The sequence below is a fragment of the Zeimonas arvi genome (genome assembly GCF_008039575.1).
Classification (GTDB): domain Bacteria; phylum Pseudomonadota; class Gammaproteobacteria; order Burkholderiales; family Burkholderiaceae_E; genus Zeimonas; species Zeimonas arvi.
The window spans coordinates 225,428-279,226 of the sequence record NZ_VDUY01000002.1 but is presented as its reverse complement, the minus strand read 5'-3'; the positions used below and the strand labels follow the sequence as shown (position 1 = coordinate 279,226).

General features: G+C 69.9%; 58 protein-coding genes (2 of these 58 only partly in view). 43 read left to right on the top strand and 15 right to left on the bottom strand.

The features are described from left to right. Positions 1–330 carry the 3' portion of a tRNA adenosine(34) deaminase TadA gene (gene tadA / locus FHP08_RS05730; protein ID WP_147703781.1) on the top strand. The gene continues 123 nt to the left of window position 1, outside the view, so 330 of the gene's 453 nt are visible here — the last part of the coding sequence; the start codon falls outside the window, past its left edge; its stop codon occupies positions 328–330. Positions 331–345: 15 nt separating this feature from the next. Next, a complete protein-coding gene (waaC, locus tag FHP08_RS05725) occupies positions 346–1,362 on the top strand; it encodes a lipopolysaccharide heptosyltransferase I (protein WP_147703363.1) in 1,017 nt (338 codons plus the stop codon). Between the two features lie 90 nt (positions 1,363–1,452). On the opposite strand, the gene FHP08_RS05720 is transcribed toward waaC, so the two are convergent. The 3 genes from FHP08_RS05720 to FHP08_RS05710 are packed head-to-tail and all read right to left on the bottom strand — an operon-like array spanning position 1,453 to position 3,064. After that, the gene (locus tag FHP08_RS05720; protein WP_147703362.1) at positions 1,453–2,250 is read right to left on the bottom strand and encodes a peptidylprolyl isomerase; all 798 of its coding nucleotides are present in this window, start codon (positions 2,248–2,250) and stop codon (positions 1,453–1,455) included. Then, positions 2,247–2,531 (bottom strand): BolA family protein, encoded by a 285-nt coding sequence (locus tag FHP08_RS05715; RefSeq protein WP_147703361.1) that lies wholly within the window; start codon positions 2,529–2,531, stop codon positions 2,247–2,249. Before FHP08_RS05715 ends, FHP08_RS05720 begins: the two co-directional genes overlap by 4 nt. After that, positions 2,528–3,064: a septation protein A gene (locus tag FHP08_RS05710; RefSeq protein WP_147703360.1), complete on the bottom strand. Its 537-nt coding sequence runs from the start codon at positions 3,062–3,064 to the stop codon at positions 2,528–2,530. Before FHP08_RS05710 ends, FHP08_RS05715 begins: the two co-directional genes overlap by 4 nt. A gap of 50 nt (positions 3,065–3,114) precedes the next feature. Here FHP08_RS05710 and FHP08_RS18735 point away from each other — a divergent pair, with 50 nt between their 5' ends. After that, complete coding sequence (locus FHP08_RS18735) at positions 3,115–3,243, top strand: hypothetical protein (protein WP_267285485.1); 129 nt, start codon at positions 3,115–3,117, stop codon at positions 3,241–3,243. Here the strand turns inward: FHP08_RS18735 and msrB are convergent, their stop codons facing one another. Both msrB and FHP08_RS05700 read right to left on the bottom strand, forming a co-directional pair. Continuing rightward, a complete protein-coding gene (gene msrB / locus FHP08_RS05705; protein WP_147703359.1) occupies positions 3,244–3,711 on the bottom strand; it encodes a peptide-methionine (R)-S-oxide reductase MsrB in 468 nt (155 codons plus the stop codon). Further along, positions 3,708–5,345, bottom strand: coding sequence for a protein adenylyltransferase SelO (locus FHP08_RS05700; RefSeq protein ID WP_147703358.1), 1,638 nt, complete (start codon positions 5,343–5,345; stop codon positions 3,708–3,710). Before FHP08_RS05700 ends, msrB begins: the two co-directional genes overlap by 4 nt. Before the next feature lie 103 nt (positions 5,346–5,448). Between FHP08_RS05700 and FHP08_RS05695 the strand changes: the two genes are divergently transcribed. The 17 genes from FHP08_RS05695 (at position 5,449) to FHP08_RS05615 (ending at position 24,355) form a co-directional block, all read left to right on the top strand. Next, positions 5,449–7,092: a 3-(methylthio)propionyl-CoA ligase gene (locus tag FHP08_RS05695; protein WP_147703357.1), complete on the top strand. Its 1,644-nt coding sequence runs from the start codon at positions 5,449–5,451 to the stop codon at positions 7,090–7,092. A 98-nt stretch (positions 7,093–7,190) separates the two neighbouring features. Continuing rightward, a complete protein-coding gene (locus FHP08_RS05690; protein WP_147703356.1) occupies positions 7,191–8,441 on the top strand; it encodes a branched-chain amino acid ABC transporter substrate-binding protein in 1,251 nt (416 codons plus the stop codon). A 161-nt stretch (positions 8,442–8,602) separates the two neighbouring features. After that, the gene (locus FHP08_RS05685) at positions 8,603–9,550 is read left to right on the top strand and encodes a branched-chain amino acid ABC transporter permease (protein ID WP_147703355.1); all 948 of its coding nucleotides are present in this window, start codon (positions 8,603–8,605) and stop codon (positions 9,548–9,550) included. A 4-nt stretch (positions 9,551–9,554) separates the two neighbouring features. Beyond that, positions 9,555–10,844, top strand: coding sequence for a branched-chain amino acid ABC transporter permease (locus tag FHP08_RS05680; RefSeq protein WP_147703354.1), 1,290 nt, complete (start codon positions 9,555–9,557; stop codon positions 10,842–10,844). 22 nt (positions 10,845–10,866) lie between these two features. Beyond that, positions 10,867–11,637 (top strand): ABC transporter ATP-binding protein, encoded by a 771-nt coding sequence (locus tag FHP08_RS05675; RefSeq protein WP_147703353.1) that lies wholly within the window; start codon positions 10,867–10,869, stop codon positions 11,635–11,637. 12 nt (positions 11,638–11,649) lie between these two features. Then, positions 11,650–12,354, top strand: a complete 705-nt coding sequence (locus tag FHP08_RS05670) for an ABC transporter ATP-binding protein (RefSeq protein ID WP_187272178.1) — start codon at positions 11,650–11,652, stop codon at positions 12,352–12,354. A gap of 230 nt (positions 12,355–12,584) precedes the next feature. Then, complete coding sequence (locus tag FHP08_RS05665; RefSeq protein ID WP_147703352.1) at positions 12,585–14,678, top strand: 3-hydroxyacyl-CoA dehydrogenase NAD-binding domain-containing protein; 2,094 nt, start codon at positions 12,585–12,587, stop codon at positions 14,676–14,678. Positions 14,679–14,754: 76 nt separating this feature from the next. Then, the gene (locus FHP08_RS05660) at positions 14,755–15,933 is read left to right on the top strand and encodes an acetyl-CoA C-acyltransferase (protein ID WP_147703351.1); all 1,179 of its coding nucleotides are present in this window, start codon (positions 14,755–14,757) and stop codon (positions 15,931–15,933) included. Positions 15,934–16,048: 115 nt separating this feature from the next. Further along, complete coding sequence (locus FHP08_RS05655) at positions 16,049–17,911, top strand: acyl-CoA dehydrogenase (protein WP_147703350.1); 1,863 nt, start codon at positions 16,049–16,051, stop codon at positions 17,909–17,911. Between the two features lie 70 nt (positions 17,912–17,981). Beyond that, on the top strand, positions 17,982–18,758 hold the full coding sequence (locus FHP08_RS05650) for an SDR family oxidoreductase (RefSeq protein WP_147703349.1): 777 nt from the start codon (positions 17,982–17,984) through the stop codon (positions 18,756–18,758). Between the two features lie 35 nt (positions 18,759–18,793). Further along, positions 18,794–19,309, top strand: coding sequence for a PaaI family thioesterase (locus FHP08_RS05645; protein WP_225879044.1), 516 nt, complete (start codon positions 18,794–18,796; stop codon positions 19,307–19,309). A 1-nt stretch (position 19,310) separates the two neighbouring features. Then, complete coding sequence (locus FHP08_RS05640) at positions 19,311–20,309, top strand: NADP-dependent oxidoreductase (RefSeq protein ID WP_147703348.1); 999 nt, start codon at positions 19,311–19,313, stop codon at positions 20,307–20,309. 36 nt (positions 20,310–20,345) lie between these two features. Next, on the top strand, positions 20,346–21,116 hold the full coding sequence (locus FHP08_RS05635) for a class II aldolase/adducin family protein (RefSeq protein WP_147703347.1): 771 nt from the start codon (positions 20,346–20,348) through the stop codon (positions 21,114–21,116). Positions 21,117–21,126: 10 nt separating this feature from the next. Next, on the top strand, positions 21,127–21,999 hold the full coding sequence (locus tag FHP08_RS05630) for an SDR family oxidoreductase (RefSeq protein ID WP_147703346.1): 873 nt from the start codon (positions 21,127–21,129) through the stop codon (positions 21,997–21,999). Then, a complete protein-coding gene (locus tag FHP08_RS05625; protein WP_147703345.1) occupies positions 21,996–22,952 on the top strand; it encodes an alpha/beta fold hydrolase in 957 nt (318 codons plus the stop codon). The genes FHP08_RS05630 and FHP08_RS05625 overlap by 4 nt, the downstream gene beginning before the upstream one ends. Then, a complete protein-coding gene (locus FHP08_RS05620) occupies positions 22,942–23,904 on the top strand; it encodes an alpha/beta hydrolase (protein ID WP_147703344.1) in 963 nt (320 codons plus the stop codon). Before FHP08_RS05625 ends, FHP08_RS05620 begins: the two co-directional genes overlap by 11 nt. A 7-nt stretch (positions 23,905–23,911) precedes the next feature. Beyond that, positions 23,912–24,355 (top strand): GNAT family N-acetyltransferase, encoded by a 444-nt coding sequence (locus tag FHP08_RS05615; protein WP_147703343.1) that lies wholly within the window; start codon positions 23,912–23,914, stop codon positions 24,353–24,355. 6 nt (positions 24,356–24,361) lie between these two features. Here FHP08_RS05615 and FHP08_RS05610 read toward each other — a convergent pair whose 3' ends face one another. From FHP08_RS05610 to ygfZ, 3 genes are read right to left on the bottom strand one after another with little or no spacing between them, the layout of a single operon-like run. After that, a complete protein-coding gene (locus FHP08_RS05610; RefSeq protein WP_147703342.1) occupies positions 24,362–25,159 on the bottom strand; it encodes an NRDE family protein in 798 nt (265 codons plus the stop codon). A 4-nt stretch (positions 25,160–25,163) separates the two neighbouring features. Further along, on the bottom strand, positions 25,164–25,469 hold the full coding sequence (locus tag FHP08_RS05605) for a hypothetical protein (RefSeq protein WP_147703341.1): 306 nt from the start codon (positions 25,467–25,469) through the stop codon (positions 25,164–25,166). After that, positions 25,466–26,587 (bottom strand): CAF17-like 4Fe-4S cluster assembly/insertion protein YgfZ, encoded by a 1,122-nt coding sequence (gene ygfZ, locus FHP08_RS05600; protein ID WP_147703340.1) that lies wholly within the window; start codon positions 26,585–26,587, stop codon positions 25,466–25,468. Before ygfZ ends, FHP08_RS05605 begins: the two co-directional genes overlap by 4 nt. A gap of 73 nt (positions 26,588–26,660) precedes the next feature. On the opposite strand from ygfZ, the gene mltG reads away from it, so the two are divergent. Genes mltG through FHP08_RS05550 form a run of 10 tightly spaced genes read left to right on the top strand, consistent with a single transcriptional unit; the run spans position 26,661 to position 36,561 of the window. Continuing rightward, positions 26,661–27,659: an endolytic transglycosylase MltG gene (mltG, locus tag FHP08_RS05595; protein WP_147703339.1), complete on the top strand. Its 999-nt coding sequence runs from the start codon at positions 26,661–26,663 to the stop codon at positions 27,657–27,659. Then, entirely contained in the window at positions 27,656–28,273 is a 618-nt protein-coding gene (tmk, locus tag FHP08_RS05590) for a dTMP kinase (protein WP_147703338.1), read from the top strand. Before mltG ends, tmk begins: the two co-directional genes overlap by 4 nt. Beyond that, entirely contained in the window at positions 28,274–29,338 is a 1,065-nt protein-coding gene (gene holB / locus FHP08_RS05585; RefSeq protein ID WP_147703337.1) for a DNA polymerase III subunit delta', read from the top strand. After that, positions 29,335–29,712, top strand: a complete 378-nt coding sequence (locus tag FHP08_RS05580; RefSeq protein ID WP_147703336.1) for a PilZ domain-containing protein — start codon at positions 29,335–29,337, stop codon at positions 29,710–29,712. The genes holB and FHP08_RS05580 overlap by 4 nt, the downstream gene beginning before the upstream one ends. Further along, on the top strand, positions 29,712–30,503 hold the full coding sequence (locus tag FHP08_RS05575; RefSeq protein WP_147703335.1) for a TatD family hydrolase: 792 nt from the start codon (positions 29,712–29,714) through the stop codon (positions 30,501–30,503). The genes FHP08_RS05580 and FHP08_RS05575 overlap by 1 nt, the downstream gene beginning before the upstream one ends. Before the next feature lie 46 nt (positions 30,504–30,549). After that, the gene (locus FHP08_RS05570) at positions 30,550–31,494 is read left to right on the top strand and encodes an ankyrin repeat domain-containing protein (RefSeq protein WP_147703334.1); all 945 of its coding nucleotides are present in this window, start codon (positions 30,550–30,552) and stop codon (positions 31,492–31,494) included. Further along, a complete protein-coding gene (locus tag FHP08_RS05565) occupies positions 31,494–33,140 on the top strand; it encodes an FAD-dependent monooxygenase (RefSeq protein WP_147703333.1) in 1,647 nt (548 codons plus the stop codon). The genes FHP08_RS05570 and FHP08_RS05565 overlap by 1 nt, the downstream gene beginning before the upstream one ends. Positions 33,141–33,169: 29 nt before the next feature. Further along, positions 33,170–34,543: an efflux RND transporter periplasmic adaptor subunit gene (locus FHP08_RS05560; protein ID WP_147703332.1), complete on the top strand. Its 1,374-nt coding sequence runs from the start codon at positions 33,170–33,172 to the stop codon at positions 34,541–34,543. Beyond that, positions 34,540–35,298, top strand: a complete 759-nt coding sequence (locus tag FHP08_RS05555; protein WP_147703331.1) for an ABC transporter ATP-binding protein — start codon at positions 34,540–34,542, stop codon at positions 35,296–35,298. The genes FHP08_RS05560 and FHP08_RS05555 overlap by 4 nt, the downstream gene beginning before the upstream one ends. A 30-nt stretch (positions 35,299–35,328) precedes the next feature. Next, positions 35,329–36,561 (top strand): ABC transporter permease, encoded by a 1,233-nt coding sequence (locus FHP08_RS05550; RefSeq protein ID WP_147703330.1) that lies wholly within the window; start codon positions 35,329–35,331, stop codon positions 36,559–36,561. 58 nt (positions 36,562–36,619) lie between these two features. Here FHP08_RS05550 and FHP08_RS05545 read toward each other — a convergent pair whose 3' ends face one another. Further along, positions 36,620–37,444 carry a ZIP family metal transporter gene (locus FHP08_RS05545; protein ID WP_222707822.1) on the bottom strand — a complete coding sequence of 275 codons (825 nt, stop codon included), beginning with the start codon at positions 37,442–37,444 and terminating at the stop codon, positions 36,620–36,622. Positions 37,445–37,485: 41 nt separating this feature from the next. Here FHP08_RS05545 and FHP08_RS05540 point away from each other — a divergent pair, with 41 nt between their 5' ends. The 3 genes from FHP08_RS05540 (at position 37,486) to FHP08_RS05530 (ending at position 39,724) form a co-directional block, all read left to right on the top strand. Further along, the gene (locus tag FHP08_RS05540) at positions 37,486–38,358 is read left to right on the top strand and encodes a helix-hairpin-helix domain-containing protein (RefSeq protein WP_147703329.1); all 873 of its coding nucleotides are present in this window, start codon (positions 37,486–37,488) and stop codon (positions 38,356–38,358) included. 229 nt (positions 38,359–38,587) lie between these two features. Continuing rightward, positions 38,588–39,091 (top strand): GNAT family N-acetyltransferase, encoded by a 504-nt coding sequence (locus FHP08_RS05535; RefSeq protein WP_225879043.1) that lies wholly within the window; start codon positions 38,588–38,590, stop codon positions 39,089–39,091. A gap of 165 nt (positions 39,092–39,256) precedes the next feature. Further along, complete coding sequence (locus tag FHP08_RS05530) at positions 39,257–39,724, top strand: hypothetical protein (protein WP_147703328.1); 468 nt, start codon at positions 39,257–39,259, stop codon at positions 39,722–39,724. 33 nt (positions 39,725–39,757) lie between these two features. Here FHP08_RS05530 and FHP08_RS05525 read toward each other — a convergent pair whose 3' ends face one another. Then, positions 39,758–40,036, bottom strand: coding sequence for a cupin domain-containing protein (locus FHP08_RS05525; RefSeq protein ID WP_147703327.1), 279 nt, complete (start codon positions 40,034–40,036; stop codon positions 39,758–39,760). Between the two features lie 205 nt (positions 40,037–40,241). Here FHP08_RS05525 and FHP08_RS05520 point away from each other — a divergent pair, with 205 nt between their 5' ends. Continuing rightward, entirely contained in the window at positions 40,242–40,685 is a 444-nt protein-coding gene (locus tag FHP08_RS05520; protein ID WP_147703326.1) for a CBS domain-containing protein, read from the top strand. 51 nt (positions 40,686–40,736) lie between these two features. Here the strand turns inward: FHP08_RS05520 and FHP08_RS05515 are convergent, their stop codons facing one another. Together FHP08_RS05515 and FHP08_RS05510 are read right to left on the bottom strand one after the other, a co-directional pair. After that, complete coding sequence (locus FHP08_RS05515) at positions 40,737–41,288, bottom strand: hypothetical protein (protein ID WP_147703325.1); 552 nt, start codon at positions 41,286–41,288, stop codon at positions 40,737–40,739. A 177-nt stretch (positions 41,289–41,465) separates the two neighbouring features. Beyond that, positions 41,466–41,942: a CBS domain-containing protein gene (locus FHP08_RS05510; protein WP_187272177.1), complete on the bottom strand. Its 477-nt coding sequence runs from the start codon at positions 41,940–41,942 to the stop codon at positions 41,466–41,468. Positions 41,943–42,079: 137 nt separating this feature from the next. On the opposite strand from FHP08_RS05510, the gene FHP08_RS05505 reads away from it, so the two are divergent. After that, positions 42,080–42,805 carry a Mut7-C RNAse domain-containing protein gene (locus tag FHP08_RS05505; RefSeq protein WP_147703323.1) on the top strand — a complete coding sequence of 242 codons (726 nt, stop codon included), beginning with the start codon at positions 42,080–42,082 and terminating at the stop codon, positions 42,803–42,805. A gap of 12 nt (positions 42,806–42,817) precedes the next feature. Here FHP08_RS05505 and groL read toward each other — a convergent pair whose 3' ends face one another. After that, on the bottom strand, positions 42,818–44,440 hold the full coding sequence (gene groL / locus FHP08_RS05500) for a chaperonin GroEL (RefSeq protein ID WP_147703322.1): 1,623 nt from the start codon (positions 44,438–44,440) through the stop codon (positions 42,818–42,820). Positions 44,441–44,643: 203 nt separating this feature from the next. Here groL and FHP08_RS05495 point away from each other — a divergent pair, with 203 nt between their 5' ends. Further along, a complete protein-coding gene (locus FHP08_RS05495; protein ID WP_147703321.1) occupies positions 44,644–45,681 on the top strand; it encodes an aldo/keto reductase in 1,038 nt (345 codons plus the stop codon). Between the two features lie 20 nt (positions 45,682–45,701). Here the strand turns inward: FHP08_RS05495 and FHP08_RS05490 are convergent, their stop codons facing one another. Together FHP08_RS05490 and FHP08_RS05485 are read right to left on the bottom strand one after the other, a co-directional pair. Then, positions 45,702–46,052, bottom strand: a complete 351-nt coding sequence (locus FHP08_RS05490) for a nitroreductase family protein (protein ID WP_222707821.1) — start codon at positions 46,050–46,052, stop codon at positions 45,702–45,704. Continuing rightward, positions 46,049–46,714, bottom strand: coding sequence for an alpha/beta hydrolase (locus FHP08_RS05485; RefSeq protein ID WP_147703320.1), 666 nt, complete (start codon positions 46,712–46,714; stop codon positions 46,049–46,051). Before FHP08_RS05485 ends, FHP08_RS05490 begins: the two co-directional genes overlap by 4 nt. A gap of 101 nt (positions 46,715–46,815) precedes the next feature. Between FHP08_RS05485 and FHP08_RS05480 the strand changes: the two genes are divergently transcribed. The 7 genes in view from FHP08_RS05480 to FHP08_RS05450 are tightly spaced (at most 35 nt apart) and all read left to right on the top strand, a layout consistent with a single transcriptional unit that may run on beyond the window. Then, positions 46,816–48,357: an ABC transporter substrate-binding protein gene (locus FHP08_RS05480; protein ID WP_147703319.1), complete on the top strand. Its 1,542-nt coding sequence runs from the start codon at positions 46,816–46,818 to the stop codon at positions 48,355–48,357. A 35-nt stretch (positions 48,358–48,392) separates the two neighbouring features. Next, positions 48,393–49,310 (top strand): ABC transporter permease, encoded by a 918-nt coding sequence (locus tag FHP08_RS05475; RefSeq protein ID WP_147703318.1) that lies wholly within the window; start codon positions 48,393–48,395, stop codon positions 49,308–49,310. Positions 49,311–49,312: 2 nt separating this feature from the next. Continuing rightward, positions 49,313–50,212, top strand: coding sequence for an ABC transporter permease (locus FHP08_RS05470; RefSeq protein ID WP_147703317.1), 900 nt, complete (start codon positions 49,313–49,315; stop codon positions 50,210–50,212). A gap of 2 nt (positions 50,213–50,214) precedes the next feature. Then, a complete protein-coding gene (locus FHP08_RS05465) occupies positions 50,215–51,195 on the top strand; it encodes an ABC transporter ATP-binding protein (protein ID WP_147703316.1) in 981 nt (326 codons plus the stop codon). Next, a complete protein-coding gene (locus FHP08_RS05460) occupies positions 51,192–52,226 on the top strand; it encodes an ABC transporter ATP-binding protein (protein WP_147703315.1) in 1,035 nt (344 codons plus the stop codon). The genes FHP08_RS05465 and FHP08_RS05460 overlap by 4 nt, the downstream gene beginning before the upstream one ends. 28 nt (positions 52,227–52,254) lie before the next feature. Further along, entirely contained in the window at positions 52,255–53,652 is a 1,398-nt protein-coding gene (locus FHP08_RS05455; protein ID WP_147703314.1) for a M20 family metallopeptidase, read from the top strand. Beyond that, positions 53,649–53,799, top strand: partial view of a M20 aminoacylase family protein gene (locus FHP08_RS05450; protein ID WP_147703313.1) — the start only. It continues 1,058 nt past the right edge of the window; the window shows 151 of its 1,209 coding nt (coding positions 1–151); it begins with the start codon at positions 53,649–53,651; the stop codon falls past the right edge of the window. Before FHP08_RS05455 ends, FHP08_RS05450 begins: the two co-directional genes overlap by 4 nt.

Below are 53,799 nucleotides of genomic sequence, written 5' to 3'. Positions count from 1 at the left end.
CACGATCCCACCGCGCATGCCGAGATCTGCGCGCTGCGCGCAGGCAGCACGCTGATGGCGAACTACCGGCTGCCCGACTGCGCGCTCTACGTCACGCTGGAGCCCTGCGCGATGTGCGCCGGCGCGCTGATGCATGCGCGCCTGCGGCGCGTGATCTGGGGCGCGCCCGATCCCAAGACGGGGGCGGCCGGCAGCGTGGTGAACCTGTTCGGCGAGGCCCGGCTCAACCACCAGACCGCCTCGATCGGCGGCGTGCTGGCCGACGAATGCGGCGGGCTGCTGCGCGAATTCTTCGCCGAGCGCAGGCGATCCGGCCGCATCGGCGGCTGAACGGGGCATCGGGCGATGGACGCGCCGCGTGTCCTGCTGGTCAAGCTCACCTCGCTGGGCGACGTCATCAAGGCGCTGCCGGTGATCGACGACATCCGCCGGGCGCTGCCTGGCACGACGGTCGACTGGGTCGTGGAGCGCCCCGTCGACAGCCTGCTGGCGCTGCATCCGGGCATCGCCACCGTGATCCCGCTGGAACTGCGCCGCTACCGGAAGGAGGGACGCTACGGCGCCGCGCTGCGGGGCGTGTGCCGGGACTTCGGATTGCTGAGGGCGCGCCGCTACGACTGCATCGTGGACCTGCAGGGCCGGCGCAAGAGCGCCATCGTGGCCGCGCTCGCGCGCGGGCCGGTGATCGGGCCGGCGCCGGGGCCTTCGAGCGAGCCGATGTACCACCGCTTCTACCGGCGATGCGTGGGCCGGGCCCTGTACGAGGGGCGCGACGCGATCTCGGCGAACCGCATCCTCGCGGCGCAGGCGCTCGGCTACCCGATGCCGTCCTCGCCGCCGCGCTTCGGCCTGCGCCCGGGTTCGGTCCCGCCGGGCGATCTCGCGCCTGCGCGGCCCTTCGCGGTCCTGGTCCACGGCAGTTCCAAGCCGGAGAAGACGCTGGCCGAGGCCACCTGGATCGAGCTCGGCAACTGGCTGTCGAGCCGAGGCCTGCGCTGCCTGCTGCCCTGGGGCGATGCGCAGGAGCGGGCGCGGGCCCAGCGCCTGGCCGACGCGATCGGCAGCGCGGCCCGGGTTCCGCAGCGAATGCCGTCGCTGACCGATTGGGTCGGCATCCTGGCCCAGGCGACGGTGGTGGCGGGGGTCGACAGCGGCATCACGCACCTGGCGGCCGCCAGCGGCGCGCCGACCGTCGCGATCTTCACCGCCACGTCATCGGCGACCTTCCGGATCGAGGCCGAAACGCCGCATCGCAATCTGGGCGACGCGGGGCGGAAGGTGGCGCTGGCGGAAATCCAGGCGGCGGTCGCGGACCTGCTCGGGAGCCGAAGCGAACCTGGCGTGAGCGGTGAGGGGTCGTGAGGGGCGCGGAGCGTCCCTGAAACGAAGAAAGCCGGCTCGCGCCGGCTTTCCCGAACTGCCCCGAGAGCGGGCCGAAACCCGCCGTTCGGTTTACTGGACCTTGGCCTTCGCGCGAAGATCCTTCTGCAGGTTTTGCACCCGCTCGCGCTCGAGCTGCTGGCGGATCTGCGGCTTGACCTGCTCGATCGGGGGCGCCGCGGCGTCGCGGACGTCGTCCAGGCGGATCACGTGCCAGCCGAACTGAGACTTGACCGGCGCTTCGGTGAACTTGCCTTTCTCCAGGGCGACCATCGCGTCGGAGAATTCCTTGACGAAGGTGTCACGCGTGTTCCAGTCCAGGTCGCCGCCCTGCGCGGCCGAGCCGGTGTCCTTGGACTTCTTGGCCAGCTCCTCGAAGGCGGTGCCTTTCTTGAGGTCGGCGATGATCTGCTTGGCCTCGTCCTCGGTTTCCACCAGCACGTGGCGCGCGCGGTATTCCTTCTCGGCCGATTCCTTCTTGACCTTCTCGTATTCCGCGGTGATTTCGGCGTCGGTGATCGGCTTGGCCTTCAGGTGATCGCGGATCAGGGCGCGGATCAGGATGTCCTGGCGGACCGCGTCGAGCTGGCTCTGCACCTCGGGGTTGCGCAGCAGGCCCTTCTTCTCGGCTTCCTGGGCGAACAGTTCGCGGGCGATCAGCTCCTCGCGCACCGCGGCGCGCAGCTCGGGCGTGTCGGGGCGGCCCTGGGCGACCAGCGCGGCCACGAACTCGTCGACCTTCTTCGTCGGGATCGGCTTGTTGTTGACGACCGCGGCGTTCTGCGCCAGCGCGGCCGACGCGACCGGCAGGAGCGCCATGGCCGCAAGCTTCGCCAGGCGAAGCGACAGGGGGGTGGAGGGCATTGTCATCCTTTGCTGCTATCGGTGGGGGCCGGCCGCGCGTCGATGGACAGCGCATGGATGCGATGCGGCATCCAGTCGGCCACGGCATCATACACGAGGCGATGTCGCGCCAGCGTGGGCATTCCGGCGAAGCGCGGCGACAGGATCCGGACCTTGAAATGGCCGGCGCCGCCCGCCGCGCCGGCATGGCCGGCGTGCGCGGCGCTGTCGTCGTCGATCGCGATCTCGGCGGCTTCCGGGAAGGCGTCGGCGAGCCGTCGGCGGAGTTCGGCGACCTCGGGTTTCACGGCTTTTCCTCCTCGAGGAAGCGGCTCAGGTAGAAGCCCTGCGCGATCACGAAGACCAGCGTGAGGCCCAGCGTGCCGAAGAGCTTGAAGTTGACCCAGGCGTCGGTCGAGAAGCTGTAGGCGACCGCGATGTTCAGCACCGCCATGACCGCGAAGAACAGCATCCAGGCGAGGTTGAGCCGGGCCCAGACCGGGTCCGGCAGGCTGAGCTGCTTGCCCATGACCGCGCGGATCAGGTCGCGGCCGAAGAACAGCCTGCCCCCGGCCAGCACCAGCGCGAACAGGCCATAGAGCACGGTGGGCTTCCACTTGATGAAGGTCTCGTCGTGCCAGAGCAGCGTGAGGCCGCCGAACACCGCGATGATCGCCAGGCTGGTCCACTGCATCGGCTCGATCGGCTTGGCGCGCAGCTTGAGCCAGCCGATCTGGGCGAAGCTGGCGGCGATGGCGACCGCGGTGGCCGCATAGATGTCGACCAGCTTGTAGGCGACGAAGAAGAGGATGATCGGGAACAGGTCGAAGAGGAGCTTCATGGCCGCTAGTATAAAATTACCGGTTTTGTTCCCGAACCCAGGAGATTCGAATGGCCGACCGCACGCGTACCCGTCGCAACACGCTCGAGCGCCGCTGCCTGCCCAAGTACCTGAAGCGGCTCTTCAAGGGCTCGTCGCGCAGCACCTTCAAGATGCTCGAGAAGGTCAAGAAGGCCTGATCACTCGGGCTCGAAGCGCAGCGACAGCGAGTTGATGCAGTAGCGAAGGCCCGTCGGCGGCGGGCCGTCCTCGAACACGTGGCCCAGGTGCGCGTCGCAGACGGCGCACAGGGCCTCGGTGCGCACCATGCCCCAGCTCGAGTCGGTGCGCAGCGCGACGTTCGCCGGGTCGATGGGCTGCCAGTAGCTGGGCCAGCCCGACCCCGAGTCGTATTTCGTGGCCGACGCGAACAGCGGCGTGCCGCAGCACACGCACAGGTAGCGGCCCTTCGCCTTGTGGTTCCAGTAGCGGCCGGTGAAGGCGCGCTCGGTGCCGTGCCGGCGCGCGACCTGGTATTCCTCTTCCGACAGCCTGCGACGCCAGTCGGCGTCGCTGAGCTCGACGCGCCTGTGCGCATTCTCGGCGTGTTCGGCCGCCTCGGCGGTGCGCGGGCGCGCCGCCTCTGGTGTGTCCGGTTTCGTCGTCACGATGAGCAGCTCACTTCGAGGCGCGCCGCCCAGTCCGGGGGCAGGGCGGCCAGTTCCTCGTGTTCGGGTTGTTCGTCGAAGGGCCGCCGCAGCACTTGCAGCAGCCGCCTCACCATCGCCGGATCGCGCTCCCGCGCCTGCCGGATCGCGAGTTCCGCCAGGTGGTTGCGCAGCACGTACTTGGGGTTCGCCCGGTCCATCCGCCGCGAACGCTCGGGATCGTCGCTGCCTTCGTCGCGCAAGCGGGCGCGCCAGCGGGCCGCCCAGGCATCGAACAAGGCGGGCTCGACGAACAGATCGCGGCAGCGGCTGCCCGGGCGCGGCGCGGGCGCGCCGGCGCCGCGGGCCTGCGGCAGCTCGCGCAGATCCTGTGCTTCGATGCCCACGCTGCCCAGCCGGCGGAAGAACTGGGTGAAGTCGATCCGCTGCGCGTGCAGCAGGTCCAGCGTGGCCCGCACCAGGGCGTCGTCGCCGGGCCGTTCGGTCGCCAGTCCCAGCTTGGCGCGCATCAGCCGGGCGTACTCCGCCTCGAAGGCCGGACCGAAGGCCGCCAGCGCCCCCTTGGCGTCGTCGACGCTGCCGCCGGCCTCGCCGATCAGCGGCATCAGCGCGTCGCCCAGGCACCAGCAGTTCCACTCGGCGATCTTCGGCTGCATCGCGTAGCTGTAGCGGCCCAGGTCGTCGGAGTGGTTGCAGACGTGGTTGGGGTCGAAGCGGTCGAGGAAGCCGAAAGGGCCGTAGTCGATGGTCAGCCCGAGCATCGACATGTTGTCGGTGTTCATGACCCCGTGGCAGAAGCCGACGGCCTGCCAGGCGGCCACCAGCCGGGCGGTGCGCTCGGCGACCTCGCGCAGCAGCGCAAGCCACGGATTGGCGGCATCGCGAAGCGCCGGGTAGTGCTGCTCCAGCAATGTTTCGCCCAGCAGTCGGAGCCTTTCGGGCTGGCCGAAATGGCGGAAGTACTCGAAGGAGCCGAAGCGCAGGAAGGACGGCGACATCCGCGTGAGGACCGCCGCCGTTTCCACCGTCTCGCGAAAGACCGGTTCGTCCGAGGCCACGATGGCCAGCGCCCGGGTGGTCGGGATGCCCAGGCCGTGCATCGCCTCGGAGCACAGGAATTCACGGATCGACGAGCGCAGCACCGCGCGGCCGTCCGCGCCGCGCGAGAAGGGGGTGCGGCCGGCGCCCTTCAGCTGCAGCTCCCAGCGGGCGCCGCCGGGGCCGAGCGCCTCGCCGAGCAGGATCGCCCGGCCGTCGCCCAGCCTGCCGGCCCACACGCCGAACTGATGTCCCGCATAGACTGCCGCCAGCGGCTCGGCGCCTGCCAGCGGGCGGTTTCCGGCCAGTGCGTCGACCATTGCCGGGTCCTGGAAAGCCGCCGCCGGGAGCCCGATCGACGCGGCCGCCTCGTCCGACACGGCGACCAGCCAGGGCTCGGGCAGCGGAGCCGGCCGCACCCGCACGAAGAAGCCGTCGGGCAAGCGGGCGAAGCGGTTGTCGAAGGCGAGGCCCGGCACGCGCAGCGCGCCGGAGGCGGCGTCCGCACGGTCGCTCGCCGTCCGGTTGCCTGCGGCTTTCGTCTCCGCAGGGGCTTCGCCGAGCGCTGACACCGTGGTCGGGTTTCGATCGTCCATTGCCCAATTCTAGGGCCGGCGCAAGGTCGGTGCCCCGGAATCCCTCGGGGAATCGCTAGAATCGACGCTCATCACGCTTCAACACTCCCAGGAGACATCGCAAATGCAAGGCCTGATGATGGACATGCCGCTGCTGGTTTCGTCGCTGCTGCAGCACGCGGCCCGCCACTACGGAGACGTCGAGATCGTCTCCCGGCGCGTCGAGGGCGACATCCATCGCTACACCTACTCGGACTGCCACGAGCGCTCGAAGAAGCTCGCCGACGCCTTCGTGCGCACCGGCACCGCGGTGGGCGATCGCATCGCCACGCTGGCCTGGAACGGCTACCGCCACATGGAGATGTACTACGCGGTGGGCGGCCTGGGCGGCGTCGTGCACACGATCAACCCGCGCCTGCACCCCGAGCAGATCGCCTGGATCATCAACCATGCCGGCGACACCCACCTGGCCTTCGACCTGACCTTCCTGCCGATCATCGAGGCGATCGCGGCCAAGTGCCCCACGGTCAAGACCTGGGTCGCGATGTGCGACCCGGACAAGCAGCCGAAGTCGGACAAGATCCCGAACCTGGTCAACTACGAGGCCTTCCTCGCCGGAGGCTCGGCGGACTACCGCTGGCCCCAGCTCGACGAGCGCACCGCCTGCGGCCTCTGCTACACCTCGGGGACCACCGGCAATCCCAAGGGCGCGATGTATTCGAACCGCTCGACCGTGCTGCACGCGTACGGCGCGGCGCTGCCCGACGCGATGGGCGCCTCGTCGCGCGACAGCATCCTGCCGGTCGTGCCGATGTTCCACGTCAACGCCTGGGGGCTGCCCTACATCTGCCCGCTGGTGGGCGCCAAGATGGTGTTCCCGGGCCCGGCGCTCGACGGCAAGTCGGTCTACGAGCTGATGGAGGCCGAAGGCGTCACCTACTCGGCCGGCGTGCCCACCGTGTGGCTCGGCCTGCTGCAGCACGTGGGCTCGATCGGCGCGAAGTTCTCGTCGCTCAGGCGCACGGTGATCGGCGGCTCGGCCTGCCCGCCCGCGATGATCCGCGCGTTCAACGACCAGTACGGCGTCGAGGTGATCCACGCCTGGGGCATGACCGAGCTTTCGCCGCTGGGCACGCTGAGCCGGCTGCAGCTCAAGCACGAGAAGCTGCCCGAGGCAGCGCAGCGCAAGATCCTCGAGAAGCAGGGCCACGTGATCTTCGGCATCGACATGAAGATCGTCGGCGATGACGGCAAGAGCCTGCCCTGGGACGGCAAGACCTTCGGCAACCTGCTGGTGCGCGGGCCCTGGGTCATCAAGGAGTACTTCCGGGGCGAAGGCGGCGATCCGCTCGAGTACGACCCGGACGGCAGGGGTTGGTTCCCCACCGGCGACGTGGCCACCATCGACGCCGACGGCTACATGCAGATCACCGACCGCAGCAAGGACGTGATCAAGTCCGGCGGCGAGTGGATCAGCACGATCGATCTGGAGAACCTCGCGATCGCGCACCCGGCCGTGGCCAACGCGGCAGTCATCGGCGTCGCGCATCCCAAGTGGGATGAGCGGCCGCTGCTGATCGTCGCGAAGAAGCCCGGCGCCGAGGTCAGCAAGGAGGAATTGCTGGCCTTCTACGAGGGCAAGATCGCCAAGTGGTGGACCCCGGACGACGTGCAGTTCGTCGAGGCGATCCCGCTCGGCGCCACCGGCAAGATCCTCAAGACCAAGCTTCGCGAGCAGTTCGCCGACTACAAATTGCCGACGGCCTGAGCGGCCGGGCTTGCCGCGCCCGAAATCTCGTTTATGATCCGCGGCAAGCGGCGATCAATCGCCGCGGGTCGAGACAGACCGAGACAAAGGAGACAAGGATGAGCAAGAAACTCGCGTTCGCGGCCTTTTCCGTGGCCTTCGCCGCCGCGGCGGCCTCCCCGATGGCCTACGCGCAGTCGGGCACGGTCAAGGTGGCCTGGATCGACCCGCTGTCGGGCATGATGGCGCCGCTCGGCCAGAACATGGTGCGCAGCTGGCAGTACGCGGCCGATCTCGCCAACCAGGGCAAGTGGGCCGGCGACGTCAAGTTCGAGGTCGTTCCCTTCGACAACAAGCTCAGCCCGCAGGAGAGCCTGACGGTGCTGAAGTCGATCATCGACCAGGGCATCCGCTACATCGTGCAGGGCAACGGCTCGGGCGTCGCGATCGCCCTGGCCGACGCGGTCTCCAAGCACAATGCGCGCAATCCCGGCAAGGAAATCGTCTACCTGAACTACGCCGCGGTCGATCCCGTCCTGACCAACGAGAAGTGCGACTTCTGGCACTTCCGGATCGACATCAACTCCGACATGAAGATGGAGGCGCTCACCGCCTACATGGAGAAGCGGCCTGAGATCAAGAAGGTCTACCTGATCAACCAGGACTACGCCTTCGGCCATTCGGTCGAGCGCGCCGCCGAGGAATACCTGAAGCGCAAGCGTCCCGACGTCGAGATCGTGGGCAAGGATCGCCATCCGCTGGCCCAGGTTCGCGACTTCGCGCCCTACGTGGCCAAGATCAAGGCGGCGGGCGCCGACACGATCATCACCGGCAACTGGGGCGCCGACCTCGCGCTGCTGGTCAAGGCGGCCAAGGACGCCGGCCTGACCGCGAACTTCTACACCTACTATGCGGGCACCACCGGCGTGCCGACCGCGATGGGCGCGGCCGGCGAGGACCGGGTCCGCTACGTCGGCTACTGGAACTCCAGCGATCCGTCGCCCGAGGGCGCGAAGGTGGTCGAGGGCTTCAAGAAGAAGTTCAACGACGACTACTACACGATGGCCACCTACACCTCGTTCAAGCTGTTGTCAGAGGCGATGAAGAAAGCCAAGTCCACCGATCCGAAGGCGGTGGCCTTCGCGATGGAAGGGCTGAAGGTCCAGTCGCTGGCCGGCGAGGTCGAGATGCGCGCCACCGATCACCAACTGCAGCAGGCGGTGTACATCTCCTCGTGGCAGAAGGTCGACGGCAAGACCGTCAAGTACGACCAGGAGAACACCGGCTACGGCTGGCGCACCGAGGCCAAGATCGAGGCCTACGTCGCCTCGCAGCCGACCTCCTGCAACATGAAGCGTCCGGCGCGCTGATCGTTCCCGGAGCGCCGCGGCCGGCCGGTCTGCCGGCCGCGGCCTGAAGCTCCGGCCTCGCCGGTCCAGGCTCGATCCGCAGCACGTGGCCGGCGCCCTCGCGGCGCAGGCCGGTTGCCGCTGCCGCCATCCGGTCGCCTCTTCTCCGGTCGCCTCGCATCGTGGAATTCTTCGTCATCTCGCTGCTGAACGGCGTCAGCTACGGGCTGCTGCTGTTCATGCTCGCATCGGGCCTCACGCTGATCTTCAGCATGATGGGCGTGCTGAACTTCGCGCACGCGTCCTTCTACATGATCGGCGCGTACTTCGCGTACCAGGTCAGCACCTGGATCGGCTTCTGGCCGGCCCTGTTCATCGCGCCGCTGCTGGTCGGTGCGCTGGGCGCGGTCGTCGAGCGGTATGGGCTGCGCAGGGTGCACAAGTGGGGGCATGTTCCGGAGCTGCTGTTCACCTTCGGGCTGTCCTACATCATCGTGGAACTGGTGCAGATCATCTGGGGCAGGGCGGCAGTGCCCTACCAGGTGCCCGAGGAGCTGTCGGGCACGCTGTTCACCGTGTTCTCGACGAATTTTCCGGCCTACCGCGGCTTCATGATGCTGGTGGCGATCTTCATGCTGATCGCGATCTGGCTGATGCTCACCCGCACGCGGATCGGCCTGGTCATCCAGGCCTCGCTCACGCATCCCGAAACGGTGGAAGCGCTGGGCCACAACGTGCCCCGGGTCTTCATGCTGACCTTCGGCGGCGGCACCGCGCTGGCCGGGCTGGCCGGCGTCATCGGCGGCAATGCCTACGTGACCGAACCCTCGATGGCGGCGCTGGTGGGCGCGATCATCTTCGTGGTGACCGTGGTCGGCGGCATGGGCTCGCTGGCCGGCGCCTTCGTGGCCTCGCTGCTGATCGGTCTGATGCAAACCTTCGCGATCGGCATCGACTGGTCGCCGGCCGGCTTCTTCCAGAGCCTGGGCATCCCGATCACCCAGGACACCTTCGGCTACGCCGTCTGGTCGCTCAAGTTGTCGCAGGTGGCGCCGGTGATGCCCTATCTGCTTCTCGTTCTGATCCTGATCTTCCGGCCGCGTGGCCTGATGGGCACCCGGGAAGGCTGATTCGATGTCCAAGACGATCCGTTTCGCGCCGTACAACGTCGGGCGCTGGCTGGTCTGGGGGCTCACTGCGATCCTGTTCGCAGTCATGCCGCTGATCTTCACCAAGGGCTTCGCGATCACCCTGCTGTCGCAGATGGGGATCATGATCATCTTCGCCCTGTCCTACAACATGATCTTCGGCCAGGGCGGCATGCTGTCCTTCGGCCACGCCGTGTACTCGGGGCTCGGTGCCTTCTTCGCGATCCACGCGCTGAACTGGGTGGGCGACGGGCGGATCTGGATCCCGGTGTCGCTGATCCCGCTGGTCGGCGGGCTGTTCGGCGCGATCTTCGGGGTGATCTTCGGCTACGTGACCACCAAGAAGGCGGGCACGCCCTTCGCGATGATCACGCTGGGCATCGGCGAGATGGTGTTCTCGGCCTCGCTGATGTTCCCCGGCTTCTTCGGCGGCGAGGGCGGCATCTCGAGCAACCGGGTGATCGGCGACCCCTTCCTGGGCGTGAGCTTCGGGCCGGCCATCGAGGTCTACTACCTGATCGCGGTCTGGTGCTTCGTCTGCATGATCGCGATGTTCGCCTTCTCGCAGACGCCCCTGGGGCGGATCTCGAACGCGGTGCGCGACAACCCCGAGCGCGCCGAGTTCATCGGCTACAACACGCAGCGGGTGCGCTTCCTGGTGCTGGTCGTGTCGGCCTTCTTCGCGGGCATCTCGGGCGGGCTGGCGGCGATCAGCTTCGAGATCGTCACCGCCGAGAACGTGTCGGCGCTGCGTTCGGGTGGCGTGTTGCTGGCCACCTTCATCGGCGGCGCGATGTTCTTTTTCGGCCCGGTGCTCGGCGCGGTGATCTTCGTCTTCTTCGCGATCGCGCTGTCCGACTACACGAAGGCCTGGCAGTTCTACCTGGGCGTCTTCTTCGTGCTGATGGTCATGTACGCGCCGGGCGGGGTCGCTTCGCTGATCCTGATGAACCTCAGGGTGGCCAAGTACCAGCTGTTCAACCGCCTCTGGAAGCCCTACGGCTGGTTGCTCGCGGCCAGCGCGGTGCTGCTCGTCGGCGTGATCATGGTGATCGAGATGAGCTATCACCTGACGCTGAACTTCGCTTCGGGCACCCAGATGAAGCTGTTCGGTTTCCAGGTGGATGCGGCCAGTCTGGGCGTCTGGGCGATCGCGGCGGCGATCGTGATCGCCGGCGCGCTGTTCTTCAACGCGACGCGCAAGACCTTCGCGCGCGAATGGGGCAACGTGCAGGCAAGGATCGAAGACCAGATCCAGCGCGGCGTTCGGGCCTGAGCGCGACCGGGGTACAGGGAAGATGAACGCCACTTCGAACCAGTCCGCGCTCAAGCTCGCCGACGTGCGCAAGAGCTTCGGAAAGACCGAGATCATCCGGGGCGTTGACCTCGACATCCGCAAGGGCGAGCGCCACGCGGTGATCGGGCCGAACGGCGCCGGGAAGTCCACGTTGTTCAACCTGATCTCGGGGCGCTTTCCGGTGAGCTCCGGCAAGATCGAGCTCAACGGCCAGGACATCACCGGGCTCAAGCCTTTCGAGATCAACCGGCGCGGGCTTTCGCGCAGCTTCCAGATCACCAACATCTTTCACCGGATGTCGGTGTTCGAGAACATCCGCTGCGCCACGCTCTACGCGCTGGGCTATCGCTACTCGTTCTGGCACCGGCTCGCGAAGCTGGCCGACGCGGTCGAGCGCGCCGAGGACATCCTCCAGCGCATCGGGTTGCAGAACCGGCGGGACACCCAGGCCGGCCTGCTCACCTACGCCGAGCAGCGCGCGCTCGAGATCGGCATCACGATCGCCGGCGGCGCCGACGTGATCCTTCTGGACGAGCCCACCGCGGGCATGAGCCGGTCGGAGTCGGACCACGCGGTCGAGCTGATCTCCCGGGTCACCGAGGGCAAGACGCTGGTCATGGTCGAGCACGACATGAGCGTGGTCTTCGGCCTGGCCGACCGGATCTCGGTGGTCGTCTACGGCGAGGTGATCGCCACCGACGCGCCCGCCGGCATCAAATCCAACCGTGCGGTCCAGGAAGCTTACCTGGGCACCACGCTCGCCGAAGCCTGACGCGGGCCGAACATGTCTGACGCGATTCTCGAAGTCCAGAACCTCCACGCCTACTACGGCAAGAGCCACGTGCTGCACGGCGTCGACATGGCCGTGCGCAAGGGCGAGATCGTCAGTCTCCTGGGACGTAACGGGGTCGGGCGTTCGACCACCGTGAAGACGGTCATGGGACTGGTCGAGGGAACCGGCACGGTGAAGTTCAAGGGCGAGCCGATCCTCGGGCTCAAGCCCTACCAGATCGCCCACAAGGGCCTGGGCTACGTGCCGGAGGCGCGCGACATCTTCCCCACGCTGACCGTCGAGCAGAACCTGGTGCTCGGGCTCAAGGGCCGCTCGCCGGGCCGCTGGAGCTTCGACGACATGTACCGGATGTTCCCGCGGCTCAAGGAGCGCCAGCACACCCAGGCCGGCGTGCTGTCGGGCGGCGAGCAGCAGATGCTCACGCTGTGCCGCACGCTGATGGGCGACCCGGACCTGATCATGATCGACGAGCCGACCGAGGGGCTGGCGCCCAAGATCGTCGAGCTGGTCGGCGAGTATCTCAAGGAGCTCAAGAACCGCGGCATCTCGGTGCTGCTGGTCGAGCAGAAGCTCGCGATCGCACTCGACATCTCGCAGCGGGTCTACGTGATGGGCCACGGTCACATCGTGTTCGAGGGCACGCCCGAGGAGCTGAAGGGCAACACCCGGATCCGGCAGGAGTGGCTGGAGGTCTAGGTGTGCCGGGCGCAGGCTTGCCGTCGGCCCCCGGCCGCCCCCGAACCCCGGCGCGCGGGCGTCCCGAAAGCCGGCGTGGTGGCCGGCGGAAGAGGAGAATCGCGCGTTACACTAGACGGTTGTCGGCACCCGCTTTTTTTTGACCACAAATCGAACGGGCGTTCGTTTTTTGACAGCATGAGCCCGTCCCGACCCAGCACACCGTCTTCAACCTGACTCGGGATTTACGCATGAGCCAAACCCAGTACGCCACCCACGGCGACGTCGCCGTGATCACCATGAACAACCCGCCGGTCAACGGTCTCGGCCACGGTCTGCGCACCGGCATCGTCGAGGGCCTGCGCCGCGCTCAGGCCGATTCCGCGGTCAAGGCGATCGTGATCACCGGGGCCGGCAAGGCCTTCTCGGGCGGCGCCGACATCCGCGAGTTCAACACGCCGGCCGCGCTGGCCGAGCCCTCGCTGCACACGGTGATCAGGGCGATCGAGGGCTCGGCCAAGCCCGTCGTGGCCGCCATCCACAGCGTGGCCATGGGCGGCGGGCTCGAGCTTGCGCTGGGCTGCCACTTCCGCGTCGCGGCCACCGGCGCGCAGATCGCGCTGCCCGAAGTGAAGCTCGGCATCCTGCCGGGCGCCGGCGGCACGCAGCGCCTGCCGCGCGTGGTGCCGCTCGAGATGGCGACCAACATGATCGTATCGGGTGCGCCGGTCAAGTCCGAGAAGTTCAAGGGCACGAAGCTCTTCGACGAGATCGTCGAAGGCGACGTCACCGAGGCGGCGCTCGCCTTCGCCCGCAAGGCGGTGGCCGAGAACCGCGGCCTGCCCAAGGTGCGCGACCTGAAGATCGAGCACGAGGACGCCGAGGCCTTCCTGCAGTTCTCGCTGAACACGGCCAAGTCGGTGGCGAAGAACTTTCCGGCGCCGGCCGCCTGCGTCGAGGCGATCCAGGCCGCCGTCAGGCTGCCGTTCGAGCAGGGCATGGCGCGCGAGCGCGAGCTCTTCCTGCATCTGGTCCAGACCCCCGAATCGAAGGCGCTGCGCCATGCCTTCTTCGGCGAGCGCGCGGCCAGCAAGGTGCCGGACGTGCCGGCCGACACGCCGCTGCGGGCGATCAAGTCGGCCGCGGTCATCGGTGCCGGCACGATGGGCGGCGGCATCGCGATGAACTTCGTGAATGCGGGCATCCCGGTCAAGCTGCTCGAGATGAAGCAGGAGGCGCTCGATCGCGGCCTGGCCACGATCCGCAAGAATTACGAGAACTCGGCCAGGAAGGGCCGCATGACCATGGACGACGTGGAGAAGCGGATGTCGCTGATCGCGCCCACGCTGTCCTACGACGACATCGGCCAGGCCGACATCGTGGTCGAGGCGGTCTTCGAGGACATGCCGGTCAAGGAGCAGGTGTTCAGGAAGCTCGACGAGGTGATGAAACCCGGCGCGATCCTCGCCACCAACACCTCCACGCTCGACGTGAACCAGATCGCAGCCTTCACCAGGCGCCCGCAGGACGTCATCGGCACGCACTTCTTCTCGCCGGCCAACGTGATGAAGCTGCTCGAGATCGTGCGCGGCGAGAAGACCGCCAAGGACGTGCTGGCCACCACCCTGGCGCTGTCCAAGACCATCCGCAAGACGGGTGTGGTGTCGGGCGTGTGCGACGGCTTCATCGGCAACCGGATGATCGAGCAGTACAGCCGCCAGGCCGGCTACATGGTGGAAGAGGGCGCCAGTCCGCAGCAGGTCGACCGCGCCATCGAGAAGTTCGGCTTCGCGATGGGCCCCTTCCGGATGAGCGACCTGGCCGGCAACGACGTGGGCTGGTACATCCGCAAGCGCCGCTACGTCGAGCGCCCCGACATGAAGTACCCGAAGATCGCCGACAAGATCTGCGAATTGGGCCGCTTCGGCCAGAAGACCGGCGCGGGTTTCTACCGCTACGAACCGGGCAAGCGCGACGCGATCCCCGATCCGGTGGTCGACAAGCTGATCGAGGAGCACCGCAAGGAGCTCGGGCTCGAGCCGCGCAAGCTGTCCGACGACGAGATCGTGCACCGGCTGATCTTCGCGCTGGTCAACGAGGGCGCGAAGATCCTCGAGGAAGGCATCGCGATGCGCGCCTCGGACATCGACATGATCTACCTGACCGGCTACGGCTTCCCGCTGTTCCGCGGCGGCCCGATGCTCTACGCCGACCAGTGCGGCCTGTACAACGTGGTCAACCGGATGAAGGACTTCGCGGCCAACCCGCACGGCGACCCGTCGTTCTGGACGCCTGCGCCGCTGCTCGCGAAGCTGGCCGCCGACGGCAAGAGCTTCAACGGCTGAGCCCCGACCGAACGAACGAAACTCGACGAACGCCGCGGCGCGCGCCGCCGCGGCACCGAAGACAAAGGAATCCAAGATGCGTGAAGCAGTGATCGTATCCACCGCGCGGACCGGCCTGGCGAAATCCTGGCGCGGCGCGCTGAACATGACCCACGGCGCGACGATGGGCGGGCACGTGGTGCGCGCGGCCATCGAGCGCGCCGGCATCGAGCCGGGCGAGGTCGAAGACGTGTTGATGGGCTGCGCCAGCCCCGAAGGCGCCACCGGCTCGAACATCGCCAGGCAGATCGCGCTGGCCGCCGGGTGCCCGATCACCGTGTCGGGCGTGACCATCAACCGCTTCTGCTCGTCGGGCCTGCAGACGATCGCGATGGCCGCCCAGCGGGTCATCGCCGGCGAGGCCGACGTGTACGTGGCCGGCGGCGTCGAGTCCATCTCGTGCGTGCAGAACGAGATGAACCTGCACATGCTCCGCGACAAGGGCCTGATGAAGTCCAAGCCCGAGGTCTACTGGCCCATGCTGCAGACCGCCGAGATGGTGGCCAAGCGCTACAGCATTCCCCGCGAGCGAATGGACGAGTACGGCGTGCAGAGCCAGCAGCGCGCGTGCGCGGCGGCCGCAGCCGGCAAGTTCAAGGACGAGATCGTCCCGATCACGGTGAAGATGGCGGTGGCCGACAAGGCCACCGGGCAGCTCGGCACGAAGGAGGTCACGCTGGCCGACGACGAAGGCCGGCGCGAAGGCACGACCTACGAGGCCGTGTCCCAGATCCGCTCGGCGCTGCCCGGCGGGGTGATCTCGGCCGGCAACGCCAGCCAGTTCTCCGACGGCGCAGGCGCCTGCGTGGTCATGGACGCGAAGCTCGCCGAGAAGAAGGGCCTGAAGCCGCTCGGTTATTTCCGCGGCTTCGCGGTGGCCGGATGCGAGCCCGACGAGATGGGCATCGGCCCGGTCTTCGCGGTGCCCAAGCTGCTGGCGCGCGCGGGCCTGAAGGTCGAGGACATCGACATCTGGGAACTGAACGAGGCCTTCGCGGTGCAGGTGCTGTACTGCCGGGACAAGCTGGGCATCCCGAACGAGCGGCTCAACGTGAACGGGGGAGCGATCGCGGTCGGCCACCCCTACGGCGTAAGCGGCCAGCGGCTGACCGGCCACGCGCTGATCGAGGGCAAGCGGCGCGGCGGCAAGTGGGCGGTGGTCACGATGTGCATCGGCGGCGGCATGGGCGCGGCCGGGCTGTTCGAGATCGCCTGATCCGCGGCGCTTGACGGCGGGGCCGCTGGCGGCCTCGCCCGCATCGGGGCCCGTCGCGGCCCCGATGCCGTTCCGCTCAGCACCATCTCGCAGCACGACTCACGGGCAGAACAAGATGGCCAAGGCCGGCATTCCCGTTCCCTCCAGGATCCTGTCGCGACGCGACCTGGACTTCCTCCTCTACGAATGGTTGCGAGCCGAGGCGCTTTCCGCGCGGGAGCGCTACGCCGACCATTCGCGCGAGACCTTCGACGCGGCGCTCGACACCTGCCAGAAGATCGCGACCGAGCACTTCTACCCGATCAACCGCCTGCTCGACCTGAACGAGCCCACCTTCGACGGCGAGCGGGTCCACACGCCGGCGGAGCTGAAGGCGGCGCTGAAGGTCTTCTGCGACGCCGGCCTGATGGCGGCCGGCCAGGACTACGAGCTGGGCGGCATGCAGCTGCCCTGCCTGGTCGAGAAGGCCTGCTTCGCCTGGTTCAAGGGCGCGAGCGTGGCCGCCTCCGGCTACCCCTTCCTGACGATCGGAAACGCCAACCTGTTGCTCGCGCATGGCACGCCCGAGCAGGTCGATCGCTGGGTGCGGCCGATGATGGCGGGTCGCTTCTTCGGCACGATGTGCCTGTCCGAGCCGCAGGCCGGCTCCTCGCTTTCCGACATACGCACCCGCGCCGAGCCGCAAGCCGACGGCAGCTACCGGCTGTTCGGCAACAAGATGTGGATCTCGGGCGGCGAGCAGGACCTCTCCGAGAACATCGTGCACCTGGTGCTGGCCAAGATCCCCGGCCCGGACGGCAAGCCGGTGCCCGGCGTCAAGGGCATCTCGCTTTTCCTGGTGCCCAAGGTGCTGCTCGACGACGACGGCTCGCTGGGCGAGCGCAACGACGTCGTGCTGGCCGGGCTGAACCACAAGATGGGCTATCGCGGCACGACCAACACGCTGCTCAACTTCGGCGAGGGCAGGTTCCGCCCCGGCGGGCAGGGCGGCGCGATCGGCTGGCTGGTCGGCGAGCCCGGCAAGGGGCTGGCCTGCATGTTCCACATGATGAACGAGGCGCGCATCGGCGTGGGCCTGGGCGCCACCATGCTCGGCTACACCGGCTACCTGCACGCGCTGGACTACGCGCGCAACCGGCCGCAGGGCCGGCCGCCGCAGGGCAAGGACCCCTCGGCGCCGCAGGTGCCGATCGTCGAGCATGCCGACGTGCGCCGGATGCTGCTCGCGCAGAAGGCCTGGGTCGAGGGCGCGCTGGCGCTGAACCTGTTCTGCGCGCGGCTGATCGACGACGAGCGCACGCACCCCGACGCCGCCGAGCGCGGCCGCGCGCACGCGCTGCTCGAGCTGCTCACGCCGATCTGCAAGAGCTGGCCCTCGCAGTGGTGCCTGGAGGCCAACAGCCTGGCCATCCAGGTCCACGGCGGCTACGGCTACACCCGCGACTACAACGTCGAGCAGCACTATCGCGACAACCGCCTCAACCCGATCCACGAGGGCACGCACGGCATCCAGGGCCTGGACCTGCTGGGGCGCAAGGTGCGGCTGCACGACGGCGCATTGCTTTCGGCCTTCGCGCAACGAGTGCATCAGACCACCGGCCGGGCGGCCGAGGCGGGCGAGGAGTGGCTGGCTGCCGGCCATGCGGTGTCGCAGACCGGCGAGCGGATCGCGGCCACGGTGTCGCGGCTGTACGGCGCGGGCGACCTCGACGTCACGCTCGCCAATGCCAGCGTATTCCTGGAGGCCTTCGGCCACTGGGTGATCGCCTGGGTCTGGCTCGAGCAGGCGCTGGCGGCGCAGGCGGCGCTGGCGGCCGGAGGCGATGCGCTGCCGGCGGCCGATCGCGACTTCTACCAGGGCAAGCTGCAGGCGGCCCGCTGGTTCATGCGCTGGGAGCTGCCGCGCGTGCAGCCGATGCTCGATCTGCTCGATTCGCTCGACATCACCACGCTCGCGATGCGCGACGAATGGTTCTGAGCATGCGCCAGCGCATGGATCGATTTCCGCCGCGCCGGGGCGCGGCCCACGAAGCGTTCGGGAGATACGGATGACGGTGAAGAAGGCTTTTGATCTGGGCGGCCGCAAGGCGATCGTGACCGGCGGCTCACGCGGGCTGGGCCTGCAGATCGCCGAGGCGCTGGGCGAAATGGGCGCCGAGCTGGTGATCGCGGCGCGCAGGCCCGAGGAACTGGACCAGGCGGTGATGCACCTGGCGGCGCAGGGCGTGACGGCGCACGGCATTCCCGCCGACCTGGGCAGGCCCGAGGGCGTGTCGAAACTGGCCGATGCGGCGCTCGAACGCCTGGGCCACTGCGACATCCTGGTGAACAACGCCGGGGCGACCTGGGGCGCGCCGGCCGAGGACCATCCGCTCGAGGCCTGGCTCAAGCTGCTCAGCCTGAACCTGACGGGGATGTTCCTGCTCACGCAGGCGATAGGCAAGCGCTCGATGATCCCGCGCGGCTACGGGCGGGTGCTGAACCTGGCCTCGATCGCGGGTCTGCGCGGCAGCACCGGCGAAGGCAGCCATACGATCGCGTACAACACCACCAAGGGCGGCGTCGTGAACTTCACCCGCGCGCTGGCCGGAGAATGGGGGCCGCACGGCATCACGGTCAACGCGCTGGCGCCGGGATTCTTTCCGTCGAAGATGACCCAGGCCACGCTGGACAAGATCGGCGAGGACATCAAGGCGCGCACGCCGCTGCGCCGGCTGGGCGACGACGAGGACCTGAAGGGCGCGGCGGTGCTGTTCTGCTCGGATGCCGGCAAGCACATCACCGGCCAGATTCTCGCGGTGGACGGCGGGATGACCGCGGTCTGAGCGCAGACACGACACCAGCAAGGGAACCACGAGGCGTGACGAAAGACGACGACAGCGCAACGAAGCGCGCACCGCAAGGCGCCGCCGGGCAGGCGGCTGCGGGCACCGGCGGCGACGCGCATGCGGCGCGCATCGACCCCGCGGGAGAACTTCGCCCGCTCGCGCAGATCCCCTTCCTGATGCACCTGGGCGCGCTGTGGCGCGACCTCGGCCCCGGCCGCTCGGAACTGGTGCTGGACCAGCAGCCGCACCACTCGAATTCCCTCGAGATGGCCCACGGGGGCGTGGTCATGACCCTGCTCGACGTGGCGATGGCGCGCGCCGGCAGCACGCTGGCCGAGCCCGAGCGCGGCGAGCGTTCCGTGCTGATCACCATCGAGATGAAGACCACCTTCATGGCGCCCGCCACCGGGAAGATCCGGGCCGAGGGCAGGGTGCTGCGGCGGACCTCGTCGATGGCCTTCTGCGAGGCCGACCTGTTCGACGGCCACGGACACCTTTCGGCGCGCGCCAGCGGAACCTTCCGGTACCTGAAACAACGGAGACAGTGAAATGACCGAAATGAACAAGCAGTTCCTTCTCGCGAGCCGCCCGCAGGGTCAGGTCTCGACCGGCAACTTCAGGCTGGTCGAGCGCCCGGTGCCCGAGATCGGCGAGGGCGAGGTGCTGGTGCGCAACCACTACCTGTCGCTCGATCCCTACATGCGCGGCCGGATGGACGACGCCAGGTCCTACGCAGCGCCGCAGAAGCTGGACGAGGTGATGCAGGGCGGCACGGTGGGCGAGGTGGTCGCGAGCCGCAACCCGGCCTTCGCGGTCGGCGACAAGGTCCTGGCCATGTTCGGCTGGCAGCTCTACGGCAAGTCCGACGGCAGCCTGATGATGAAGCTGGACACCAGTCGCGTGCCGATCCAGGCCTACCTCGGCTGCGTGGGCATGCCCGGCATCACCGGCTGGTACGGGCTGAACAAGATCATCGAGCCGAAAGCCGGCGAGACGGTCGTGGTGTCGGCCGCCAGCGGCGCGGTGGGTTCGGTGGTCGGCCAGCTGGCCAAGCGGAAGGGCTGCCGGGTGGTCGGCGTGGCAGGCGGCGCCGAGAAGTGCCGCGCGGTCACCGAGGAGTTCGGCTTCGACGCCTGCGTGGACTACAAGGCAGGCAAGCTGCGGGCGGACCTGAAGGCCGCCACGCCCGACGGCATCGACGGCTACTTCGAGAACGTGGGCGGCGAGGTGCTCGACGCGGTGTTGCGCCGGATGAACGCCTTCGGCCGGATCGCGGTCTGCGGCCTGATCGCCGGCTACGACGGCAACCCGATGCCGACTCACGAGTTCCGCTCGATCCTGACCAACCGGCTCAAGGTGCAGGGCTTCATCGTGTCCGAGCACATGGAGTTCTGGCCGCAGGCCCGCCGCGAGCTCGCGCAGCTGGTCGGCGACGGCGCGCTGAAGTACCGCGAGACGATCGCCCAGGGCCTGGAGTCGGCCCCCGAGGCCTTCATCGGCCTGCTGAAGGGGCGGAACTTCGGCAAGCAGCTGGTCAAGCTGATCTGACGCAGCCATTGACTCGAGACAACGAGGAGACGAGCGATGAATGCACCTCAGAAATCGATCCGAGAAAAGGTCAGCGCCGAGGAGTGGCAGCTGCGCATCGACCTGGCCGCCTGCTACCGCGCGGTGGCGATGTACGGGTGGGACGATCTGGTCTTCACCCACATCTCGGCCCGCATCCCGGGGCCCGAGCATCACTTCCTGATCAATCCCTACGGGATGATGTTCGAGGAGATCACCGCGTCTTCGCTGGTCAAGGTCGACATGGACTGCCGGCCGCTGAGCGAGACGCCGTATCCGGTGAACCCCGCCGGCTTCGTCATCCACAGCGCGATCCACGCGGCCCGCGAGGACGTCGTATGCGTGCTGCACACCCACACGCCGGCCGGCGTTGCGGTGGCCGCGCAGAAGCAGGGCCTGCTGCCGATCTCGCAGCAGGCGAGCGTCGCGCTGATGTCGCTGTCGTATCACGACTACGAGGGCATCGCGGTGCGCGACGACGAGAAGGCCCGGCTGCAGGCGGACCTCGGCACGAGCATGAACTTCATCCTGCGCAACCACGGACTGCTGACGGTCGGCCAGACGGTGGCCGACGCCTTCCTCGCGATGTTCAATCTGGAGCGCGCCTGCCAGGTCCAGGTGCTGGCCCAGTCGGGCGGCGCCGAGCTGGCGCGCGTGACGCCCGAGGTACTGGGCGCCGTCGGCCAGGCGCTGTCGGTTCAGCGCGTCGGGCAGGCCACGCCGGGCGCGCTGGCCTGGCCGGCATTGCTGCGCAAGCTCGACCGGGTGAATCCGGGCTACGACGCCTGAGGAGGAAGCCATGAAGGAATTCGCAGGCAAGGTCGCGGTCGTCACCGGCGCAGGCAGCGGCTTCGGGCGCGAGTTCGCGCGCATCGGCGCATCGCTGGGCATGAAGCTGGTGCTGGCCGACATCCAGGCCGACGCGCTGGCGGCGACCGCAAGCGAGCTGCAGGCGCGCGGGGTGGCGCTCGTCGCCGAGCAGGTCGACGTGAGCCAGGCCGAGGACGTCGAGCGCCTCGCGCGGCGCACGAAGGAAGCCTTCGGCAAGGTCCACCTGCTGTTCAACAACGCGGGCGTGGCCGCCGGCGGGCTGGTCTGGGAGCACTCGACCCGGGACTGGGAGTGGGTGCTGGGCGTGAACCTGTGGGGCGTGATCCACGGTGTTCGCTGCTTCGTGCCGATGATGCTGGAGCAGGGCGACGAGTGCCATGTGGTCAACACCGCCTCGGTGGCGGGGCTCCTGTCGACCCAGCTGATGGGCGTCTACAACGTGAGCAAGCACGGCGTGGTCACGCTCACCGAGACGCTCTACAACGACCTGCGCCTGAAGGGCGCGAACGTGGGGGTCACGCTGCTGTGCCCGGCCTACGTGCCCACCGGCATCAACCAGTCGGAGCGCAACCGCCCGCCCGAGGCGCAGCCGGAGGGCGAGGAAACCGAGTCGATGAAGGCCGCGCGCGCGGCGATGGACAAGGCGGTGACCTCGGGCAGGATCAGCGCCGAAGACGTCGCCCGGATGACTTTCGACGCGATCCGCGAGAACCGCTTCTACGTGGTCACGCATCCGAAGATCCTGTCCTCGGTGGAACTCCGGCTTCAGGACATCGTGGCGCAACGCAATCCGAGCGACCCGTTCACGTTCAAGAAGGACGTGGCGGTGAAGAAACTGTGAGCGCCGCGGGCGAAGGCGCGCGCTCTGCGAGCAGCTCGCCGCCGGTGGTCGAGGGCGGCTTCGTCGAGGTGCAGCCCGGCCTGCGGCTGCACTACGCGCGCTGCGGCGACGCCTCGAAGCCGCTGATGCTGATGCTGCACGGCTTTCCCGAGTTCTGGGGCGCCTGGCGGCACCTCATGCCGGCCTTCGCCGACGCGTATCACGTGGTGGCGCCGGACCTGCGCGGCTACAACCTGTCGGACAAACCGGCCGCGGTCGCCGACTACCGGCCGTCGAAGCTGATCGCCGACGTGGCCGGGCTGGTGCGCGCGCTGGGGCACGAGCGTTGCGTGCTGGTGGCGCACGACTGGGGCGGCGCGATCGCCTGGTCGGTGGCGATCGCCCACCCGGAGCTGATCGAGCGGCTGGTGATCCTCAATGCGCCGCATCCGGTGCCCTTCGCTCAGGCGCTCGCCTCCGATCCGGCCCAGATCCGCGCCTCGCAGTACATGAACTGGCTCAGGCGCCCGGGCAGCGAGACCGTGCTGGCGCAGGACGGCTTCGCGCGGCTGGAGAGCTTCTTCCTGAATCTGGGCGGCGAGGCCTGGTTCGACGCCGCCACGCGCCAGGCCTACCACGCGGCCTGGTCGCAGCCCGGCGCGCTGGCCGGCGGCGTCAACTGGTATCGCGCCTCGCCTCTGCACCCGGCCACCGAGAGCGAACCGGGGGCGTCGGGCCTGTCGCTCGACGCGCAGGCCTTCACGGTTCGGGTGCCCACGCTGGTGATCTGGGGCGAGCGCGACACTGCGCTGCTGCCGGTCCTGGTCGAGGGGCTCGATGCGCTGGTTCCGGATCTGCGCATCGTGCGCCTGCCCGAGGCGACTCACTGGCTCGCGCACGAGCAGCCGGAGCGGGTGGCGGCGGAGATCCGCGCTTTCCTGGGTCTCGGCCCCGAGGGTCGCGATGCCGCTTGATCCGCAGGTCGAGAAGATCCTGCTCTGGGCCAGGAGGGCCAACGCGCCGGCCTACCACGACATCGGCGCCGACGCGGCCCGGACGCACTACGAGCGGATCGCGGGCACGCTGGACATCGTGACGCCGGACCTGCACGAGGTCGTCGATTTCGAAGTGCCGCTGGCCGGGCGCAGCCTGAGGGTGCGCCAGTACGCGCCCTGGCCGCACCACTGGGCCGAGCCGCGGCCGGCCCTGGTCTACTTCCATGGCGGTGGCTTCACGATCGGTTCGGTGGCCACCCACGACCGGGTCTGCCGGGTGTTGGCGCGCGGCGGGGACTGCCTGGTCTATTCGGTCGACTACCGGTTGGCGCCGCAGCACAAGTTCCCGGCCGCCGTCGACGACGCCTTCGATACGCTGGCCTGGATCCGCGACGAGGCCCAGTCGCTGGGGGTGGACCTGACACGGCTCGCGGTGGGCGGCGACAGTGCCGGCGGCACGCTGGCGGCGGCCTGCGCGATCCACGCGCGCGACCGAGGCTGGCCGCTGGCCCTGCAGCTGCTGGTCTACCCGGGGCTCTCGCACGACCAGCAGACCGGATCGCACCGCCGCTTCGCCAGCGGCTACCTGCTCGACGCCGAGACGGTGCAGTGGTTCTTCGCGCAGTACCTGCGCGGGCCGGAGGATCGGCTGGACTGGCGCTTCGCGCCGCTGCTCGCGGAGGATCTGGCCGGCGTGGCGCCGGCCTGGATCGCGGCGGCCGAGTTCGACCCGCTGCACGACGAAAATCTCGCCTACGCCGAGCGGCTGCGCGAGGCCGGCGTCCCGGTCGAGCTCGTCGACTACCCGGGGATGATCCACGCCTTCTTCCAGCACGCCGGCTTCGTGCCGGCCGCGCGGCGGGCCCACGACGACGCCAGCGCGGCGCTGAGGCGCGCCTTCGGCGGCTTCGACGACGACTTCATCGGGTGAGCCGGCCATGAGGGCGAGCATCGCTGGCGACCGGGCCTGCCTTCGCTGCGGCGACTGGGCGGCGTTGCGCGAGGTCGCCGCGCCGGTGCGCACCGAGGTCTTCATCGTCGAGCAGGCGATACCGGCCGAGCTCGAGTGGGACGAGGACGACGCGGTGTCGATTCACTGCGTGGCCTTCGCCGGCGATCGTGCGGTGGGCTGCGGACGGCTGCTTCCCGACGGCCGGATCGGCCGGATGGCGGTGCTGAAGCCCTGGCGCGGCCAAGGCCTGGGCGGAGCGATCCTCGAACGGCTGGTCGAGGCCGCGAAGGCGCGCGGGGACGTCGTCGCGCGGCTCAGCGCCCAGTGCCACGCGGCAGGGTTCTACCGGGCCCACGGCTTCCTGCCCGATGGCCCCGAGTTCGATGAGGCCGGGATCCCGCACCTGCCGATGAAGCGTGCCCTGCGCTGAGCCGGCTCAGGCGCTCTCGCCGATCCTGAAGCTCGCGCGGGATTCGCGCACCGGCCTGTCGCCGGCGGGCGGCCAGCTGCGTTCCACGAACTCGACCCGGCCGTCATGGCCGACCAGCACCAGGGTGGAGGCCCGCGTGCCGTAAGCGTCGGCGCGGATCATCGCCGGGCCCAGCAGGCGCTCGCGGTCCAGGCCGATTCCGGTGTCGGGCAGCTCGTCGTCGGCAGGCAGGCTGTGGTCGGCGAGCGCCTCGAACAGGCGTTGCTCCGGGGTTTCGTGGCGATCCAGCACGCCGGCCACGCGCTCGCGCAGCCTGCGGACCTTGGGCCAGTCCGTGTCCAGCAGGTGGTTGGACAGCCCGTGCACGCCGGGTGCGATCTCGGTCGGCGAAGCGGGCGCGCGGTTGGACAGGTAGCGGGCGCGGGGTCCCCGGCCACCCTCGGCGCCGAGGTCGAAGAGCAGCAGGTTGAAGCCCGACCACCGGGCGCCGTCGGCGCCGATCGTGCTTGCCCAGTCGTCGATGTCGGCGCCGCCGCTCACGAAACCGGCGACCAGCTCGCCCCGCGAGCGTGGGCCCGCCGGCGCGCCGGGTTCGCGATAGTTGGTGACGACAGCGAGTCGGCCGCGCCGGTCGATCGCCAGCCAGCTGCCGCCGGCCTCGAGGTCGCGGCCGCCGAACACGCCGGGCGCCTGCGGCCACCAGCCTGCCGAGGCGGCCGGCCGCGCGTGGAACTCGTCGCGATTGCCGGCCAGCGCCAGCCGCCAGCGCGGGTGGGAGAGCCAGGCGAAGCCGATCAGGCACATGGCGTCAGGCCTCGGGGGGATGCCAGGAAAAGGACTCGAGGTGCGGCTCGCCCTGCATCAGCGCGGCAAGCCCGGTGCTGCCGATGTTCTTGTGAATCCGGTAGAGCAGGGCGTCGAAGCGTTCGACCGGAACAGGGCCGGCGTCGAGCATCCAGGTCCGGTAGGGGCGGTCTTCCTCGCGCCGGTGGCCGATCCGGGCAGCGGCGTCGGGAGCGATGGCCTCGGCGAGCCGCGCCAGCGCCGCCCGCACCGCGGGATCCTCGGCCGGGTCGGCGCGAAACCAGAGCATCGCGGACAGCGTCTCGGTCATTGCGCAGCCGCCGTGTCCAGCGGGATCGCATAAGGCAGGGGCAGCGGCTGCAGCGCGCGCCCGTCCGGCGTGCGCAGCCGGCCTTGCAGCGCCGCGTCGATGACTGCTTCGTGCAGCACCACCAGGCCGCCACCCGGCGCGGGCGCGCTGGCTACGACGACGCCGACTGGTTCGCTCGCGTCGTCGGCCAGCAGATCGCTGCCCGGTGCGGGCGCGGAGCCGGGCTCGCCGGCCAGCTGCGCGACGAAGCTGCGCCGCTTGGGCTTGCCGCGATAGTGCAGGCGGGCGACGACCTCCTGCCCAGGGTAGCAGCCCTTCTTGAAGCTCACGCCACCGACCAGCTCCCAGTTGACCGTCTGCGGTACGAAGGTCTCGCTGGTGGCCGGCACGATGCGCGGCTCCCCGGCGAGGATCTCGCCGGCCCGCCACCACGAGGACGAAGCGGGCGCCAGCCGCGCGGCCAGCCGAACCCAGGTCGCGGCCAGCGCCGCGAGCGGGACCACCAGCCACCAGCGAGGGCCGATCACCGGCGCCGGCGCGAAGCCGATCGCGAGCTGCGTCGGATCGTTGCCGCGGGCGACGCGCATCGGCGCGGGCGGCTCGATGCCGAGTCCGCGAAGGGCGTCGGCCGCGGGCTCGCCGGTCAGCCCCAGGATGGCGACCGCGTCGGATGCGTCCTCGACCTTGGCCTTGGCCCGCAGCACGAACATGGACAGTCGCTTGCGCAGCGGCTCGGCCAGCGCCCGGGAGACCGCGAAGCGAAGCGCGTCGCCGTCGCGCCAGAGCGGGCCCGCGGCGAGCAGGCGACCCTTTGGCGTGCAGTAACCGTTGAAGCGGACCTCGTCGGTGGCCTGGCCGGCGATGTCGTTGGTGGTCTGGCCCTGCAGGAAGGCGAGCGCGTCGGCGCCCGAGACGGACAGCAGGCCCCAGTCGGGCAGCAGCGCGAGGCGCCCCGGGGCGGGAGCGCCCGCCGACGTGCCGGTGGCGGCCGGCTCGTCGAACTGCGCTTGCGGGCCGTGTGGATCGTCGGCGAACCGGGGGGCATGAGGGGCGCCGCACTGCGCGATCGCGTCGCGCACCGCGGCTTCGTCGAAGGAGGGGGGGAGGATCGTGGTCATCTCGAGGGCCTTCGTGGCGCGAGGAACCGCCACCGAGGATTTATTATAGGGATCCGTCGAGATCCTCCTGCCGATGCCCAGACTCAAGACCCTGCTGTTCCTCGCCCTGCTCGCCGCGGCGATTACGCTTGCCGCCGGCTGGTATGCGGTCGAGCGCGCGCCCGTGCCGATGCCCGAGGGCAAGGTCAGGGTGGTCGTGCCCAAGGGTGCCCACGTGCGCGCCGCCGCGGCGGCGCTGCGCGAGCAGGGCATCGCGGTCTCGCCCACGCTGATGTTCGCGCGCTACCGGATGCGCGGGCTCGACGGGCAGCTGAAGGCCGGCACCTACGAGTTCAGCGCGCCGCAGACGATCGACAGCCTGCTCGACCGGCTGGTGTCCGGCGATACCGTCGTCGAAACGATCCGCTTCCTGGAGGGCTGGACCTTCCGGCAGATGCGCGCGGCAATCGACGCGCATCCGGAGCTGAAGCGGGACACCGCCGGTCTCGACGACGCCGAGATCCTGAAGCGGATCGGCGCCGACGAGCAGCATCCCGAAGGGCTCTTCATGCCGGAGACCTACGGCTTCGCGCCGGGCACCAGCGACCTCGAAATCTATCGCCAGGCCTACCGGCTGATGAAGCGCAAGCTGGCCGAGGCCTGGGAGAAGCGCCAGCCCGGTCTGCCGATCGCCGATCCCTATCAGGCCCTGGTGCTCGCCTCGATCGTCGAGAAGGAGACCGGCAAGCCCGAGGAGCGCGGGAAGGTGGCCGCCGTGTTCGTGAACCGGCTGCGGATCGGCATGATGCTGCAGAGCGACCCCACGACCATCTACGGCCTGGGCGAGCGATTCGATGGCAACCTGCGAAAGCGCGATCTGCAGGCCGACTCGCCGTACAACACCTACACCCGGGGCGGCCTGCCGCCCACGCCGATCGCCTTGCCGGGCGCGGCGTCCATCGAGGCGGTGCTCGCGCCGGCCGACATCAAGGCGCTGTACTTCGTGGCGCGGGGCGATGGCACCAGCGTGTTCTCGAACAATCTCGCCGACCACAACCGGGCGGTGGCCCGTTACCAGCTCGGCAGGCAATGAGTCCGATCGGACGGTTCGTCACCTTCGAGGGCATCGACGGCGCGGGCAAGAGCACGCACATCGACTGGTACGTCGACCGGCTGCGCGCGCGGGGCATCGATGCGATACGCAGCCGGGAGCCTGGTGGCACGCCGCTCGCCGAACGGCTGCGCGAGCTGCTGCTGAACGAGCCGATGTCGATGGACACCGAGCTGATGCTGATGTTCGCGGCCCGCCGCGACCACCTGGAGCGCCTGGTCCGCCCGGCGCTGGCGGCAGGCAGGTGGGTGGTCTGCGATCGCTTCACCGACTCGACCTGGGCCTACCAGGGCGGCGGCCGCGGCGGCTCCGCCGAGCGGATCGCCTGGCTGGAACAGTGGGTGCACGGCGACTTGCAGCCCGACCGGACCTACCTGTTCGACCTGCCGGCGGAACTGGCGGCCGAGCGGCGGGCCTCCGCCCGGACCGCCGACCGTTTCGAGCGCGAGGACGAGGCCTTCTTCCGGCGGGTGCGCGAGGCCTACCGGCAGCGCGCAGGGCAGTCGCCGGGGCGCTTCCTGGTCGTCGACGGTCGCCGGACGATCGAAGATATCCAGAAACTGCTCGAAAATGACATCGCAAGTATCGGAATCTGAATGATTCATCCGTGGCACCGCGCTGTATTCGATCGCCTGCTCGCCGGCCGCGGGCGGCAGCATCACGCGCTGCTGCTGAGCGGGCCGGCCGGCATCGGCAAGGCGGCGCTGGCCACGGAGCTGGCCCGCGCGCGGTTGTGCGAGCGACCGGCGGCCGACGGCTCGGCGTGCGGGCGCTGCGATGCCTGCGCCTGGTTCGATGCCGGCAATCATCCCGACTTCCGGCTGCTGACCCCCGGCGGCGACGAGCGCGCCGCGGCGGAGGAGGGGGAGGCCGCGCCGGCGGCCCGTGGCGGAAAAGCCGGCAAGCCCTCGCGCGAGATCCGGATCGAGCAGGTCCGCGCGCTCGACACCTTCCTCGAGGTCGGTTCGCATCGCGGCGGGGCGCGGGTGATCGTGGTCGAGCCCGCCGATGCGATGAACGCGGTGGTCGCCAACGCGCTGCTCAAGCGGCTCGAGGAGCCGCCGCCCGGCGCGGGCTTCATCCTGGTGGCGAACCGCCTGGCCGCGCTGCCGGCCACGATCCGCTCGCGTTGCCAGAAGGTTTCGCTGCCGCTTCCGCCGGCCGAGTCGGCGGCTGCCTGGCTGGTGGGCGAATGCGGCATTCCGGCCGCCCAGGCCGCGTTCTGGCTCGCTGCGGCGGGCGGGGCGCCGCTGCTGGCGAGCCGTCTGGCGACGGACGGCGATGCTGCGGCGTACCGACGGATCGTCGACGCCTTCGCCGGGATGCCCGAGGCTGGTATCGTAGCGACGGCCGATGCGTTGAACGGCGTGGAGCCGCCCGATTGGGCGGGTGCCGCGCAGACCTGGGCGGCCGATCTGGCCAGGGTCTGCGCGGGGGCCATGCCGAGGCGGCACGTCGACCGCATCGACCGGCTGAAACGCGTCGCGTCGGGAACGACGCTCGCACGGATCACGGCGCTCGAGCGCCGGCTCAGGGCCTTGCCGCGCGAGGCCTCGCATCCGCTCAATCCGCGGCTGCTGCTCGAAGACGTGCTGCTGGACTACCGCCGCGCACTGGCCGGATCGCCAGGCGGCCGAACGAGGACCGCTGAACCACGATGAGCAACGACACGATGCCCAACACCGCGATCGGCGGCGGGGTGCGCCCCGGTGTGCTGCAGCTCGCGTTCAAGGAGAAGGCCGCGCTCTACGCGGCCTACATGCCCTTCATCGACGGCGGCGGCCTGTTCGTGCCCACCACCCGGCCGGCCAACCTCGGCGACGAGATCTACCTGATCCTGCAGCTCGTCGACGATCCCAACCGCCTGCCGCTCACCGGCAAGGTGGTCTGGATCACCCCGGCCGGCACGCCGGGGCGGCAGCAGGGGATCGGCGTGCAGTTTCCCAAGGACGAGGCCGGCGCCCAGGTGCGCGATCGCATCGAGACCCTGCTCGGCGGCACGCTCAAGGCCGCCCGCCCCACCCACACCATCTGATGTTCGTCGACTCCCACTGCCACCTGGACTTTCCCGAACTCGCCGAGCGCTTCGACACGATCCTCGAGAACATGGCGGCCAACGACGTGGGCCGCGCGCTGTGCATTGCCGTCACGCTGCCCGACTTCCCGCGGGTGCTGGCGCTGGCCGAGCGCGATCGGCGGCTGCACGCCTCGGTGGGCGTCCACCCCGACCATGCCGACACCGACGAGCCCGATGTGGACACGCTGGTGCGGCTCGCCGCGCACCCGAAGATCGTGGCGATCGGCGAGACCGGCCTGGACTACTACCGAGAACCCCGCGAAGACGAGGCCGCCTGCCGCGCCTTGCGCGAGCGCCAGCAGCAGCGCTTCCGCGTGCACATCCGGGCGGCGCGCCAGACCGGCAAGCCGCTGGTCGTGCACACCCGGTCGGCCTCGGCGGACACGATCCGGCTGCTGCGCGAGGAGGGCGCCGAGGCCTGCGGCGGGGTGCTGCACTGCTTCACCGAAGACTGGGAAACCGCGAAAGCCGCCCTGGATATCGGCTTCTACGTGTCGTTCTCGGGCATCGTGACCTTCCGCAATGCCGAGCCGCTGCGCGAGGTGGCGGCCCGGGTGCCGATCGAACGGCTGCTGATCGAGACCGACTCGCCCTACCTGGCGCCGGTGCCGTTCCGCGGCAAGACCAACGAGCCGGCCTTCGTGCGGCACGTCGCCGAGCGGATCGCCGAGATCAAGGGCTTGCCGTTGGCGCAGGTCGCCGATAGAACGACCGAGAATTATTTGAATCTTTTCAAGATCCTGGACTGAGATGTTGATGTCGATTCTTGAACATTCGCGTGCGGATTCAGGCGGCGTGAACGGGCGCCGGGGGCGTCGCGGCGCTGCCGGGACGGCCCTGGCGCTGCTGCTGGCCGTCGCGTGCCTCGGCGGGCTGGCGCTTGCGCCCGAGGCGGCGCGGGCGCAGTCCACACGGGCCTCCGCCGCGCCGCAGGACTTCTGGGACGCGATCCGACTCGACGACGTCAAGGCCATGCAGACCGAGATGCTGCGCGGGGCCAGCGCGAACGCCAGGCATCCCGAGCACGGCCCGGCAATCGTGGTGGCGGCCCGCGAGCGCTCGCCGAAGGCGCTTGCCTATCTGGCGCAACTGTCGGGCACCCGGATCGACGCCACCAACGCCCGCGACGAGACCGCGCTGATGCTGGTGGCCCTGCAGGGCGACCTGGACAGCGTGAAGCTGCTGGTCGAGCGCGGCGCGGAGGTCAACCGGCCGGGCTGGACGCCGCTGCACTACGCGGCGGCGGGCGGCCACGTCCCGGTCATCGCCTTCCTGCTCGACGAGAGCGCATACATCGACGCCCAGTCGCCGAACCGGACCACGCCGCTGATGATGGCGGCGCGCCAGAAGCACACGAACGCGGTGCGCGTGCTGGTCGAGGCCGGCGCCGATCCGACCCAGCGCAACGAGGCGGGCTACGGCGCGGCCGAGTACATGGAGGCCCATGGCGAAAAGGCCGAGGCGCAGTGGTTGCGCGAGCGGGCGGCCGAGTTCGAGAAGCGCTACGGCACCGTCGACAAGCCGCGGCCGGCTCGATCTGCCGCGACGCCGCCGCCCGCCACACCCCCTGCCGCCGCGCGTCCCGCGGCCGCGCCGCCGGCCGCATCGCCTGCGCCGACCGTGCGCCCGGTCGTCCCGCCGGCGGCCGAGGCCTTGCCTCCGCCGAGCGAGCTCGCGGTTCCCGCGGGCCCGTCGCGGGCCGAGCCGCCGCGCGTCCGGCTGCCGGGCACCCGCGACTGATGGGCCTGGCGCACGAGGCGGCATTCGAGGTCGCGATCGCCGGCGGTGGCCCGGTCGGGCTGATGCTCGCGATCGAGCTCGGCCGGCGCGGCGTGCGCACGCTGCTGGTCAACGAGCGGCCGGACACTTCGCCGCATCCGCAGGCCAACGCCACCCAGGCGCGCACGATGGAGCATTACCGCCGGCTCGGCTTTGCCGACCGGATCCGCGCCACCGGCCTGCCGCCTGACTACCCGACCGACATCTGCTACTTCACCCGCTACGCCAGGCACGAGCTGGCGCGCTTCGCGCTGCCCTCGTCGCGCGACGCCCGGGTGCTGGTGCGCAACCTGGGCGGTTCCTGGAGCGCGGCCGAACTGCCGCATCGCGGCTCGCAGATGTTCATCGAGCGGGTGTTGCGCGACGAGGCGGCGAAGCTGCCTTCGGTGAGCCTGCGCTACGGCTGCCGGCTCGCAGGCTTCGAGCAGGCCGAGGACGGCGTGACGCTCCAGCTCGACCCGGGTGGCGAGCCGGTGCGCGCGCAATGGCTGGTCGGCTGCGACGGCGCGCGCAGTGGCGTGCGCCGGGCGCTCGGCATCGGCTGGACCGGCGAGACCGGCATCCGGCGGGACTTCATGGGCGGGCGCATGATGGCGATGCATTTCCGCTCGCCCGACCTGTACGCGGTGATCGGCCGGCCCCCGGCCTGGATGTACTGGACCTTCAACGCAGGCCGGCGCAGCTTCATGGCCGCGATCGACGGCGTCGACGCCTTCGTCTTCCACACCCAGCTGCGCAGCGACGAGGATCCCGAGGCGATCGACGACGAGGCGCTGAAGGCCATGTTCTTCGAAACCCTGGGCGCGCGTTGCGAGCTCAGCCTGCTGTCGCGCTCGTCCTGGCTGGCCGGGCACGCGCTGGTGGCCGAGCGGTTGCGCGAGGGCCGCGTGTTCCTGGCCGGCGACGCCGCCCACCTGTTCACGCCCACTGGCGGCCTGGGCTACAACACTGGCGTCGAGGACGCGGTGAACCTGGGCTGGAAGCTCGCCGCGGTGCTGCGCGAAGGCGCGCCGGCCTCGCTGCTCGACAGCTACGAGGCCGAGCGTCGCCCCGCCGCGATCCGCAACACCGGCCATGCGCGCGGTTTCGCCGACTCCATCGGGCTCCTCGTGCCGCCGGAGGGACTCGAGGACGAAACATCGGAAGGTGAGGCCTTGCGCCGGCAGGCCGGCGAACGGCTGCTGGCCCATGCGAAGGCCGAGTTCGACATCCCGGGCATCACCTTCGGCACCCGCTGCGACGGCTCGCCGATCGTGGCCCGCGACGACGAGGCGCCGCCGCCCGACCGTGCCGACCTCTATCAGCCCACCTCGATTCCCGGCGGCCGCGCGCCGCACGCCTGGCTGCCCGACGGCGGCTCGCTCTTCGACCGCTTGGGGTTCGGCTTCACCTTGCTCGAGCTGGCGCCGGACGAGCCGGTTGGCGATGCGCCGCCGGTGCAGGACATCGCCGGCCTCACGCACCTGAGGATCGTCGCGGCCGAGGCGCGCGCCGCCGGCCTGCGCGACCTGTATCCGAGGCGCTTCACGCTGATCCGCCCCGACCAGGTCGTGGCCTGGCGCGGCGAGCGATTGCCCGGCGATCTTCGCAGGCTGATGTTCGGGTAAGCCGCCCCCTCGATGCGCGACCGCAGACCATGAAAAGAACGGGAATCGCCGGCCTGGGGCTCGCCGCCTTGCTGCTTGCCGGCGCCGCCGCCTGGTGGTGGCAGCAGGCGGATGGCAACGGTGAGCCGGAGTACCGCACGGCGCCGATCGGCCGCGGCGACATCGTGTCCACGGTCAGCGCCTCGGGCACGATCAATCCGGTCGGCAGCGTGTCGGTCGGCTCGCAGATCTCCGGCCAGCTCCGCCAGGTGCTGGCGGACTTCAACGACGAGGTCCGGGCGGGGCAGGTGCTCGCCCGGATCGACCCGGAGACCTTCAGGCATCGTCTGGCGCAGGCCGAGGCGGACCTGGTCGCGACCCGCGCCCAGGTGGCGGTCCAGCAGGCCCAGATCGAGGCGCGCCGCGCCGAGCTCGCCCGGATCGACGTGAACCTCGACGAGTCGCGGCGCGATCTGGCGCGCAAGCGTGACCTGGCCGAGCGCGGCTTCATCTCGCCGGCCGAGTCAGAGAAGGCCGCTTCGCTGGTGCGCGCGCAGGAGCAGGAGCTGTCGGCCGGCCGCGCGGCGATCGAGGTCGCGATCGCCCAGCGGCGTAACACCGAGGCGGTGGTCAGGCAGCGCGAGGCGGCGGTGGCCGCGGCGCGGGTCGACCTGGACCGCACCGTGATCCGCAGCCCGGTCGACGGCGTGGTCATCAAGCGCTCGGTCGATGCCGGCCAGACGGTGGCCGCGAGCCTCCAGGCGCCCGAACTGTTCGTGATCGCCCGCAACCTGCGCGACATGCAGGTCGACACCAGCATCGACGAGACCGACATCGGCCGGATCGAGGTGGGCCAGAAGGCGAGCTTCACCGTCGATGCCTATCCCGGGCGGCGCTTCGACGGCAAGGTGTCGCAACTGCGGATGGCCGCCACCAACGTGCAGAACGTGATCACCTACAACGTGATCGTGACCTTCTCCAACGCCGAGGGCCTGCTGCTGCCCGGCATGACTGCCAACGTGCGGATCGTCTCCGAGCGGCGCGAGGACGTGCTCACCGTCCCCAACGCCGCGCTGCGCCTCCGGATCGCCGGGCTCACCGACCGTGCCGAGGCCCCGATGGACGCGCCGGCCGGACAGGCCGCGCAGGCGGGCGATCAGGGCGCGCAGTCCGCCGGGCAGGGCGCCCGGGCGCAGGCAGGGGGCGGCGGCAGCCCCCCGGGGTCGGCCAGCGAGCGCGGCCGCCCGGGCCGCCTCTGGCTGCTCGAGGGCGGCGAGCCCAGGGCGATCGAGGTGCGGGTCGGGCTCGGCGACGGCACCAGCACCGAGGTGGCGGCGCCGGGCCTGGCCGAGGGCCAGCAGGTCATCGTCGGGGTGGCGCCCTCGGGCGCGCGGGGCCGGCGCGAGTTGCGCATGTTCCGATGAGCGCGGGCGCGAATCCCCTCAGCGCGGGCAAGCCCGGGGTCGCGCCGCTGATCGCGGTCCGAGAGCTGGTCAAGACCTACCGAATCGGCGAGACCGAGGTGCGCGCGCTCGATCGCGTGTCGCTGGACATCGCGCGCGGGGAATGCGTGGCGATCATGGGCCCCTCCGGGTCGGGCAAGTCGACCTTCATGAACATGCTGGGCTGCCTGGACGTGCCCGACTCCGGCAGTTACCGGCTGGCCGGCGACGAAGTGGCGGGCCTGTCCGACGACGCGCTGGCCGCGATCCGCAATCGCAGCGTCGGCTTCGTGTTCCAGCAGTTCAACCTGCTGGCGCGCACCCGGGCGCTCGAGAACGTCGCGCTGCCCCTGCTCTACGCCGGCGTCGGCCGGGCCGAGCGGGAGCGCCGCGCGCGGGAGCGCCTCGAGCAGGTGGGGCTGGGCGAGCGGCTCGAGCACACCGCGGCCCAGCTCTCCGGCGGCCAGCAGCAGCGGGTGGCGATCGCCCGCGCGCTGGTCAACGATCCCCTGCTGCTGCTGGCCGACGAGCCCACCGGCGCGCTCGACACCCGCACCTCGCTCGAGGTGATGGCGCTGCTGCAGTCGCTGAACCGGGCGGGGCAGACCATGGTCTTCGTGACCCACGAGGCCGAGGTGGCGCGTTTCGCCTCGCGCGTCGTGCGCTTTCGGGACGGCCGCGTCGAGCGCGACGAGCGCCGCGTGCCGGAAGACGCCGTGGCGCTGGCCGCTGCCTGAGGCGCACGAGGCGCGAGGCAGGAACAGGCGATGGGCTTCCTCGGCACGCTGGCGATCGCGCTGAAGGCGCTGGCCACCAACAAGCTGCGTTCCGCGCTCACGATGCTGGGCATCGTCATCGGCGTGGCGGCGGTGATCGCGATGATCGCGATCGGGCGCGGCGCCCAGCAGAGCGTGGCCGAGCAGCTGAGCGGGCTGGGTTCGAACGTGATCGTGGTCTGGCCCGCGTCGGCCAGCACCGGCGGCCTGCGCCTGGGCGCCAGCACCGCGCCCAGCCTGTCGGAAGACGACGCGACGGCGATCGCCCGCGAGGTGCCGGGGGTGCTCCTGGCCGCGCCGCTGCTGCGCGCCAACCAGCAGATCATCGTCGGCAACACCAACTGGCAGTCGAGCGTTCACGGCATCACCAACGACTACCTCGAGGCGCGGGACTGGGTGCTGGCGGCGGGCAGGGCCTTCGAGCCGGGCGAGATCGGCGCCTCGGGAAAGGTGGCGATCATCGGCAGCACCGTGGCGCGCGAACTGTTCGGCGACAGCGACCCGATCGACCGGCCGATGCGGATCGGGCGACTGCCGGTCACGGTGGTCGGCGTGCTCGCGCCCAAGGGACAGAGCGCCTGGGGCAACGACCAGGACGACGTGGTCATGGTGCCGATCTCCACGATGCGCAACCGGATCCAGGGCCAACCCACCGGGCGGCTGAAGCGGGTCGGGTCCATCAGCATCAAGGCGGCGAGCGCCGAGGCGCTGCCCGGCGCGATGGAGGGCATCCGCGCGCTGCTGCGTCAGCGTCACCGGCTGCAGTCGGGACAGGACGACGACTTCGGGATGCGCAACCTGACCGAGATCGCCGAGACCCGCGAGGAGGCCAGCCGGACCCTGTCCTGGCTCCTGGCGGCAGTCGCCGGCGTGAGCCTGCTGGTGGGCGGCATCGGCATCATGAACATCATGCTGGTCAGCGTGACCGAACGCACCCGCGAGATCGGCCTGCGCCGCGCGGTGGGCGCGCGGGCGCGAGACATCCTGCTGCAGTTCCTGGTCGAGGCCACCACGCTGTCGGTGATCGGCGGCCTGCTCGGCACGCTGCTGGGCGTCGGCGCGGCCATCGCGGTGGCGGAGTTCGTCGGCTGGCGCACGCTGCTCGGCCTGGACGCGATCGTGCTGGCAGTGGGCTTCGCGGCGGCGATCGGCATCTTCTTCGGCTTCTGGCCGGCCCGGAAGGCGTCGCGGCTGCAGCCGATCGAGGCACTCAGGCACGAGTAGCGCAGGGCGTTGCGGCACGAGCAGCGCGAGGCGCTGCGGAACGACCAGTGCGGCAGGCTCAGGCCAGCGCCACGTCCAGGTAGAACATCAGCCCGAAGCCCACGAACAGCGAGGCGGTCGCCGAGTCGCCGAAGCCGGCGCGGTGGGTCTCGGGGATCACCTCGTCGCTGATCACGAAGAGCATCGTGCCGCCGGCAAAGGCCAGCGCCAGCGGCAGCAGGGCCTGCGAGATCGACAGCAGGCCGGCGCCCGCCATCGCGCCGGCGATCTCGATCAGGCCGGTGAGCGCGGCCACGCCGAGGGCCTGCGCGCGCGAGTAACCCAAGGCGGCCAGCGACATCGCCACGGCCAGCCCCTCGGGCAGGTTCTGCAAGCCGATGCCCAGGGTGACGCCCAGTCCGATGCGCTCGTCGCCGCTGGCCGCGCCCACGCCCATCGACAGGCCTTCCGGGAAGTTGTGGACCGCGATCGCGAACACGAAGAGCCAGACCCTTGCCAGCCGCGACTGCCGGCCTGGGCCTTCGTGGCCCTTCTCGAAGTGCTCGTGCGGCAGGAAGTGGTGGATGGCGAACATGGCCAGCCCGCCGGCCATCATCGCCGCCACCACCGCCGCGGCACCGGGCTTCGGGCCGCCGAACATCGGCTGGGCCAACTCCAGCCCGGGCAGCAGCAGCGAGAACACCGTGGCCGCGAGCATCACGCCGGCGGCGAAGGCCAGCATCGCATTGGCGGTGCGCTCGGACAGGCTGCCCACGAACAGGGCGGGCAGGGCCCCCACGGTGGTGGCCAGGAATCCGCCCACGGTGGCGGCCAGCATCGCGGCCAGGAGCGGCGAAGCGTCGGCGAGCGAGGTGAAGGCGGCGAAGGCGGAGGTCGATTCCATGGCGAGATTCTAGGTGCTCATGCCGCTGATATGCTGGCGCGATGCCCGACACGAACCGCTCACCGTCGAACGCCGAAGTCGCCGCGAAGCTGCGTGAGATGGCGCAATTGCTCGAGGGACAGGGCGCCAACCCCTACCGGATAGGCGCCTACCTGCGAGGTGCCGACACGGTGGAATCACTGGGCGAGCCGATCTCCCGGCTGTTCGAGGCCCAGGGGCCGGAAGGGCTCGACGCCCTGCAGACGATCGGCGCGGGCCTCGCGGCGGCGATCGCCGAAATCCTGATCACCGGATCGTGGTCGCAACTGGATCGTCTGCGCGGCAGCATCGATGCGGCGAAAGTGTTCGAGCAGGTGCCGGGCGTCGGCAGCGAGCTCGCGCAAGCAATCCATGACACCCTGCACGTGGATACGCTCGAAGCCCTGGAACTGGCCTGTCGGGACGGCCGCGCCGCGCAGGTGCCCGGAGTGGGCGAACGGCGGGCGCAGGCGATCTGCGATTCGGTTTGCGCGATCCTGGATCGGCGGCGCAGCGCCCGGCGTCGCCCGGCGCCGGTGCCCGTCAGCGAAGAGCCCCCGATCGAACTCCTGCTGGACGTGGATCGCGAGTACCGCGAGAAGGCCGTTGCCGGAAACTTGCCGAAGATCGCGCCCAGGCGCTTCAACCCTTCAGGCGAGGCCTGGCTGCCGGTGATGCACGCGAACCGCGACGGCTGGCATTTCACCGTGATGTACTCCAACACCGCCAGGGCGCACGATCTGCACAAGACGCACGACTGGGTGGTGATCTACTTCTACGACGACCAGCATGCCGAGCGCCAGCACACGGTGGTCACCGAGACGCGTGGCACGCTCGAAGGCCTGCGCGTGGTTCGAGGCCGCGAGGCCGACTGCCTGCGGCAAGCCCGGCGATGACCACACCGCGGCGCAGGTAGGTGGGGTGGTCCAGCGTGCGCAGGCTGGGCGCGGACAGGCCTTCGGGTCGGGCAGGGCGGTCGGCCGTTGCCAGATTGGCATCCGCGATCAGGCCGCGGAGGTACTGGGCGAGTCGAACGATGAAGCGGGTCATGTCAGTCTCCGTCGGTATGAGAAGACTGTATATAAAAACAGTTAAAGGCGCAAGCACTGCCTGCCGGCGGCGCCGATGAGCATGGAGCGAGCGACCGACTTGCGCCCGGCCGCGATCAGGATCCGGCTCGCCAGGTTCCCGGACCACGCCGAGCGCGTCCGAGGGCTCTTCTGGGAGTACGCCGACAGCCTTGGAGTCGATTTGTGCTTCCAGGGCTTCGAGGACGAACTGGCCGGTCTGCCTGGCAAGTACGCAGCGCCTGGCGGATGCGTCTTGCTCGCCTGGGCCGGCACCGAGCCCGCTGGCTGCGTGGCGCTTCGGCCGGTGGGCGGCGGGTGCGCCGAAATGAAGCGGCTCTACCTGAGACCGGCTGCGCGCGGTCTGGCTGTCGGGCGGAGATTGGTCGAGCGGGTCTGCGAGCGGGCGCGCGGGGCGGGATATCGCTGGGCGTGCCTGGACACGCTGCCGGGCATGACGGCGGCGGCGCAGTCGTACCGCTCGACGAGCTTCGTGCCGATCGAGCCTTATGTCTTCAATCCGGTGCCAGGTGCGATGTTCATGGGTCTAAAATGCGCATAATGTATATTATGTCAACTCAAAGATGAGCATCAAGCCGTCGACCACCGGACGCCGCTGGTCGGCACCCGATTGGCCTGCCGGGCCTCGGCGTTGCCCAATCCCTCCAGGAGCGCCCCGCTCCGCTGCTTTCGTCGAGGCAGTCGCGTCTGGTAACTGGAGGTTCTCGTGAAGCCCGAAGTCCTGCAATTCGAGCCGGTGAGCGTCGAGGACGCGCGCAAGGCGCTGGACAGCGCGGTCGTGGCGCCAGCGCCCACCCGTGATCCAAGCCTGCTTCGAGCGCCGTCGGATCCTTCGAGCCTGGTCCTGTCCGACCGGGCGCTGCGCTGGCTCTCGGAACTGCCTGCCGAGGCGCGTCCGTTCGCCTTGCCTCGGGATTTCGTGCGAATCGCCAATCGCCTCGCCGATGCCTGGCAGGATCCGGACGCCTGCCTGAAGTATCTCGATTCGCTGCTGTTCAGCGACCGTCCCAGGAAGCGAGGTTTCCCGGATCAGGTCGGACTCGAAATCGCGAGGCTGCGCGATTACCGGATGGCGCGCGCGGGCCTTCTTCCGGCCGGCCCCCACTCGGATGTGTGGTCCGAGGTCGAAGGCTTCCAGCGGCTCGATCGCAGGGGCGCGACGAAGCCGGTCTGAACGCTCACGCGAGAACGGTGGCCCCCGGGATGCTCAGCCCCGGTGCCGCCGCCCCACCAGGAAGCTGTAGCCGTCCGGGCCGTAGTGCTCGGTGTGCTCGCGCCCTGCCTCGACTTCCAGGATGTCGCCGGCCTGGTAGACCCGCGGCGCCTCGCCGCTGCACGCGATGGTGGCCGACCCGGCCAGCACCAGCGCCCGCACGTCGTAGGGATGGCTGTGCAGGTCGATCACGTGGTTGGGCTCGATCGTCTTCTCGACGATCTCCAGGTAGCCGTCGGCGATCAGCTTGCGCTTGAAGGCTTCGATGTCCATCGGTGCAATCTCCTCGTCGGCGCCAGAACACGCTCTGTGCGCAAGGCGTTCAGCATAGCGCCCGTCGGCTGGGCCGATCTCGTTTCCCGGAGGCGCGGACTGGTGCGCGTGCCGGCGTCTGTCGTGCCGCGGCATCGGTCCTCGCGCAGTCGGCGAAAAAGCGCGAAGATCGCGACAATACCAGTGCGCATTCCAGGAGCTTGCCATGAAGCCGGTCTCCGTAATCCTTCGCAGCAAACCGGACAACCGGGTCCACACGATCGGGCCCGACGAATCGGTGCTCGACGCCATCACGAAAATGGCGCGCGAGGGCGTTGGCGCGCTGCTCGTCTGCGAGCCCGGCGGGCGCATCGTCGGCATCGTCACCGAGCGCGACTACGCCCGCAAGGTGATCCTGATGGGCCGCTCCTCGAAGGACACGGCGGTGCGCGAGATCATGACGCCGGACGTGATGTACGTGAGCCCCGAGCACACGAACGAGCAGTGCATGGCGCTGATGACCGAGCGCCGACTGCGGCACCTGCCGGTGATCAGCGGCGGAAAGCTGGTCGGGCTGGTGTCGATCGGCGACCTGGTCAAGGACATCATTTCCGAACAGCAGTTCGTCATCGACCAGCTGCAGCACTACATCATGGGCGACCGCGCCTGAGCGGCGGCAGGGGCGCAGCGCGCAGGCTCGCCGAGGGGGCGTCGCGGCGCTTCAACCGCGCTCGGCGCAGGCGCGGATCGCGTCCGGCGAGCCCAGGTCCAGGCAGTGCCTGAGGTCGCGGTCCCGGGGCAGGCGCACCGGTTGCGACTGCACGGACCCCGTGCCTTGCGGCGCCCGCGAGTCGTCTCGCCCCGCGGTGCTGGCGTCGACGCCGCGCAGCTGCTGCGCCGCGCGAGGCGACGGCCCTGGCGGCGGCTCAACCTTCCAGGTCTGGAACAGCACCCACCCCACGACCACGATGCCCAGCGCATCCCAGGCCCAGGACCACCTGCGGGACCTGGCCTCCTTGTGTCGGGTGCCCGGCCGTGAAGTGCCCGCGCGTCGGTGCAGGCTCCGTCCGCCGGGCAGCAGCGCGATCACCAGAACGATCAGCACCGCAGCCAGGTCGGCGAGCAGGTAGCGCGGGTCGCCTGCAAGCAGGCCGAAGGCCGCGACCGCCAGGGCGGTGAGCACGACCAGCCACCCCTTGCGGGTGGCCAGGCCGACGATCAGCACCGGCGCGGCGTACAGCAGCGCGGTCGCAACGACCGTCGAGTCGGGCATGGTCGTTCCTCCTGGTTCAAGCGAGGAACGATCGCGCCGCCGGCGCCCTGCGGGCAAGGTGACCCCGACGCGCGGTCGATGCGGCCGGATTCCCGCCGCCCGGCCGAAGCCGGGCCCCCTGTTCCGGTGCGGCGCCGGGTCTGAACGGCCAGCGGAGCCGGCCCCGGACGATCCTGGTCAGCCGGCTTCGGCGCCCCGAGTGGCCCGCTCCCGGGTCTGTTCGGCGCGCATCACGCGAACCAGCCCGTCGACTTCCTCGGCCAGGACTTCCCACAGGTTGTCGGCCGACACGATGCCCGCCAGCGCGCCGTCGGCGTCGACCACCGGCAGGCGGCGCACGCCCCGCTCGCGCATGGTGGCGAGCACCGCGAGCAGGTCGTCGCCCTCGCGAGCGATGGCGGGGTTGCCGCTCATGATTTCGCCCGCGGTCAGCACGTCGGCGGCAACGCCGAAGGCCACGACCTCGATCGCGATGTCGCGGTCGGTGAGCATGCCGACCGGGAATCTGCGGCCGCCCTTCGCGTCGACGACCACCAGGCTGCCGACATGCTCGTCGTGCATCAGCTTCGCGCAGGCGGCGATCGGCATGTCGCGGTCGACGGTGACGACGTCGCGCACGCAGTAGTCGGCAACGCTGCTGGATCGGGCTCTCATGGCGGGATTCCTTGGGGATGGGGGGCCGGCCGGAACCGGCAACACGGGGGGCCGGCCGGAACCGGCAACACGATATGCTGGCATCGACGGCGCGCCGGCGCCTTGAGACCGGTCAACGCCGCCGCCGCGTGCGCCGCATGACCTTGATCCGTTTCCACGGCGAGCTGAACGACCTGATCCCCCGGCCGATGAAGCACCGGGCCTTCGGCTTTCGCAGCGCCGAGCATGCGACGCTCAAGCACGCGATCGAAGCCTTCGGCGTGCCTCACACCGAGGTCGGCCGCGTGCTGGCCGACGGCGCCGAGGCCGGGCTGGAGCACGCGGTCGCGCCCGGCGAGGCCATCGAAGTGTTCCCGGCCCTGCCCTGGGTCCCGGATGTCCGCAGCGATGCCGAAGCGCCCGCCTTCCTGGCCGATGCCCACCTGGGCGGGCTGGCTCGCCGGCTTCGGCTGCTGGGCTTCGACACCCTCCTGGCCGACGATTCACCCGACCACCTGCTGGCTGCGCTCGCCGACGACGATGGCCGGATCCTGCTGAGCCGCGATCGCGAGTTGCTCAAGCACCGCCGGGTCGCCCGCGGCCGCTATGTGCGCGCCTCGCGCACCGACGAGCAGCTGCGCGAGGTCGTCCGTCATTTCGGGCTCTGGCGGTCGGCAAGGCCTTTCAGTCGCTGCCTGGCATGCAACGCTCCGCTTCGAGCGGCCCGGCGAACGGAGGTCCTCGATCGCTTGCCGCCGGACGTCGCGGCGACTCGTGCCGCGTTCACGCTGTGCGGCGGCTGTGGCCGCGTCTACTGGCCCGGATCGCACTGGCGCAGGCTGCGCGCCGTCGTCGCGTCGATCATGGCGGAGGTGCCGCCATGAGCCCCTCGCGGTCTACATTTCCCCGCCCATCGGCATCTGCGGCGGTGCCGTGGCCGGCTGCGGCTTGCGTGCCACCATGCAGGCGGTCGTCAGGATGAGCCCCGAGATCGAGGCGGCGTTCTGCAACGCGGTGCGGGTGACCTTGCAGGGATCGAGCACGCCCATCTCGACCATGTCGCCATAGATGCCCTTGGCTGCGTTGTAGCCGAAATTGCCTTGCTCGCCGGCCACGCGGTTGACCACCACCGAGGCTTCCTCGCCGGCGTTCTCGACGATCTGGCGCAGCGGGTCCTCGAGCGCGCGCGCCACGATCCGGATGCCGGCGTCCTGGTCGAGGTTCTCGCCCTTCAGGCCGGCGAGCACTGTCCGCGCGCGGATCAGCGCGATCCCGCCGCCTGGCAGGATGCCCTCCTCGACCGCGGCGTGCGTGGCGTGCAACGCGTCTTCCACGCGGGACTTGCGCTCCTTCATCTCCATCTCGGTGGCCGCGCCCACCTTGACCACCGCCACCCCGCCGGCCAGCTTGGCGGCGCGCTTCTGCAGGTTCTCCCGGTCGTAGTCGCTGGTGCTCTCCTTGATCTGCTCGCGGATCGTCGCGATCCGCGCCTCGATAGCGGCCGGGTCCCCTGCCCCGCCGATGATCGTGGTGTCGTCCCTGTCGATCTCGACCCGGGTGGCGCGCCCCAGATCGGCGAGCTGCGCCTTCTCCAGCGACAGGCCGGCCTCCTCGGCGATCACCTTGCCGCCGGTCAGCACCGCGATGTCCTCGAGCGTCGCCTTGCGGCGATCGCCGAAGCCCGGCGCCCGCACGGCGCAGGCCTTCAGGGTGCCGCGCAGCGCATTGACGACCAGCGTCGCGAGCGCCTCGCCCTCGACCTCTTCGGCCACCACGAGCAGGGGCCGGCTTGCCTTGGCCACCTGCTCGAGCACCGGCAAGAGCTCGTGGATGCCGCTGATCTTCCGGTCGAACAGCAGGATGTACGGGTCCTCGAGCACGGCCTGTTGCTTGTCGGCCACGTTGATGAAGTAGGGCGACAGGTAGCCGCGGTCGAACTGCATGCCCTCGACGACCTCCAGCTCGCTGGCCAGCCCGGAGCCGTCCTCGACCGTGATCACGCCGTCCTTGCCGACCTTCTCCATTGCATGGGCGATCAGCTGGCCGATCGATGCGTCGTTGTTGGCCGAGATCGTGCCGACCTGGGCGATCTCCTTCTGGGTCGCGCAAGGCCTGGCCAGCTGCCTGAGCGCCTCGATGACCGCCTCGACCGCCAGGTCCACGCCGCGTTTCAGGTCCATCGGGTTGAGACCGGCGGCCACGTGCTTCATGCCTTCCAGCACGATGCCCTGGGCCAGGATCGTGGCGGTGGTGGTGCCGTCGCCGGCGATCTCCGACGTCTTCGCAGCCACCTGGCGCACCATCTGCGCGCCCATGTTCTCGAACGGGTCCTCCAGCTCGATCTCGCGCGCCACGATCACGCCGGAGTTGATGATGGTGGGCGGACCGAAGCTGTTCTCGAGCACCACGGTGCGGGCCTTGGGACCGAGCGTGACCTTGACCGCGTCGGCCAGCGTGGCCACGCCGCGGACGATCTTGGCGTGGGCGTCGTTGTCGAAGAGCACGATGCGGGCGGGCATGGCGGAACCTCCTGCTGGTCGAATGAGCGCCGAGGGCTGGGTCGATACCCTCAGAAACTTAGCAGCCGCACGGGCGACCAGGCTTGCGGCACGTCAAGCGCGCAGACCGTGCCGGAACCGGCGCTGCCGGCCCCGCGGCCGCGCCCCCCGATTCGATCGGCCTTCCCGTTACCATTCCCTTCCCCCTTCCCCCCTCCCCCGACATGAAATACCGAGTCCTGCCCAGCACCGACCTGAACGTCTCGGAAGTCTGTCTCGGCACGATGACCTGGGGGCAGCAGAACTCCGAGGCTCAGGCTCACGAGCAGCTGGAGTTCGCGGTCGCCCGCGGCATCAACTTCATCGACACCGCCGAGATGTACCCGGTGCCGCCCAATGCCGCCACCCAGGGCCGCACCGAGACCTGCCTCGGCAACTGGCTGGGCCGGCGCCCGCGCGGCGACCTGGTGATCGCGACCAAGATTGCCGGCCCGGGCAGGCGCGACTGGATCCGTGGCGGCCGCACCGACATCACGCCGGCCAACATCGCCGAGGCGGTCGAGCTCAGCCTGGAGCGGCTGAAGATCGACTACGTCGATCTCTTCCAGATCCACTGGCCGCAGCGCAACGTGCCGGCCTTCGGCGCGGTCGCGTTCGACCCCTCGAAGGAGCGCCCGGGGCCATCGATCCGCGAGCAGGTCGAGGGCATGGCCGCGATGATCGACGCCGGCAGGATCCGCCACTACGGGCTGTCGAACGAGACCTCGTGGGGCGTCTGCGAATTCCACCGCGCGGCCAGGGACCTGGGCGTTCCCGGCCCGGTCACGCTGCAGAACAGCTACAGCCTGGTCTCGCGCAGCGCCGACGGCGACCTCGCCGAGGTCCTGTTCCGCGAGAAGATGTCCCTGCTGGCCTACAGCCCGCTGGCCGGCGGCATGCTCTCGGGCAAGTACCGGGGTGGCGCGCGGCCGGAGAACACCCGTTTCGCGCTGTTCGACACGCTGGGCCAGCGCTTCCGCAAGCCGCAGGTGGTCGAGGCGATCGACGCCTACGCGGCCCTTGCGGAGCAGCGCGGGATCTCGCTGGTGCAGCTCGCGCTCGGCTACGTGAAGAGCCGCTGGCACCTGGGCGCGTCGATCATCGGCGCCACCACGCTCGCGCAGCTCGAGGAGGACATCGCGGCTGCGCAGTTCGAGCTCGACCCCGAGACGCTGGCCGGCATCGCCGAAATCCAGGCCCGCTTTCCCAATCCGGCGGCCTGAGCGGGGCGCCTGCGGGCCATTCAGCCCTTGGGCCTCCCCACCGTCTGGGCCAGGACGATCTGCTGGTCCGGCCCGAGGCCGATCGCCAGCGTGAGCGCGGCCCGGTCGAACCAGGCCCGGGTGACGGTCGCCAGGCCGGCCGAGGCGCAGAACAGGTAGACGTTCTGCGCGAACGCGCCGGCGGCCACCGAGGCGCAGGACTCGCGTTTGGAGGCTGGCACCATCTTCATCCCCGCGTGATCGGCGACCATCACCAGGGCGCCATCGCGCGAGGGCGCAGGCAGCGCCATGACCGGTCCCGCCTCGCGGGTGGCCGGCCGCGGGTTCAGTTGCCCGAGCATGCCCAGAGCGAGCTTGGTCAGCGTGTTCACTGCAGAATCTCCAGCAGCCAACGGTTCAGGTCGGCGACCTCCTCGGCGCAGACCTCGTGCTCCATCGGATACTCGCGCCAGGTCAGCGGATAGTCCAGCGCGCGCAGGATCTCGCGGCTCGCGTGAGCCCGGTCGATCGCCACGATTGGGTCGTGGGTGCCGTGGGCCAGGAAGATCGGCAGCCCGGCGTTCTCTTCGCTGCATTCGTCGGGCAGCGTGTCGGCCAGCGGCAGGTAGCCGGACAGCCCCGCGATGCCGGCCAGCCTGTGCTCGTAGCGCAGCCCGGTCATCAGCGCCATCGCGCAGCCCTGCGAGAAGCCCATCAGCACGATCCGCGCCGGATCGACGCCGTGCTCCGTCGACTCCCGCGCAATCAGCGACCCGACGATGTCCCGGGATTCGCGCAGCCCTTCCTCATCCTCGCGCGGGTCGGTGCCCAGGCTCAGGATGTCGTACCAGGCCCGCATCCGGAAGCCGCCGTTGATCGTGACCGGCCGCACCGGGGCACTTGGCAGCACGTAGCGCACCGGCCCTGCCGCCGACAGGTCCAGCGCCTGGCAGACCGGGACGAAATCGTTGCCGTCCGCGCCGAGGCCGTGCAGGACGATGATCGAGGCGACGGGAGCCTCGCCGGTCTGGAATTCGATGATCTCTAGGGACATTTCGGTGCGTGGTCGGCATGCCAAAGCGGCGCGACGCATGGTAACGTGCCGCCTCGCCCGCGCGAGTCGGCCGGGTACGACAACGAACAGGGGGAGAACCGATGAAGATCGCATCATTGCGCCGCGCGGGGGTCAAGCTGGCCGCCGGCTCGCTGCTCGCCGCGGCGCTGCTGGGCGTCGGCCCGGCGCTGGCCGGCAAGAAGGACGACACGATCCGCTTCGCTACCGACCAGGCGCCCGAGAGCGTCGATCCCTTCTTCAACAACGTCCGGATCGGCGTGATCCTGGGCGCCCAGATCTGGGACACGCTGGTCTATCGCGACCCCAAGACCAACGAGTACAAGGGCAATCTGGCCAAGAGCTGGAAGCAGATCGACGAGCGCACGATCGAGTTCGAGCTGCGCGAGGGCGTGAAGTTCCACAACGGCGAGGCCTTCGACGCCGACTCTGTGGTCTACACGCTGAACTTCGTCGCGAACCGCGACAACAAGGTCACGACCCAGCAGAACGTCAACTGGATCGAGAAGGCGGAGAAGCTCGACCAGTACAAGGTCCGGGTCGTCACCAAGAAGGTCTTCCCCGCCGCCATCGAGTACCTGGCCGGCCCGGTCGTGATCCATCCGGCCAAGTACTACGCCGAGGTGGGCCCGCAGGGCATGAACGCCAAGCCGGTCGGCACCGGCCCCTTCAAGGTCGCCGCCTACACGCCGGGCAAGTCGATCACGCTCGAGCGCAACGCCGACTACTTCAAGGATTCGCCCAAGGGCACGCCGAAGATCGGCAAGGTCGAGATCCGCTTCATCCCGGATCGCCAGACCCAGATGGCCGAGGCGCTGTCGGGCGGTGTCGACTTCATCATGCACGTGCCCAAGGACCAGGCCGAGCAGGCGGCGAAGGTCCCGCACCTGCAGGTGGTGAGCGGCGAGACGATGCGCATCGTCTTCATGCAGTTCAACACGCAGGACGGCACCCCGACCCCGGCGCTGAAGGACATCCGGGTCCGCCAGGCGATCGCCCACGCGATCGACCGCGAGTCGATCGTCAAGAACATCGTCGGCGCCGGCTCGCGCGTGCTGCACACCCAGTGCTTCCCGTCGCAGTTCGGCTGCACCGACGAGGGCGCGCCGCGCTACGAATACAACCCGGACAAGGCCAGGAAACTGCTTGCCGAGGCCGGCTTCCCGAACGGCTTCGACACCGAGATCTTCGCCTACCGCGAGCGCAACCAGACCGAGGCGATGATCAACAACCTGCAGGCCGTCGGCATCAAGGCCAAGCTGACCTTCTCGCAGTACGCGGCCATGCGCGACGCGGTGCGGGCCGGCAAGTCGGCGCTGTCGCACCAGACCTGGGGCTCCTTCTCGGTCAACGACGTCTCGGCGTCCACGCCGGTGTACTTCACCTTCGAGGCCGACGACATCACCCGCGATCCCGAGGTCCGCGACCTGCTGGTCAAGGGCAACAACTCGGTCGACCCGAACGCGCGCAAGCAGGCCTACCAGCAGGCGCTCAAGCGGATCGCCGAGAACGTCTACTCGGTGCCGCTGTGGTCGCTGCCGGTGTTCTACGTCGCGACCAAGGACCTTGACTTCTCGGCCTATCCGGACGAGATGGTCCGGTTCTGGGAAATGAGCTGGAAGTGAGGCTCGCCGTTTCCCTCTGCTGAACGGTATCGCAGGTGTTCGCCTACGTCCTGAAGCGGCTCGGGCTGGCCATCCTGGTCGCCCTGGCCGTCTCGATGATCGCCTTCCTGCTGCTGCGCCTCTCGGGCGATCCTGCGATCGCGATCGCCGGCGAGGGGGCGCGGCAGGCCGACATCGAGCTCATTCGCCAGACCTACGGGTTCGACCGGCCGCTGCCCATCCAGTACCTGGACTGGCTCGGCAAGTCGATCCGGGGCGACTTCGGCGATTCCATCTACTTCAAGACCCCCGCCGCGCCGCTGATCTTCGCGAAGCTGCAGACCACGCTGCTGCTCGGTTTCCTGGCGCTCGCCTTCGCGCTGGCGATCTCGGTGCCGCTGGGCGTGCTGGCGGCGATCTACCGCAACAGCTGGCTCGACCGGCTGTGCCTGGCCGTCGCCGTGGTCGGCCAGGCGCTGCCCAACTTCTTCTTCGCGCTGCTGCTGATCATGGTGTTCTCGATCTCGCTGCGCTGGCTGCCTGTGTCGGGCAGCGACTCCTGGCTGCACTTCGTGATGCCCACGATCGCGCTCGGCTACTACGTGGCCCCGGCCTTCATGCGGCTGATCCGGGCCGGCATGATCGAGGTGCTCGAGGCCGATTACATCCGCACCGCGCGGGCCAAGGGCCTGCCCGCATCGATCGTGATCTTCAAGCACGCGCTGCGCAACGCCGTCGTGCCGGTGGTCGCGCTGGCGGCGGTGCAGCTCGGCTTCCTGCTCGGCGGCTCGGTGGTCGTCGAGACGATCTTCGCGCTCGACGGGCTGGGCTACCTCGCCTACCAGAGCATCACCTACAAGGACTTCCCGGTCATGCAGACCATCGTCCTGCTGCTGTCGGTGATCTACGTGGTGCTGACGCTGGCCTCCGACATCGCCAACGCGTGGCTCGATCCGCGCATCCGGGTGGCCTGAGCATGACTGCGCCGGTTCCTTCCACGAGCGCCTCCGCGGTCGCACCGCTGGCGGCCCCGGGCCTCGCGCGGCGCATCTGGCGCAACAAGGCGGTCACCGTCGGCGCGGGCCTGCTGCTGCTGACCCTCTTCGTGGCGCTCTTCGCGCCCTGGCTGGCCCCGCACGATCCCTACTTCCAGGACCTGACCAACCGGACCGTGCCGCCGTTCTGGCACGAGGCCGGCACCTGGACCCATCCACTGGGCACCGACCCGCTGGGCCGCGACTACCTGTCGAGGCTGCTCTACGGGGCGCGGATCTCGCTTCTGATCGGCGTGGCGGTCGCGCTGATCTCGGGCCTGATCGGCACCACGATGGGGATGCTGGCCGGCTACTTCGGCGGCAAGGCCGACATGGTGGTCTCGTTCATGGTGACCACGCGCCTGTCGATGCCGGTGATCCTCGTCGCGCTGGCCACGGTGGCGCTGATCGGCGGCTCGCTGTGGGTGGTGATCATGGTGCTGGGCCTGCTGAAGTGGGACCGTTTCGCGGTCGTGATGCGCAGCGCCACGCAGCAGGTGCGCTCGCTCGATTACGTGGCGGCCGCGCAGGCCGCGGGGGCTTCCACGCCCCGGGTGCTGCTGGGCGAGGTGCTGCCGAACGTGCTGCCTCACCTGGTGGTCGTGGCCACGCTCGAGGCCGCCAGCGCGATCCTGCTCGAGGCCGCCCTCTCCTTCCTGGGTCTCGGCGTGCAGCCGCCGCTGCCGTCCTGGGGCCTGATGATCTCGGAGGCCAAGGCCTACATGTTCTTCTCGTTCTGGCTGATCGCGATTCCCGGCACCGCGCTCGCCGTGCTGATCTTCGCGATCAACCTGGCCGGCGACGGCCTGCGCGACCTGTTCTCGCCGGAAGGGAGGGCCTGAGCATGGATGCCCGGGAGGTCGTCCTCGACGTACAGGGCCTGAGCGTGGACATCGCCACGCCGCGCGGCGCGTTGCACGCGGTGCGCGACGTCTCCTTCCAGGTGCGCCGCGGCGAGACCCTGTGCATCGTCGGCGAGTCCGGTTGCGGCAAATCGATCACCTCGCTGGCCATCATGAGCCTGCTGCCCCGGGCCGCCACCCGCAAGGCCACCCGCCTGACCTTCCTCGGCGAGGACTTGTCCCGGGCCGGCGCGCGACGCATCAACGCGCTGCGCGGCAACAAGATGGCGATGATCTTCCAGGAACCGATGACCGCGCTGAACCCGGCGTACACGATCGGCAACCAGCTGATGGAGCCCTGGCTGCAGCATCGCGGCGGCAGCCAGGCGCAGGCGCGCGAGCGCGCGATCGAGCTGCTGGGCAAGGTCGGCATCGCGTCGGCGGCCGGACGCCTGGGCCAGTACCCGCACCAGCTCTCCGGCGGCCTGCGCCAGCGCGTCATGATCGCGATGGCGCTGATGTGCGGGCCCGAGCTGCTGATCGCCGACGAGCCGAGCACCGCGCTCGACGTCACCATCCAGGCGCAGATCCTGCGGCTGCTGGCCGACCTGCAGAAGGACCTCGGGATCGCGATGGTGCTGATCACGCACGACCTGGGCGTGGTGGCGCGGATCGCGCACCGGGTGGCGGTCATGTATGCCGGCGAAGTGGTCGAGGAAGGCACGGCCGAGCGGCTGTTCGCCTTGCCGCGCCATCCGTACACCCGCGGCCTGCTCGACTGCATCCCGGTGCCCGGCCGCACCGAGCGCGGCGGGCGGCTGGGCACGATCCCGGGCGTGGTGCCCTCCCTGGTCGGGGAGTTCCGCGGCTGCGGCTTCCGCGACCGCTGCCCGCACGCGCAACCCGCCTGCGAACGGACCGTGCCGGTGCGCAGCGCCGAGGATCACGCCTGGCGCTGCATCCTCGACGAGGTGCCGGCATGAGTCCGGCGAGCGAGGCCCCGCTGATGGAGGCGCGCGGCCTGACCCGCGCCTTCTCGATCCGGGCCGGCATCTTCGCGCCGCGCCGCACCCTGCACGCGGTCAACGGCGTCGACCTGTCGATCCGCAAGGGCGAGGTGCTGGGCATCGTCGGTGAGTCGGGCTGCGGCAAGTCGACGCTCGCACGCATGCTGCTGGGGCTCACCCCGCCGTCCAGCGGCAGCATCGCGCTGGACGGCCAGGACATCCGCGCCATGGGCCGCCGCGCCATGGCGCGCCGCGTCCAGCCGGTCTTCCAGGACCCCTACTCTTCGCTGAATCCGCGCCGTGGCATCGCTTCCATCGTGGCGCTGCCGCTGGAGGTGCACGGGATCGGCACGGCCGCGGAGCGGCGCGCCAGGGCCATCGCGATGCTCGATCGCGTGGGCCTGCCTGCCCGCTACGCCGACAACACGCCCGGCCAGCTGTCGGGCGGGCAGCGCCAGCGGGTGGCCATCGCGCGAGCGCTGGTGATGAATCCCGAGATCGTGATCTGCGACGAGCCGACCTCGGCGCTCGACGTGTCGGTCCAGGCGCAGATCCTGAACCTGCTGATGGACCTGCGCCGCGAGTTCGGGCTGACCTACGTCTTCATCAGCCACAACCTCGCGGTGGTCGAGCACATTGCGACCCAGGTCGCGGTCATGTACCTGGGCCGGGTGGTCGAGCAGGCCGAGACCGCCACCCTGTTCGGCCAGCCGCGTCATCCCTACACGCAGGCCCTGCTGGCGTCGGTGCTGACGCCCGAGCCGGGACTGGGCATTCCCGATACCGGGCTCGGCCTGGCCTTTCCCGATCCGCTCAATCCGCCGCCCGGCTGCCCCTTCCATCCGCGCTGCGCGCAGCGCCTGCCCGAGTGCGCTAGCCGCGCGCCGGTGCTGGCCCAGGGCCCGCTCGGCAAGGTGGCCTGCCACCTGCATCCGCCAGGCGCGGCAGGCCTTTCCGATGCCGGGCGTTCTGCCAGCCACATTCCGTCAACGACGCCCGCTCCGTGACCGGAGCCCAGACGACAGGACCAACGACATGAGCCGCGCCGCAGCCATCGCCCGCGCCGAGAAGCATTTCGATTCCGGCGAGTTCCGCAAGATCCTCGCCCGCCGCATCGCGATTCCCACCGAGAGCCAGAACCCGGAGCGGGCGCAGGCGCTGTCCGACTATCTGTCGGCCGAGATGCAGCCCGCTTTCGAGGCCATGGGCTTCACCTGCCGCACGCTGACCCACCCCAGGGCCAAGGCGCCCTTCCTGTTCGCCGAGCGGATCGAGGATCCCGCCCTGCCCACGGTGTTCGGTTACGGCCACGGCGACGTGATCCGAGGCCTGGAACCCGAGTGGAAAGACGGGCTTTCGCCCTGGAAGCTCGCCGAGCACGACGGCCGCTGGTACGGGCGCGGCATCGCCGACAACAAGGGCCAGCACACGATCAACATGCAGGCCATGGCCAATGTGCTGGCCGAGCGTGGCCGGCTGGGCTTCAACGCCAAGTACCTGATCGAGATGGGCGAGGAAACCGGTTCGCCGGGCCTGAAGGCCCTTTGCGAGGCGCACCGCGAGGCTTTCGCCGCCGACCTGCTGATCGCCTCGGACGGCCCGCGCCTGCGGCCCGATCGTCCCACCGTGTTTCTCGGCTCGCGCGGCAGCATGAACTTCGACCTGACGATCGAGGCGCGCCAGGGCGGCCATCATTCCGGCAACTGGGGCGGGTTGATCTCGAACCCGGGCATCCAGCTCGCGCACGCGATCGCCAGCCTCTGCGGGCCGACCGGCCAGATCCGCATTCCCGAGTGGGTGCCGGCCGAGCTTCCTGCCTCGGTGCGCCGCGCGCTGGCCGACTGCGAGGTCGACGGCGGCGCCGACGGCCCCGAGATCGAGCCGTGGTGGGGCGAACCAGGGCTGTCGCCGGCCGAGCGCGTGTTCGGCTGGTGCTCGTTCGAGGTGCTGGCGTACAAGACCGGCAACCCGGACACTCCGGTCAATGCGATTCCGCCGCGTGCCTGGGCGCGCTGCCAGCTGCGTTTCGTGGTCGGCATCGATCCCTCGCAGATCCTGCCGGCGCTGCGCCGCCACCTGGACCGGCAGGGCTTCCCGATGGTGAAGATCGCCGCGACCCGCGAGGAGATGTTCCACGCCACCCGGATCGATCCGGACGACGCCTGGGTGCAATGGGCCGTGGCCTCGATCGCGCAGACCAGCGGCAAGAAGCCGGCGATCCTGCCCAACCTGGGCGGCTCGCTGCCCAACGACATCTTCACCGACGTTCTCGGGCTGCGCACCGTCTGGGTGCCGCATTCCTACCCGGGCTGCTCGCAGCACGCGCCCAACGAGCACCTGCCGCCGGAGATCCTGCGCGAGGGCCTCGCGATGATGACCGGGCTCTACTGGGATCTCGGCGCGGGCGGCACCCCGAAGCGGGAGGCCGCATGAACGCGCCCTGGGCCTGCTTCTGCCAGCTCGGGGACCTGTCGGGCTCGGCCGGCTTCCTGCGCGAGACCCGGCACCGGCTGCACAGCAAGCCGGAGCTGTCCTTCGAGGAAGTCGAGACCTCGGAACTGGTTGCCACGCTGCTGACCG

What these genes read in the sequence shown, in the direction of transcription:
- FHP08_RS05465 (WP_147703316.1), top strand. Translation starts at nt 50,215, where the DNA reads ATGGATGCCCGGGAGGTCGTCCTCGACGTACAGGGCCTGAGCGTGGAC.
- FHP08_RS05675 (WP_147703353.1), top strand. Translation starts at nt 10,867, where the DNA reads ATGAACGCCACTTCGAACCAGTCCGCGCTCAAGCTCGCCGACGTGCGC.
- FHP08_RS05515 (WP_147703325.1), bottom strand. Translation starts at nt 41,288, where the DNA reads ATGCCCGACTCGACGGTCGTTGCGACCGCGCTGCTGTACGCCGCGCCG.
- FHP08_RS05680 (WP_147703354.1), top strand. Translation starts at nt 9,555, where the DNA reads ATGTCCAAGACGATCCGTTTCGCGCCGTACAACGTCGGGCGCTGGCTG.
- FHP08_RS05470 (WP_147703317.1), top strand. Translation starts at nt 49,313, where the DNA reads ATGACTGCGCCGGTTCCTTCCACGAGCGCCTCCGCGGTCGCACCGCTG.
- FHP08_RS05615 (WP_147703343.1), top strand. Translation starts at nt 23,912, where the DNA reads ATGAGGGCGAGCATCGCTGGCGACCGGGCCTGCCTTCGCTGCGGCGAC.
- FHP08_RS05700 (WP_147703358.1), bottom strand. Translation starts at nt 5,345, where the DNA reads ATGGACGATCGAAACCCGACCACGGTGTCAGCGCTCGGCGAAGCCCCT.
- FHP08_RS05540 (WP_147703329.1), top strand. Translation starts at nt 37,486, where the DNA reads ATGCCCGACACGAACCGCTCACCGTCGAACGCCGAAGTCGCCGCGAAG.
- FHP08_RS05695 (WP_147703357.1), top strand. Translation starts at nt 5,449, where the DNA reads ATGCAAGGCCTGATGATGGACATGCCGCTGCTGGTTTCGTCGCTGCTG.
- FHP08_RS05610 (WP_147703342.1), bottom strand. Translation starts at nt 25,159, where the DNA reads ATGTGCCTGATCGGCTTCGCCTGGCTCTCCCACCCGCGCTGGCGGCTG.
- FHP08_RS05690 (WP_147703356.1), top strand. Translation starts at nt 7,191, where the DNA reads ATGAGCAAGAAACTCGCGTTCGCGGCCTTTTCCGTGGCCTTCGCCGCC.
- holB (WP_147703337.1), top strand. Translation starts at nt 28,274, where the DNA reads ATGATTCATCCGTGGCACCGCGCTGTATTCGATCGCCTGCTCGCCGGC.
- FHP08_RS05575 (WP_147703335.1), top strand. Translation starts at nt 29,712, where the DNA reads ATGTTCGTCGACTCCCACTGCCACCTGGACTTTCCCGAACTCGCCGAG.
- FHP08_RS05495 (WP_147703321.1), top strand. Translation starts at nt 44,644, where the DNA reads ATGAAATACCGAGTCCTGCCCAGCACCGACCTGAACGTCTCGGAAGTC.
- FHP08_RS05455 (WP_147703314.1), top strand. Translation starts at nt 52,255, where the DNA reads ATGAGCCGCGCCGCAGCCATCGCCCGCGCCGAGAAGCATTTCGATTCC.
- FHP08_RS05560 (WP_147703332.1), top strand. Translation starts at nt 33,170, where the DNA reads ATGAAAAGAACGGGAATCGCCGGCCTGGGGCTCGCCGCCTTGCTGCTT.
- FHP08_RS05605 (WP_147703341.1), bottom strand. Translation starts at nt 25,469, where the DNA reads ATGACCGAGACGCTGTCCGCGATGCTCTGGTTTCGCGCCGACCCGGCC.
- mltG (WP_147703339.1), top strand. Translation starts at nt 26,661, where the DNA reads ATGCCCAGACTCAAGACCCTGCTGTTCCTCGCCCTGCTCGCCGCGGCG.
- FHP08_RS05460 (WP_147703315.1), top strand. Translation starts at nt 51,192, where the DNA reads ATGAGTCCGGCGAGCGAGGCCCCGCTGATGGAGGCGCGCGGCCTGACC.
- groL (WP_147703322.1), bottom strand. Translation starts at nt 44,440, where the DNA reads ATGCCCGCCCGCATCGTGCTCTTCGACAACGACGCCCACGCCAAGATC.
- FHP08_RS05635 (WP_147703347.1), top strand. Translation starts at nt 20,346, where the DNA reads ATGAATGCACCTCAGAAATCGATCCGAGAAAAGGTCAGCGCCGAGGAG.
- FHP08_RS05670 (WP_187272178.1), top strand. Translation starts at nt 11,650, where the DNA reads ATGTCTGACGCGATTCTCGAAGTCCAGAACCTCCACGCCTACTACGGC.
- FHP08_RS05665 (WP_147703352.1), top strand. Translation starts at nt 12,585, where the DNA reads ATGAGCCAAACCCAGTACGCCACCCACGGCGACGTCGCCGTGATCACC.
- FHP08_RS05480 (WP_147703319.1), top strand. Translation starts at nt 46,816, where the DNA reads ATGAAGATCGCATCATTGCGCCGCGCGGGGGTCAAGCTGGCCGCCGGC.
- FHP08_RS05655 (WP_147703350.1), top strand. Translation starts at nt 16,049, where the DNA reads ATGGCCAAGGCCGGCATTCCCGTTCCCTCCAGGATCCTGTCGCGACGC.
- waaC (WP_147703363.1), top strand. Translation starts at nt 346, where the DNA reads ATGGACGCGCCGCGTGTCCTGCTGGTCAAGCTCACCTCGCTGGGCGAC.
- FHP08_RS05555 (WP_147703331.1), top strand. Translation starts at nt 34,540, where the DNA reads ATGAGCGCGGGCGCGAATCCCCTCAGCGCGGGCAAGCCCGGGGTCGCG.
- FHP08_RS05520 (WP_147703326.1), top strand. Translation starts at nt 40,242, where the DNA reads ATGAAGCCGGTCTCCGTAATCCTTCGCAGCAAACCGGACAACCGGGTC.
- FHP08_RS05525 (WP_147703327.1), bottom strand. Translation starts at nt 40,036, where the DNA reads ATGGACATCGAAGCCTTCAAGCGCAAGCTGATCGCCGACGGCTACCTG.
- FHP08_RS05620 (WP_147703344.1), top strand. Translation starts at nt 22,942, where the DNA reads ATGCCGCTTGATCCGCAGGTCGAGAAGATCCTGCTCTGGGCCAGGAGG.
- FHP08_RS05720 (WP_147703362.1), bottom strand. Translation starts at nt 2,250, where the DNA reads ATGACAATGCCCTCCACCCCCCTGTCGCTTCGCCTGGCGAAGCTTGCG.
- FHP08_RS05630 (WP_147703346.1), top strand. Translation starts at nt 21,127, where the DNA reads ATGAAGGAATTCGCAGGCAAGGTCGCGGTCGTCACCGGCGCAGGCAGC.
- ygfZ (WP_147703340.1), bottom strand. Translation starts at nt 26,587, where the DNA reads ATGACCACGATCCTCCCCCCCTCCTTCGACGAAGCCGCGGTGCGCGAC.
- FHP08_RS05565 (WP_147703333.1), top strand. Translation starts at nt 31,494, where the DNA reads ATGGGCCTGGCGCACGAGGCGGCATTCGAGGTCGCGATCGCCGGCGGT.
- FHP08_RS05650 (WP_147703349.1), top strand. Translation starts at nt 17,982, where the DNA reads ATGACGGTGAAGAAGGCTTTTGATCTGGGCGGCCGCAAGGCGATCGTG.
- FHP08_RS05640 (WP_147703348.1), top strand. Translation starts at nt 19,311, where the DNA reads ATGACCGAAATGAACAAGCAGTTCCTTCTCGCGAGCCGCCCGCAGGGT.
- FHP08_RS05580 (WP_147703336.1), top strand. Translation starts at nt 29,335, where the DNA reads ATGAGCAACGACACGATGCCCAACACCGCGATCGGCGGCGGGGTGCGC.
- FHP08_RS05550 (WP_147703330.1), top strand. Translation starts at nt 35,329, where the DNA reads ATGGGCTTCCTCGGCACGCTGGCGATCGCGCTGAAGGCGCTGGCCACC.
- FHP08_RS05505 (WP_147703323.1), top strand. Translation starts at nt 42,080, where the DNA reads ATGACCTTGATCCGTTTCCACGGCGAGCTGAACGACCTGATCCCCCGG.
- FHP08_RS05485 (WP_147703320.1), bottom strand. Translation starts at nt 46,714, where the DNA reads ATGTCCCTAGAGATCATCGAATTCCAGACCGGCGAGGCTCCCGTCGCC.
- FHP08_RS05660 (WP_147703351.1), top strand. Translation starts at nt 14,755, where the DNA reads ATGCGTGAAGCAGTGATCGTATCCACCGCGCGGACCGGCCTGGCGAAA.
- FHP08_RS05510 (WP_187272177.1), bottom strand. Translation starts at nt 41,942, where the DNA reads ATGAGAGCCCGATCCAGCAGCGTTGCCGACTACTGCGTGCGCGACGTC.
- FHP08_RS05535 (WP_225879043.1), top strand. Translation starts at nt 38,588, where the DNA reads ATGAGCATGGAGCGAGCGACCGACTTGCGCCCGGCCGCGATCAGGATC.
- FHP08_RS05710 (WP_147703360.1), bottom strand. Translation starts at nt 3,064, where the DNA reads ATGAAGCTCCTCTTCGACCTGTTCCCGATCATCCTCTTCTTCGTCGCC.
- tmk (WP_147703338.1), top strand. Translation starts at nt 27,656, where the DNA reads ATGAGTCCGATCGGACGGTTCGTCACCTTCGAGGGCATCGACGGCGCG.
- FHP08_RS18735 (WP_267285485.1), top strand. Translation starts at nt 3,115, where the DNA reads ATGGCCGACCGCACGCGTACCCGTCGCAACACGCTCGAGCGCCGCTGC.
- FHP08_RS05545 (WP_222707822.1), bottom strand. Translation starts at nt 37,444, where the DNA reads ATGGAATCGACCTCCGCCTTCGCCGCCTTCACCTCGCTCGCCGACGCT.